The 54,149-nt window shown below is 64.9% G+C and carries 60 protein-coding genes (1 of these 60 only partly in view); 26 read left to right on the top strand and 34 right to left on the bottom strand.

All coding sequences use genetic code 11. From position 1 onward, the window contains the following. Nucleotides 1-55: 55 nt before the first annotated feature. Complete coding sequence (locus E8M79_RS02545; protein ID WP_137150355.1) at nucleotides 56-859, bottom strand: alpha/beta hydrolase; 804 nt, start codon at nucleotides 857-859, stop codon at nucleotides 56-58. Nucleotides 860-1,028: 169 nt separating this feature from the next. Between E8M79_RS02545 and infC the strand changes: the two genes are divergently transcribed. Then, complete coding sequence (infC, locus tag E8M79_RS02540; protein ID WP_171015719.1) at nucleotides 1,029-1,565, top strand: translation initiation factor IF-3; 537 nt, start codon at nucleotides 1,029-1,031, stop codon at nucleotides 1,563-1,565. 727 nt (nucleotides 1,566-2,292) lie between these two features. On the opposite strand, the gene E8M79_RS02535 is transcribed toward infC, so the two are convergent. Then, entirely contained in the window at nucleotides 2,293-2,757 is a 465-nt protein-coding gene (locus E8M79_RS02535; RefSeq protein WP_137150353.1) for a GNAT family N-acetyltransferase, read from the bottom strand. 458 nt (nucleotides 2,758-3,215) lie between these two features. Then, nucleotides 3,216-3,548, bottom strand: a complete 333-nt coding sequence (locus E8M79_RS02530; protein WP_248304867.1) for a helix-turn-helix domain-containing protein — start codon at nucleotides 3,546-3,548, stop codon at nucleotides 3,216-3,218. A gap of 185 nt (nucleotides 3,549-3,733) precedes the next feature. On the opposite strand from E8M79_RS02530, the gene E8M79_RS02525 reads away from it, so the two are divergent. The 4 genes from E8M79_RS02525 to E8M79_RS02510 all read left to right on the top strand — a co-directional run bounded on the left by E8M79_RS02525 (nucleotide 3,734) and on the right by E8M79_RS02510 (nucleotide 5,240). Continuing rightward, on the top strand, nucleotides 3,734-4,333 hold the full coding sequence (locus E8M79_RS02525; protein WP_137150351.1) for a flavodoxin family protein: 600 nt from the start codon (nucleotides 3,734-3,736) through the stop codon (nucleotides 4,331-4,333). Then, nucleotides 4,330-4,725 (top strand): nuclear transport factor 2 family protein, encoded by a 396-nt coding sequence (locus tag E8M79_RS02520; protein WP_137150350.1) that lies wholly within the window; start codon nucleotides 4,330-4,332, stop codon nucleotides 4,723-4,725. Before E8M79_RS02525 ends, E8M79_RS02520 begins: the two co-directional genes overlap by 4 nt. A 3-nt stretch (nucleotides 4,726-4,728) precedes the next feature. Then, complete coding sequence (locus E8M79_RS02515; RefSeq protein ID WP_137150349.1) at nucleotides 4,729-4,944, top strand: 4-oxalocrotonate tautomerase family protein; 216 nt, start codon at nucleotides 4,729-4,731, stop codon at nucleotides 4,942-4,944. Between the two features lie 68 nt (nucleotides 4,945-5,012). Beyond that, nucleotides 5,013-5,240: a hypothetical protein gene (locus E8M79_RS02510; protein WP_137150348.1), complete on the top strand. Its 228-nt coding sequence runs from the start codon at nucleotides 5,013-5,015 to the stop codon at nucleotides 5,238-5,240. A 13-nt stretch (nucleotides 5,241-5,253) separates the two neighbouring features. Here E8M79_RS02510 and E8M79_RS02505 read toward each other — a convergent pair whose 3' ends face one another. Beyond that, nucleotides 5,254-5,886 (bottom strand): NAD(P)-binding domain-containing protein, encoded by a 633-nt coding sequence (locus tag E8M79_RS02505; RefSeq protein WP_137150347.1) that lies wholly within the window; start codon nucleotides 5,884-5,886, stop codon nucleotides 5,254-5,256. A 106-nt stretch (nucleotides 5,887-5,992) separates the two neighbouring features. Here E8M79_RS02505 and E8M79_RS02500 point away from each other — a divergent pair, with 106 nt between their 5' ends. After that, nucleotides 5,993-6,880, top strand: coding sequence for a LysR family transcriptional regulator (locus tag E8M79_RS02500; protein WP_137150346.1), 888 nt, complete (start codon nucleotides 5,993-5,995; stop codon nucleotides 6,878-6,880). 167 nt (nucleotides 6,881-7,047) lie between these two features. Here the strand turns inward: E8M79_RS02500 and E8M79_RS02495 are convergent, their stop codons facing one another. From E8M79_RS02495 to irrA, 5 genes are all read right to left on the bottom strand, one after another. Then, a complete protein-coding gene (locus tag E8M79_RS02495; protein WP_137150345.1) occupies nucleotides 7,048-7,944 on the bottom strand; it encodes a ribokinase in 897 nt (298 codons plus the stop codon). A gap of 63 nt (nucleotides 7,945-8,007) precedes the next feature. Next, the gene (locus tag E8M79_RS02490) at nucleotides 8,008-8,535 is read right to left on the bottom strand and encodes a DUF1697 domain-containing protein (protein ID WP_137150344.1); all 528 of its coding nucleotides are present in this window, start codon (nucleotides 8,533-8,535) and stop codon (nucleotides 8,008-8,010) included. Next, the gene (locus E8M79_RS02485) at nucleotides 8,532-9,128 is read right to left on the bottom strand and encodes a YdeI/OmpD-associated family protein (protein WP_137150343.1); all 597 of its coding nucleotides are present in this window, start codon (nucleotides 9,126-9,128) and stop codon (nucleotides 8,532-8,534) included. The genes E8M79_RS02490 and E8M79_RS02485 overlap by 4 nt, the downstream gene beginning before the upstream one ends. Before the next feature lies 1 nt (nucleotide 9,129). Beyond that, on the bottom strand, nucleotides 9,130-9,966 hold the full coding sequence (locus tag E8M79_RS02480) for an arylamine N-acetyltransferase (protein ID WP_137150342.1): 837 nt from the start codon (nucleotides 9,964-9,966) through the stop codon (nucleotides 9,130-9,132). Nucleotides 9,967-10,167: 201 nt separating this feature from the next. Next, on the bottom strand, nucleotides 10,168-10,614 hold the full coding sequence (gene irrA, locus E8M79_RS02475) for an iron response transcriptional regulator IrrA (RefSeq protein ID WP_137150341.1): 447 nt from the start codon (nucleotides 10,612-10,614) through the stop codon (nucleotides 10,168-10,170). 182 nt (nucleotides 10,615-10,796) lie between these two features. Here irrA and fabA point away from each other — a divergent pair, with 182 nt between their 5' ends. Continuing rightward, entirely contained in the window at nucleotides 10,797-11,327 is a 531-nt protein-coding gene (fabA, locus tag E8M79_RS02470; protein ID WP_137150340.1) for a 3-hydroxyacyl-[acyl-carrier-protein] dehydratase FabA, read from the top strand. Nucleotides 11,328-11,409: 82 nt separating this feature from the next. Further along, nucleotides 11,410-12,636, top strand: coding sequence for a beta-ketoacyl-ACP synthase I (gene fabB, locus E8M79_RS02465; RefSeq protein WP_137150339.1), 1,227 nt, complete (start codon nucleotides 11,410-11,412; stop codon nucleotides 12,634-12,636). A gap of 12 nt (nucleotides 12,637-12,648) precedes the next feature. Here fabB and E8M79_RS02460 read toward each other — a convergent pair whose 3' ends face one another. The 6 genes from E8M79_RS02460 to ubiE all read right to left on the bottom strand — a co-directional run bounded on the left by E8M79_RS02460 (nucleotide 12,649) and on the right by ubiE (nucleotide 17,516). After that, a complete protein-coding gene (locus E8M79_RS02460; RefSeq protein WP_282568096.1) occupies nucleotides 12,649-13,167 on the bottom strand; it encodes a shikimate kinase in 519 nt (172 codons plus the stop codon). A gap of 74 nt (nucleotides 13,168-13,241) precedes the next feature. After that, entirely contained in the window at nucleotides 13,242-13,961 is a 720-nt protein-coding gene (gene moeB / locus E8M79_RS02455) for a molybdopterin-synthase adenylyltransferase MoeB (RefSeq protein WP_137150337.1), read from the bottom strand. After that, nucleotides 13,951-14,706 (bottom strand): DUF2259 domain-containing protein, encoded by a 756-nt coding sequence (locus E8M79_RS02450; RefSeq protein WP_137150336.1) that lies wholly within the window; start codon nucleotides 14,704-14,706, stop codon nucleotides 13,951-13,953. The genes moeB and E8M79_RS02450 overlap by 11 nt, the downstream gene beginning before the upstream one ends. Continuing rightward, entirely contained in the window at nucleotides 14,651-15,121 is a 471-nt protein-coding gene (dut, locus tag E8M79_RS02445) for a dUTP diphosphatase (RefSeq protein ID WP_171015674.1), read from the bottom strand. The genes E8M79_RS02450 and dut overlap by 56 nt, the downstream gene beginning before the upstream one ends. A 67-nt stretch (nucleotides 15,122-15,188) precedes the next feature. After that, on the bottom strand, nucleotides 15,189-16,748 hold the full coding sequence (ubiB, locus tag E8M79_RS02440) for a 2-polyprenylphenol 6-hydroxylase (protein WP_248304866.1): 1,560 nt from the start codon (nucleotides 16,746-16,748) through the stop codon (nucleotides 15,189-15,191). 3 nt (nucleotides 16,749-16,751) lie between these two features. Continuing rightward, a complete protein-coding gene (gene ubiE / locus E8M79_RS02435; protein ID WP_137150335.1) occupies nucleotides 16,752-17,516 on the bottom strand; it encodes a bifunctional demethylmenaquinone methyltransferase/2-methoxy-6-polyprenyl-1,4-benzoquinol methylase UbiE in 765 nt (254 codons plus the stop codon). Between the two features lie 117 nt (nucleotides 17,517-17,633). On the opposite strand from ubiE, the gene mutM reads away from it, so the two are divergent. The 3 genes from mutM to dnaA all read left to right on the top strand — a co-directional run bounded on the left by mutM (nucleotide 17,634) and on the right by dnaA (nucleotide 21,307). Continuing rightward, a complete protein-coding gene (gene mutM, locus E8M79_RS02430; RefSeq protein ID WP_137150334.1) occupies nucleotides 17,634-18,521 on the top strand; it encodes a bifunctional DNA-formamidopyrimidine glycosylase/DNA-(apurinic or apyrimidinic site) lyase in 888 nt (295 codons plus the stop codon). A 153-nt stretch (nucleotides 18,522-18,674) separates the two neighbouring features. Beyond that, nucleotides 18,675-18,941, top strand: coding sequence for a 30S ribosomal protein S20 (gene rpsT, locus E8M79_RS02425; protein ID WP_137150333.1), 267 nt, complete (start codon nucleotides 18,675-18,677; stop codon nucleotides 18,939-18,941). Nucleotides 18,942-19,846: 905 nt separating this feature from the next. Continuing rightward, nucleotides 19,847-21,307, top strand: coding sequence for a chromosomal replication initiator protein DnaA (gene dnaA, locus E8M79_RS02420; protein WP_137150332.1), 1,461 nt, complete (start codon nucleotides 19,847-19,849; stop codon nucleotides 21,305-21,307). Nucleotides 21,308-21,485: 178 nt separating this feature from the next. Here the strand turns inward: dnaA and E8M79_RS02415 are convergent, their stop codons facing one another. Beyond that, a complete protein-coding gene (locus tag E8M79_RS02415) occupies nucleotides 21,486-22,475 on the bottom strand; it encodes an aldo/keto reductase (protein WP_137150331.1) in 990 nt (329 codons plus the stop codon). Further along, on the bottom strand, nucleotides 22,472-23,338 hold the full coding sequence (locus tag E8M79_RS02410; RefSeq protein ID WP_137150330.1) for an SDR family NAD(P)-dependent oxidoreductase: 867 nt from the start codon (nucleotides 23,336-23,338) through the stop codon (nucleotides 22,472-22,474). Before E8M79_RS02410 ends, E8M79_RS02415 begins: the two co-directional genes overlap by 4 nt. 198 nt (nucleotides 23,339-23,536) lie before the next feature. Between E8M79_RS02410 and dnaN the strand changes: the two genes are divergently transcribed. The 6 genes from dnaN to E8M79_RS02380 all read left to right on the top strand — a co-directional run bounded on the left by dnaN (nucleotide 23,537) and on the right by E8M79_RS02380 (nucleotide 30,019). Then, the gene (gene dnaN / locus E8M79_RS02405) at nucleotides 23,537-24,658 is read left to right on the top strand and encodes a DNA polymerase III subunit beta (RefSeq protein ID WP_137150329.1); all 1,122 of its coding nucleotides are present in this window, start codon (nucleotides 23,537-23,539) and stop codon (nucleotides 24,656-24,658) included. Nucleotides 24,659-24,811: 153 nt separating this feature from the next. Next, nucleotides 24,812-25,924 (top strand): DNA replication/repair protein RecF, encoded by a 1,113-nt coding sequence (recF, locus tag E8M79_RS02400; RefSeq protein ID WP_137150328.1) that lies wholly within the window; start codon nucleotides 24,812-24,814, stop codon nucleotides 25,922-25,924. A 157-nt stretch (nucleotides 25,925-26,081) separates the two neighbouring features. Further along, complete coding sequence (gene gyrB / locus E8M79_RS02395; RefSeq protein WP_137150327.1) at nucleotides 26,082-28,535, top strand: DNA topoisomerase (ATP-hydrolyzing) subunit B; 2,454 nt, start codon at nucleotides 26,082-26,084, stop codon at nucleotides 28,533-28,535. An 18-nt stretch (nucleotides 28,536-28,553) separates the two neighbouring features. Next, entirely contained in the window at nucleotides 28,554-29,387 is an 834-nt protein-coding gene (locus tag E8M79_RS02390; protein ID WP_137150848.1) for a carbon-nitrogen hydrolase family protein, read from the top strand. Nucleotides 29,388-29,526: 139 nt separating this feature from the next. Then, nucleotides 29,527-29,739, top strand: a complete 213-nt coding sequence (locus E8M79_RS02385; protein WP_248304865.1) for a type II toxin-antitoxin system HicA family toxin — start codon at nucleotides 29,527-29,529, stop codon at nucleotides 29,737-29,739. Further along, complete coding sequence (locus tag E8M79_RS02380; protein WP_137150326.1) at nucleotides 29,732-30,019, top strand: type II toxin-antitoxin system HicB family antitoxin; 288 nt, start codon at nucleotides 29,732-29,734, stop codon at nucleotides 30,017-30,019. The genes E8M79_RS02385 and E8M79_RS02380 overlap by 8 nt, the downstream gene beginning before the upstream one ends. Nucleotides 30,020-30,028: 9 nt before the next feature. Here the strand turns inward: E8M79_RS02380 and E8M79_RS02375 are convergent, their stop codons facing one another. Beyond that, entirely contained in the window at nucleotides 30,029-30,748 is a 720-nt protein-coding gene (locus E8M79_RS02375) for an RES family NAD+ phosphorylase (protein WP_137150325.1), read from the bottom strand. Nucleotide 30,749: 1 nt separating this feature from the next. Beyond that, the gene (locus E8M79_RS02370; protein WP_137150324.1) at nucleotides 30,750-31,166 is read right to left on the bottom strand and encodes an antitoxin Xre-like helix-turn-helix domain-containing protein; all 417 of its coding nucleotides are present in this window, start codon (nucleotides 31,164-31,166) and stop codon (nucleotides 30,750-30,752) included. Nucleotides 31,167-31,393: 227 nt separating this feature from the next. On the opposite strand from E8M79_RS02370, the gene E8M79_RS02365 reads away from it, so the two are divergent. Next, nucleotides 31,394-32,416 carry an LLM class flavin-dependent oxidoreductase gene (locus tag E8M79_RS02365; RefSeq protein WP_137150323.1) on the top strand — a complete coding sequence of 341 codons (1,023 nt, stop codon included), beginning with the start codon at nucleotides 31,394-31,396 and terminating at the stop codon, nucleotides 32,414-32,416. Here the strand turns inward: E8M79_RS02365 and arsK are convergent. Genes arsK through E8M79_RS02345 form a run of 4 tightly spaced genes read right to left on the bottom strand, consistent with a single transcriptional unit; the run spans nucleotide 32,367 to nucleotide 34,998 of the window. Beyond that, nucleotides 32,367-33,608 (bottom strand): arsenite efflux MFS transporter ArsK, encoded by a 1,242-nt coding sequence (gene arsK, locus E8M79_RS02360; RefSeq protein WP_137150322.1) that lies wholly within the window; start codon nucleotides 33,606-33,608, stop codon nucleotides 32,367-32,369. The genes E8M79_RS02365 and arsK overlap by 50 nt on opposite strands. A gap of 43 nt (nucleotides 33,609-33,651) precedes the next feature. Further along, complete coding sequence (locus E8M79_RS02355) at nucleotides 33,652-33,954, bottom strand: metalloregulator ArsR/SmtB family transcription factor (RefSeq protein ID WP_248304864.1); 303 nt, start codon at nucleotides 33,952-33,954, stop codon at nucleotides 33,652-33,654. Between the two features lie 55 nt (nucleotides 33,955-34,009). Further along, entirely contained in the window at nucleotides 34,010-34,546 is a 537-nt protein-coding gene (locus tag E8M79_RS02350; protein ID WP_137150320.1) for a hypothetical protein, read from the bottom strand. 5 nt (nucleotides 34,547-34,551) lie between these two features. Beyond that, a complete protein-coding gene (locus E8M79_RS02345) occupies nucleotides 34,552-34,998 on the bottom strand; it encodes an Lrp/AsnC family transcriptional regulator (RefSeq protein ID WP_205747856.1) in 447 nt (148 codons plus the stop codon). A gap of 154 nt (nucleotides 34,999-35,152) precedes the next feature. Between E8M79_RS02345 and E8M79_RS02340 the strand changes: the two genes are divergently transcribed. Beyond that, on the top strand, nucleotides 35,153-36,406 hold the full coding sequence (locus E8M79_RS02340; protein WP_137150319.1) for a D-amino acid dehydrogenase: 1,254 nt from the start codon (nucleotides 35,153-35,155) through the stop codon (nucleotides 36,404-36,406). 232 nt (nucleotides 36,407-36,638) lie between these two features. Further along, nucleotides 36,639-39,251: a PBP1A family penicillin-binding protein gene (locus E8M79_RS02335; RefSeq protein ID WP_137150318.1), complete on the top strand. Its 2,613-nt coding sequence runs from the start codon at nucleotides 36,639-36,641 to the stop codon at nucleotides 39,249-39,251. A 223-nt stretch (nucleotides 39,252-39,474) separates the two neighbouring features. Here E8M79_RS02335 and E8M79_RS02330 read toward each other — a convergent pair whose 3' ends face one another. The 4 genes from E8M79_RS02330 to E8M79_RS02315 all read right to left on the bottom strand — a co-directional run bounded on the left by E8M79_RS02330 (nucleotide 39,475) and on the right by E8M79_RS02315 (nucleotide 42,000). After that, nucleotides 39,475-40,155: a L,D-transpeptidase gene (locus E8M79_RS02330; RefSeq protein WP_137150317.1), complete on the bottom strand. Its 681-nt coding sequence runs from the start codon at nucleotides 40,153-40,155 to the stop codon at nucleotides 39,475-39,477. A 65-nt stretch (nucleotides 40,156-40,220) separates the two neighbouring features. Then, nucleotides 40,221-40,559 (bottom strand): hypothetical protein, encoded by a 339-nt coding sequence (locus tag E8M79_RS02325; RefSeq protein WP_137150316.1) that lies wholly within the window; start codon nucleotides 40,557-40,559, stop codon nucleotides 40,221-40,223. A 58-nt stretch (nucleotides 40,560-40,617) separates the two neighbouring features. Next, on the bottom strand, nucleotides 40,618-41,355 hold the full coding sequence (locus tag E8M79_RS02320) for a SprT family zinc-dependent metalloprotease (protein ID WP_137150315.1): 738 nt from the start codon (nucleotides 41,353-41,355) through the stop codon (nucleotides 40,618-40,620). Nucleotides 41,356-41,514: 159 nt separating this feature from the next. Then, on the bottom strand, nucleotides 41,515-42,000 hold the full coding sequence (locus tag E8M79_RS02315; protein ID WP_137150314.1) for a DUF2852 domain-containing protein: 486 nt from the start codon (nucleotides 41,998-42,000) through the stop codon (nucleotides 41,515-41,517). 152 nt (nucleotides 42,001-42,152) lie between these two features. Between E8M79_RS02315 and E8M79_RS02310 the strand changes: the two genes are divergently transcribed. The 4 genes from E8M79_RS02310 to E8M79_RS02295 all read left to right on the top strand — a co-directional run bounded on the left by E8M79_RS02310 (nucleotide 42,153) and on the right by E8M79_RS02295 (nucleotide 46,275). Then, complete coding sequence (locus tag E8M79_RS02310; protein ID WP_137150845.1) at nucleotides 42,153-43,490, top strand: ActS/PrrB/RegB family redox-sensitive histidine kinase; 1,338 nt, start codon at nucleotides 42,153-42,155, stop codon at nucleotides 43,488-43,490. A gap of 31 nt (nucleotides 43,491-43,521) precedes the next feature. Next, nucleotides 43,522-44,073, top strand: a complete 552-nt coding sequence (locus E8M79_RS02305; protein ID WP_137150313.1) for an ActR/PrrA/RegA family redox response regulator transcription factor — start codon at nucleotides 43,522-43,524, stop codon at nucleotides 44,071-44,073. Between the two features lie 13 nt (nucleotides 44,074-44,086). Next, a complete protein-coding gene (locus E8M79_RS02300) occupies nucleotides 44,087-44,542 on the top strand; it encodes a hypothetical protein (protein ID WP_137150312.1) in 456 nt (151 codons plus the stop codon). Between the two features lie 80 nt (nucleotides 44,543-44,622). Then, nucleotides 44,623-46,275 carry an MBL fold metallo-hydrolase gene (locus tag E8M79_RS02295; RefSeq protein WP_137150311.1) on the top strand — a complete coding sequence of 551 codons (1,653 nt, stop codon included), beginning with the start codon at nucleotides 44,623-44,625 and terminating at the stop codon, nucleotides 46,273-46,275. Here E8M79_RS02295 and E8M79_RS02290 read toward each other — a convergent pair. From E8M79_RS02290 to E8M79_RS02265, 6 genes are all read right to left on the bottom strand, one after another. Continuing rightward, a complete protein-coding gene (locus E8M79_RS02290) occupies nucleotides 46,241-47,416 on the bottom strand; it encodes an MFS transporter (RefSeq protein WP_137150310.1) in 1,176 nt (391 codons plus the stop codon). The genes E8M79_RS02295 and E8M79_RS02290 overlap by 35 nt on opposite strands. Further along, nucleotides 47,413-47,877, bottom strand: coding sequence for an MmcB family DNA repair protein (locus tag E8M79_RS02285; RefSeq protein ID WP_137150309.1), 465 nt, complete (start codon nucleotides 47,875-47,877; stop codon nucleotides 47,413-47,415). Before E8M79_RS02285 ends, E8M79_RS02290 begins: the two co-directional genes overlap by 4 nt. Further along, entirely contained in the window at nucleotides 47,877-49,070 is a 1,194-nt protein-coding gene (locus tag E8M79_RS02280; RefSeq protein ID WP_137150308.1) for an MFS transporter, read from the bottom strand. Before E8M79_RS02280 ends, E8M79_RS02285 begins: the two co-directional genes overlap by 1 nt. Next, the gene (locus tag E8M79_RS02275) at nucleotides 49,067-50,242 is read right to left on the bottom strand and encodes an MFS transporter (protein ID WP_137150307.1); all 1,176 of its coding nucleotides are present in this window, start codon (nucleotides 50,240-50,242) and stop codon (nucleotides 49,067-49,069) included. The genes E8M79_RS02280 and E8M79_RS02275 overlap by 4 nt, the downstream gene beginning before the upstream one ends. A gap of 122 nt (nucleotides 50,243-50,364) precedes the next feature. Beyond that, a complete protein-coding gene (locus tag E8M79_RS02270) occupies nucleotides 50,365-50,934 on the bottom strand; it encodes a hypothetical protein (RefSeq protein ID WP_137150306.1) in 570 nt (189 codons plus the stop codon). Nucleotides 50,935-51,094: 160 nt separating this feature from the next. After that, nucleotides 51,095-51,448: a septal ring lytic transglycosylase RlpA family protein gene (locus E8M79_RS02265; protein ID WP_137150305.1), complete on the bottom strand. Its 354-nt coding sequence runs from the start codon at nucleotides 51,446-51,448 to the stop codon at nucleotides 51,095-51,097. A gap of 462 nt (nucleotides 51,449-51,910) precedes the next feature. On the opposite strand from E8M79_RS02265, the gene E8M79_RS02260 reads away from it, so the two are divergent. Then, complete coding sequence (locus tag E8M79_RS02260) at nucleotides 51,911-52,972, top strand: GGDEF domain-containing protein (protein ID WP_137150304.1); 1,062 nt, start codon at nucleotides 51,911-51,913, stop codon at nucleotides 52,970-52,972. Between the two features lie 85 nt (nucleotides 52,973-53,057). On the opposite strand, the gene E8M79_RS02255 is transcribed toward E8M79_RS02260, so the two are convergent. Continuing rightward, nucleotides 53,058-53,792: a TetR family transcriptional regulator C-terminal domain-containing protein gene (locus tag E8M79_RS02255; protein WP_137150303.1), complete on the bottom strand. Its 735-nt coding sequence runs from the start codon at nucleotides 53,790-53,792 to the stop codon at nucleotides 53,058-53,060. A 173-nt stretch (nucleotides 53,793-53,965) separates the two neighbouring features. Here E8M79_RS02255 and E8M79_RS02250 point away from each other — a divergent pair, with 173 nt between their 5' ends. Continuing rightward, nucleotides 53,966-54,149, top strand: the 5' end (the start) of a protein-coding gene (locus E8M79_RS02250; protein ID WP_248304896.1) for an aspartate aminotransferase family protein. 1,097 nt of this gene lie beyond the right edge of the window; the window shows 184 of its 1,281 coding nt (coding positions 1-184); it begins with the start codon at nucleotides 53,966-53,968; its stop codon lies off the right edge, out of view.

Below are 54,149 nucleotides of genomic sequence, written 5' to 3'. Positions count from 1 at the left end.
TACGGCATTTGGCCCGGACAATCAACCGCGCCAAGGCATGCGAACCATGCAATTTCTAGCCGGCTTGCGCCTCGTTTGGCCGCGCCAGGGCCAGCACGGCCTGGCGCAGGCGCGCCAGATCCTCGTCCCGGCTCAGGCGGTGGTCGCCATCGGGGATCAGCGTCAGCGTCACCGGATCATGCAGGATATGGGTCACCAGTTCGATCGCATGCGCGGGCGGCACATCGGGATCCTGCCCGCCCTGCAGGATGGTGACCGGACAGCCGGTCTCCACCACCCCGCCGAGCAGCAGATGGCGCGCACCATCCTCGATCAGCGCGCGATTGATGCGATAGGGCGTGGACGAATATTGGCTGGGCTGGTCCACATAGCCCTGGCTCTCCAGCGCCTGCCGCTCATCGGGGGTAAAGCCGGGCAGCATCAGCGCATGCGTCATGTCCGGCGCCGGCGCCACCAGCACCAGACCATGCGCCGGCGTGCCGGCCGCCAGCAGCGCCCGCGCCAGCAGCAGGGCGATCCAGCCGCCCATCGAGGAGCCGACGATGATCTGCGGCCCGCTCGTGGTGGCCAGCACCGCCTGCGCCTCTTCCAGCCAGCGGCTGATGGTGCCGTCGTTGAAGTCCCCGCCCGAGACGCCATGCCCGGAATAATCGAACCGCGTGACGGCCAGGCTCTTCTCGGCGCCCAGAGCATCAAGCGCCATGGCCTTGCTGCCCGCCATGTCCGAGCGGAAGCCGCCCAGCCAGAACAGGCCTGGCCCGTTTCCCTGCCGCTGTTCGACGGCAATGTCGCGGGCCGCCGCGCCTGCGCCGACAGTGAGGGTGGAACGGATTGGGCTGGTCATCAAAGGGGCTTTCATCACATCGCAAACTGCGGATTAGCCATTCGGCCAATCAGGGGCTATAATGGCGCTTCAATGGCCCAATGGGCCTGAAATTGTGCGGTTTAGCCAGTTGACTTATGGTGCGGCTAACACGATTTTATGGCGCAATTCACCCCTTGGCTAAACAACAAAAGGATCGTTTGCCATTCGCCGTCCAATGAGACCAGTTGCGCCCCAAAAAGATGGGCCGCCGTCCAACGAAGATATCACCAGCCCCGATGTCCAGCTCATCGATGCTGAAGGCGAGAACCGCGGGATCGTGAACACCCGTGCCGCGCTCGCTGAGGCCCAGGAACAGGGCCTCGACCTTGTCTTGATCTCTCCCAATGCCAATCCTCCGGTCGCCAAGATGCTCGACCTGGGGCGCTTTAAATATGCCGCGCAGAAAAAAGCTGCCGAGGCCCGCAAGAAGCAGAAGGTGATCGAGGTCAAGGAAGTCCAGATGCGTCCGAACATCGACACGCATGACTACGAGACCAAGATGAAGGCCGTGCAGCGCTTTCTCGACGATGGTGACCGCGTCAAGGTGACGATGCGCTTCCGTGGCCGCGAAATGGCGCACCAGGACCTGGGCATGCAGGTGTTGCTCAAGGTGCGCGAGCAGACCGAGACCATTGCCAAGGTCGAGAGCCAGCCGCGCTCCGAAGGCCGCCAGATGGTCATGGTGCTGGCGCCCAAGTAAGGGTTCAGCCGCACGACTGCTGGAGCATTTCACTCTTGAGTTGATTTGCGGTTCTCTTGCCTCCCTCCCCCTTGAGGGGAGGGACCGAGGGAGGGGGTCTCTCAGTGGCCCTCAGATCCACCCCCACCCCGACCCTCCCCTCAAGGGGGAGGGGGCGACAGAGCCGAGTCAATCTGAACATGAAACGATCTCGTGCGAAGGGCAGGTCCATCGGACCTGCCTTTTTGTTGGGTTCTGCCTGCGCCAAGAGCGCCACGCGCAAGACCTGTGCTGGCGGTTTCACGTTGTGAAGCGGCTTTCGCCCCGAGGGCTTGCGCCCCCTGTTTGGTTATTGAAGAGGCGAAAGCCGCTTCACACGACCTGGTATTCCTGCGCACGCATCGAGCGGTCCCCCTTTCGGGGTGGGCAATTCCGGTTCTGGCAGCTGTGCCCGCTCGTCCGGCACCCACTCCGCCCCGTCTGCCCGACCGGTGGTCAGCATACACGCATCGGCCTGGGCGACCCCATGCAGCCAGTCCCCCCGCCCGGCGCTTCGTCGGCACCGCGTGACCGGCAGGGATGGCGCCAGTATGCGGGCGCTGGCTGGGACCGGGGATAAGTTTTTTGTGTTTGTGGCGCTGCGTGGTGGTGGCGGCCTGCCGCTGCGACAGTTTTCGATCACGCGCACAGCAGAATAGGTCCACGCCGAGCCCAGAGGGCCCAATGCTGCAATGTGTTTGGAGAACAGCTATTTCGACAAGACAAATCGGGTCATCCCGGCACCCAGCTTGTCGGTGGGGCGCTCCTGGAAGCCAAAATGCCGGTAGAAGGTTTCCTTGCCCTTCGCAGACATCAAACCAATCGTCGCGCCCATCGCAGCACGTGCCAGGCATTCTTCGAGAAGCTTTGATACAATCTGTCGCCCGATTGAGCGGTTCTGATGGCTTGGTCGAACGATGATGTCTTGCAGGTAGAAATACAGCACCCCGTCACCGACCACGCGACCCATGCCAATGAGCTGTTCACCGTCAAAACAGGTGAGATCAATGACACTGCGCTCCAACGCTCTTGTTGCCGTGTCGAGACCGATCTCGCCCCATCCGCAGTTAGACCGCAGCTTTACGAAATCTTCCGGTCCTGGTGGGGCAAATCGGTATGAAATCTGATCATTCCGCAAAGCCAGGGCCCTCTGCTTTAAGCTGAGATTCCCCAAGTGGCGTCCCGCTTGCCGCAAGCGGTCGCACGAACCCGTCCGCTGGACAAGGGCTCTTTGCGCCGAGCGGCGGCTGCGGTCGCGCGGGCTCCTGGAACCGGCGAATCCGGCAGAAGCCACCCTGTTGTCGCCCGGCGATCATGTTTTTAAGCGCAGCGGGCAGAGCTGCCCTGCCGCTTTCGGTCATTTTGGGTACAGAGTGGGTATCGCCGATCTGGCCATGGTGCGCTTGTCCGTTTCCGACGCCATTGTGGGCGTTCGCCGTGATTTGGCGGTATCCAAAAAGAAGCCGTTCGCTCGGTCCGCGCGGATGCCCGCTCGGCTGCGCTACGACAGATTGCAAGCACCGCCATTGCCTTCACGACATGCGCAAATTCGATCTCCTCGACGGCATCGACCCTGGTCGTCCCTGGGTCATCGCCGCATCCCTTCGACTACAGGGGGTTGGCCGTCCCTGACTAGCCTGATTTAGCCGTCGGGGCCAGGAGGCCGCTTTGCATGAGCGCTTGACCATGGGTCGTCTGCTTGAGTTTCTCCCCGACAGCCACGATGGCCGCGATAGCGGGCACCAATTCGGCACCAAGTGTCGTTAGCTGGTATTCGACAGAGGGCGGCGATGTCGGGAGCACATTTCGGCTGACCACACCCTTTTCTTCCAGTTCACGCAGCCGCTGCGTGAGGACCTTTGCCGAAATAGGCGGAATGTCGAGCCGAAGCTCGCTGAACCGACGCGGACCACCGCGGAGGTACCAGATTACATTCGGTGTCCAGGCCGCACCGATGACGCTCATGCACTCGGTCAGTGTGCACGATGCGGGTGGGAGCGGACTTCGGTTGCGGCGCATTTTTAGGACCATCGAAAGCGGTTACCACGACGAAACCAGATATTCCAGTTACTAATGGTGTTCTGGTTTACTTTGGTAACGCGCTGCCCCACCTTCGGGAGGTCCACTAAGCCTCAGTGAAGGAAACTAAAGTGCCGAACATCGTCATCGTCTATCATTCCGGCTACGGCCATACCCGCGTCCAGGCCGAAGCGGTGCTGGCCGGGGCAGAACAGATCAAAGGGGCCCGGGTTTCCTTGGTTCCGGTTGAAGATCACGCCGATCACTGGGCTGAGCTCGATGCGGCGGATGCAATCATCTTCGGCGCACCGACCTACATGGCCGGGCCCTCCGCTGCCTTTAAGGCATTCCTCGACGCGACATCCTCGCGCTGGGCCGAGCAACGCTGGAAAAACAAACTGGCCGCCGGCTTTACGAACTCCGCTGGCCTGAACGGCGACAAGCTCAATACGCTGCAGCAGTTCTCGCTGTTCGCCATGCAGCACGGGATGATCTGGGTCGGATTGGGCCTGTTGCCCGGTAACCATACCTCAAAGGGATCGGCAGAAGATCTCAACCGCCTGGCAGGCTTTCTTGGCGCCATGGCGCAGTCCAATGCGGATCAGGGACCGGACGTTGTTCCCGCAGGCTCGGACCAACGCACTGCAGCGCATCTAGGGAAGCGGGTGGCCGAAGCGGCGACTTGGTGGGCGCCACTGGATCATGTTCGTTCGACGGAGCACGCGCTTTGACCGGGCCGAGCTACGCTGACGACTTTCAAGCCATCGAGGCTGTTACTGCAACCTATTTCGACGCACTCTACGAGGCCGACAGTGCCCGAATGGCACAGGCAATGCTGCCCCAGGCGCTGTATGCCACAACGGCCGAAGGGCCCCTGCTGTGTCGGTCGCAGCCGGATTACCTCAATGTTCTCGATCAGAGAGAACCACCCGCGCAAAGGGGCGAGAAACGCATGGACCGCGTCCAGAGCATATCGCTCGTTGGGCCATCCACGGCCGTGGTGGTGGCGAACTGCGCCATTGCCGAACGCTACTTCACCGACGTGCTCACACTGGTGCGACTTGAAGGGCGCTGGTGGATCATCGCCAAGGTGTTCGACTTTGAATTGCGACAGGAGCGCTAAGCAATGCCATATGTAAAGGTCGAGATCACGGACGAGGGAGCCACGATGGCCCAGAAGGCGGAAGTAATCCAGGGCATCACCGAGGTACTCCGATCCGTGCTGAACAAGGACCCAGCGACCACCTTTGTGGTGATCGACGAGGTACCGGTGGCGCATTGGGGTATCGGGGGGGTGCCGGTGGAGGAATACCGCCGCCGCCAGAGCGCAGCCAAACGGTAAACATCAAAGAGGGCTCCCCGCTCAGGGGTGCCGTCTTGTCTACTTCTGGTCCCTGTCGGAATGGGAGCGTGTCGAAGCTGATCCCCGTTACGTTACCATCTGCGGTGCATGACCGATGGAACATCCACCTGCAGGCATTCGCCGCCCAAGAGCAGACAGACGGCTGTCCACCCCTTTCCCGCCAGCCGCGCTCAGAAGGCCGCCAGATCGCCATGGTGCTGGTGCCCAAAAAAGGGTTCAGCCACAACACTCCAATTGCAAAAGGGCAGGTCCGCGGACCTGCCCTTTTTGTTTGATATGCGCCCGGCGTCAGGCCGGGAGGCGGACCCAGGCGGGCGCGATCGTCGTGCCCTGGCCCAGGGCATAGCCAAACTTGATATTGAGCAGGCCCAGCGGTTCGAGCAGGCGCGACGTCTCGAGCCCCCCGGTGGCTTCTGCGGCAAAGCCGGAGAGGACCACCAGGTCCGCCACGGCCGCAAGCGCCCCGGCATCATTGCCGGCCAGGAACACCGGCAGGCTCTGGGTCTGGCTGACCGGTTGGTCGAGCAGCGCGGCGAAGATGGTGTTGTAGGCCTTGACCACCTTGGCCTCGGGCGCAGCGGCCTGGATGGTCTCGGCGGCCGAGGTGTCAAAGCCGAGCAGCAGATTGGCGAAATCGGGGGTGATCGGATTGCTCATATCGACCACGATCTTGCCGGCCAGCGCCGGATTGGCCGCCGCCGCCAGCGCCTTGGCATAGGGCATGGCCAGGACCACGATATCGGCGCCGGCCATGGCGGCGTCGGTGCTGAGCGCCTTGGCGCGTCCGCCCGGCAGGCTGGCGACAAAGGCCTCGGCGGTTGCCAGGTCGCGCGTGCTGATCAGCAGGTCAATCTTGCCGGCCAGGCGCCGGGCCAGGCCCTTGCCCATATTGCCCAGGCCGATAAGGGCGAGTGTGGTCATCTCAAGTCTCCATAGCGGGTGCATCTGTGATGACGGCAAACTGCACCTCTTCGATTAGAAAGAAAATTGCATGGATGTGCGGAAGACAATTGCATAGAAATATCGAATGGTTGATCTCGAACATCTGCGCACCTTCCTGGCCGTGGTCCGCCTGGGCAGCTTTGTCGCCGCGGCCCGGCAATTGGGCCTGTCCCCGGCCATGGTCGGCCGCCGCATCCAGACGCTGGAAGAGCGCTTTGGGGCGCGGCTGATCGAGCGCACCACGCGCAGCCAGCGGCTCACCGACACCGGGCAGCAGTTTCTGCAGCGCGCCACGGCCATCATTGAGGCCACCGAGCAGCTCGACGAGATGACCCAGCCCGATTCCGGCAAGCTCTCGGGCCGCATACGCCTCAGCGCGCCCACCACCGTGGGCATCAGGCGCCTGCCGGCCATCATCGCCGGCTTTGTCGAGAGGCATCCCGAGGTCATCATCGAGATGAACCTGAGTGACCGCCGCGTCGATCTGGTGTCGGAGGGCTTTGATCTGGCCGTGCGCATCGGCCAATTGCAGGCCTCGGCGATGATCGCCCGGCGGGTCGGCAATTATCGCTTCGCCTGCTGTGCGTCACCGGCCTTTCTGCGCCGCCTTGGCATGCCGAGCCATCCCGACCAATTGCGGGCGCTGCCCGCCGTGCTCAATCTCAACCTGACGCCACGCAACCGCTGGCCGTTCCAGCAGCAGGACGGGACGCCCTTTACCGTGGAGGTGTTTGGCAATGTCGAGATCGACAATGGCGAAGCCCTGCGCGCCGCCGCGCTGGCGGGCGCGGGCCTGGCCTATATTCCGCTCGATCTGGTGGCCGACGATCTCGCCGATGGCGGGCTGATCGCCGTGCTGGACGACTGGACGCTGCCCAGCCTGCCCATCCACACCATTCACCCCTCGCGCCAACTGGTGCCGCGCCGGGTGATGGCCTTTATCGATGCCGTGGCTGAGGGCTTCCGGGATTAGAACGCTTCACGCTTCAGTGGATTTGCGGCGCCTTTGCTTCCCTCCCCCTTGAGGGGAGGGACCGAGGGAGGGGGTCTGTCAGTGGCCCGCAGAACCACCCCCACCCCGGCCCTCCCCTCAAGGGGGAGGGGGGCGACAGAACCCCGTCAATCTGAACTTGAAATGCTCTAGCCCTTGAGCGCCGCATCCACTTCGGACGCCAGCGGAATGGCCGGCTGCGCCCCCGGCTTGAGACAGGCGAGACTCCCCGCTGCTGCAGCGCGGCGCAGGGCGGTCTCCAGATCCAGCCCGGCATCGAGCCCGGCCGCCAGATAGCCGCAGAAGGTGTCGCCGGCGCCCACGGTATCGACCGGCTTGATCGGCAGCGCCTTGACATGCAGCGCCTGCCCGTCGCGGATGGCTTTGACGCCATCGCCGCCCAGGGTGACGATCAGCGTCTGGTTATGCGCTTTGGCCCAGTCGGCCATGGCCGCGTCGAGCTCGCTCTCGGGCCGGCCGCTGAGCAGGGCAAATTCGGTTTCATTGGCCACCACAATGCTGGCCAGCGGCGCCACGGACGCCGTGTCGGCGAGGAAAGGCGCCGTGTTGAACACGCTGGTGATGCCGCGCTCCCTGGCCAGTTCGAGCGCGCGGCGGCTGGCGGCCTGGGGGATTTCCTGCTGCACCAGCAGCACGTCGCCGCTGGCCATGCTGGTCACGGCGGCCTCGGCATGGGCGGGCGTCATGGTGCCATTGGCGCCCGGCAGCACGGCAATGCAGTTCTCGCCGGCGGCATCGACAAAGATCATGGCAATGCCGGTGGCCTCCTGGGTGCGCCGCACCTCGGCCAGATCGACACCGGCCCCCTCGAGCAGCTCCAGAGCCGGCGCGGCAAAACTGTCTTGGCCCACGGCCGAGACGTGGCGCACCTTGGCGCCGGCGCGGCGCGCCGCCAGCGCCTGATTGGCGCCCTTGCCGCCGGCCGCCATCGAGAAGGTGCCGCCGGCCACGGTTTCGCCGGCCCCCGGCAGGCGCGGCACGGTGCCGATCTGATCAAGATTTGTGGACCCAAAGACAGTGATCATGATGCGGCCTCCCACGGCAGTTCGCGCTGCCCCTCCCGCCGCGGGGCGAGCGGGCAGACTGGTCTATTCGGCGGCTTTTATCACGGTATTGAAATTGCGCGAGGTCCAGAGCCGCTTTTTGCCGAAATGCCGCGAGACCGCCTCCATGCCCTCGCCAAACCGGCCCGTGGGCTGGCGAAACGCCAGCATGAACACTTCGCCTGGGGTCACGCCGACGACCTCGAAATCGCCGGGCACGCCACAGGGCATGGGCAGGGTCTGCGCCGAGCCATCGCCGACAAAGGTCACATAGAGCTTGGTATCGGCATCCTCGCCGCGGCCCCCGAAGGGATCGGCGGCGATCAGCGCCCGGATCTGATCCTGGGTGCGCAGCACCGTGCCGATGGGAAAGCCGAACTGCGTCTCGAGCGCGGCTTCAATGGCGGTGCGGTCCACTGCCGCGGGCGCCGCATCGAACAGCACATTGCCGCTGGCCAGCAGCGTCTTGACCGCCGAAAAGCCCATGGCCTCGAAGGCCGCCTTGAGCTCGGCACTCTTGACCTGGCGCTGGCCAAGATTGACCCCGCGCAACAGGGCCAAGTGGCGGGTCATGGCTTGGCCTTGTGCGGATAGATGGTTTCGCCCCGCGCCAGCATGTCGACAAAGCCGGCGATCTTTTTGGCGCGCGCCGCCGCTGTCTTGAGCGAATGCACCCGGAAGGTCAGGGCGAAGCGGTTCTGCGCGCTGAGCTGATCATAAAGGCCCTGCGCCGCCGGGTTGGCGGCGATGGCGGCCAGCAGATCGGCCGGCGCATCCATGGTGGTCGCATAGGCAGCGTCCCAGCGGCCGTCGGCCTTGGCCAGCTCGACCTGGCGCAAGCCATGTTCGGTCATGCGGCCATCAGCGATCAGCCGGGCGACATTGTCGCGATTGATCTGGCTCCACACGCTCTTGGGTTTGCGCGGGCAATAGCGCTGCACGAAGGAGATGTCGTCCCAGCTCTTCTTGATGGCGTCGATCCAGCCCCAGCACAGCACCACCTCGATGGCTTCGGTCGGGCTGATGGTGGCAACGCCACTGGCCTTTTTGTAGATGCGGATCCAGATGTCGTCGGCGCTGTCGTGGTGGGCGGCCAGCCAATCGTAAAAGCGCTGCGCATCGGGGAATTCCAGCAGCTTGGCAGGGTCGACATAGACCGGCGCCATGCTAGCGCTCCGCAGCCTGGGCCGCCACGGCGCTCATCACCCGCGCCAGCGCCGGCTCGAAATCCTCGCGCGTCGGCAGGGTGATGCGGAACACTTCGGCCAGCATGGTGCGCAGCGCCGGCACATCCTCGGCAAAGCGCCGCTCCGGCTCTTGCCCGGGCCGGTAGATGCTGAGCCGATTGCCGGACAGCGCATAATGCGCCTCCTTGTCCACCCGGGCGGCGAACAGCAGGGCCCGGTTGAAATACTCGGTCTCGACCAGGCTGTTGATCGCGGCGATGTCGGCCGGGCTCTGCTCGACCGGCTCGAACTGATAGAGGCCGCGCCATTCGTCGCGCACCCGCACATCGAGCCGCCACAGCGCCTCGACCTTGCTCAGGCGGAACACGTCATTGCCCACGGTCTGCTCGACGCCGTCGCGCAGCTTGAGCGGGGCGGTGAGCGTGAAAATGCTGCAGCCCACGTCGCACAGATAGCTGCTGCCGGCGATATCGACCACCAGCACCATATGGCTGATCATGCGGGCGCCGCCCTCGCCATGGCCCCACAACATGCGCGCGGCGTGGCTGCGCACGGTGAAATCGAGCTCGACCAGCTCGTTCATCAGCAGCGTATTGTGCTCAAAGCAATAGCCGCCACGCCCCTTGTGCAGCAGCTTTTCCTCAAGGCTGGCCTGGTCGAGCAGCACCGGCCGGCCCATCAGTGGATCGAGGTTTTCAAAGGGAATGGCCAGCGGATGCAGGCCGTGAATGGTTTCCAGCGTCGCCAAGGTCGGGGCGATGGAACCGGCAAAGCCGATTCGTTCGAAATAGGCGTTCAGATTGACCTTTTGGCGCATTGGCCACCCTTGCCGCTATTGTCGTTCGGCGGACAATATGGGTCATGGGGCTGCCCCTGTCACCCGGACAGGACAGTGTTTTTGCCCTCCTTGGGGGCTGGACATGGGCTTTATGGACTGGATCACAGGCCGCAAACCAGCCATGCCGGGGCGCGCCGGGCGACCCGGCGATCCCTCAGGACAGTGTTTGCTCACAATAGGTTAGGCGTGGGCCTTGCGCACGCGGATCACCACGTCGACATGGCTGACCATCATGCCCTTGGGCGGCTCGGGCAGCGCCAGGAATTCCACCGAGGCGGCGGGAATGTCGATCATCCGCTGCTCGTCCTCGACATAGAAATGGTGATGGTCCGAGGTATCGGTGTCGAAATAGGAGCGCGAGGCATCCACGGCCACTTCGCGCAGCAGCCCGGCTTCATGGAACTGGTGCAGCGTATTGTAGATGGTGGCCAGCGACACATTGACCCGTGCCTGATCGGCCTCGCTGTGCAGCTGCTCGGCGCTGACATGGCGATGCGGCCCGCCGAACAGCAGTTCGGCCAGCGCCACGCGCTGCCGTGTGGGGCGAAGCCCGGCCATGCGCAGCACGGCAGTAAGGCACGGCTTGCGCGACGGAATAGACCGGCTGGTCTGGCTGCGTTCAGTCATGGGTCCTTGGGGTCCTCGAGCACACGAAAGGGCCTGAATTTACTGCCTATGTTATAGACAGCACGAAGCGGTGATACAAGCGGCGGCACTGTCGCATAGCCATTGGGTGCAGTCCCGCTGCCCTTGACCCCCCAGTTGCACCGCTATACGAGACGAACACAGGGTTAACCGGGGTTGGATGCATGGCCGAGCGGCAGAGCGCATTTGGGTATCAAGAGCTGTTGGCGCATGGTCGCGGCGAACTGCCCGGCCAGGGCGACGCCCGCCTGCCTGCCCCCCCCATGCTGATGTTTGATCGCATCACCTCCATTTCCGAAGACGGCGGCACCTATGGCAAGGGTCAGGTGCGTGCCGAGCTCGACGTCAATCCGGACCTGTGGTTCTTCAAGTGCCATTTCATCGGCGACCCCGTCATGCCGGGCTGCCTGGGCCTGGACGCGATCTGGCAGATGACCGGCTTTTTCCTCAGCTGGATCGGCCAGCCCGGCAAGGGCCGCGCCCTGGGCGGCGAGATCAAGTTCACCGGCCAGGTGACCGATGACGTCAAGCTGGTCGAATATGGCATCGACCTCAAGCGGGTCATGAAGGGGCGCCTGACGCTGGGCATCGCCGACGGCTGGGTCAAGGCCGATGGCGTGGTGATCTATGAGGCCACCAATCTGCGCGTCGGCCTGTTCACCGACACCGGCATGCAGGCGCAAAAGAGCGCCTGACCACTTCTGTGCCTGACTGGAACCACCAAACAACAATAACCGCCCGGTCAAGGGCGTCCGATCAAGACGGAGCGAGGCCACTATGAGACGAGTAGTCGTCACCGGCATGGGTATCATTTCCTCGATCGGCAATTCGCTGGACGAGGTCACCCAAAGCCTGCGGGACGCGCGGCCCGGCATCGTGTTTGCACAGGACTATGCCGATCTGGGCTTCCGCAGCCAGGTCAAGGGCGATCCGCGCCTGGACCCCTTCGAGCTGCTCGACCGCCGCGTCACCCGCTTCATGGGCAAGGGCGCGGCCTGGAACTATCTGGCCATGCAGCAGGCCATTGCCGATGCAGGTCTCGAGCCGAGCGACATTTCCAACCCCATGACCGGCATTGTCATGGGCTCGGGCGGCGCGTCCACCCGCACGATTGTTGATGCGGCCGACATCACCCGCAAGAACACCAGCCCCAAGCGCATTGGCCCGCTGGCCGTGCCCAAGGCCATGGGCTCGACGGCCTCGGCGACGCTGGCCACCGCCTTTGGCATCAAAGGCGTCAACTACACCATCACCGCCGCCTGCGCGACGAGCAAGCATTGCATCGGCAATGGCATGGAACAGATCATGCTGGGCAAGCAGGACATCGTCTTTGCCGGCGGCCATGAGGATCTCGACTGGACGCTGTCCAACCTGTTCGACGCCATGGGCGCCATGAGCTCGGACTTCAACGCCAGCCCGGAAAAGGCCAGCCGCTGCTATGACGCGGCGCGCGATGGCTTTGTCATCTCCGGCGGCGCCGGCGTGCTGGTGCTCGAGGAATATGAACACGCCAAGGCGCGTGGTGCGAAGATCTGGGCCGAGCTGGTCGGCTATGGCGCCACCTCCGATGGCCTCGACATGGTTGCCCCCTCCGGCGAAGGTGCGGCCCGCTGCATGCAGATGGCGCTGCGCCATGCCGGCCCGCGCATCGACTATATCAATCCCCATGCCACCTCGACGCCGGTGGGCGATCTCAAGGAGATCGAAGCCATCCGCGCCGTGTTCGGCAATGGCGACAGCTGTCCGCCCATCTCGGCGACCAAATCGCTGACCGGCCACAGCCAGGGAGCCACGGGCGTGCATGAATCGATCTATTCGATCCTGATGATGAAGCACCGTTTCATCGCTGCCAGCGCCAATATCGACACGCTCGACCCGGCCTTTGAGGACATGCCCATCGTCCGCCAGCGCCGCGACAATGTCGATCTGGGCGCCGTGCTGTCCAATTCCTTCGGCTTTGGCGGCACCAATGCGGCCCTGGTGTTCAAGCACCCCGACGCCTGAGGCAGTGATCGCTCAGACTTGACGCATTCCCGTCGCCGCGATGACTGCGGCGGCCATGGCGTCGGGCGGCGCGGTTGACACCACCAGCGCATCACCCGCGGCTCGATAGAGTGGAAAGCGCGTGCGGAATTTTTCACTCTCACTAGTCGCCTCAAAGCCGAAGCCGCGCGTCAATTGCGGGGCGACCACGATGCGGCACGCCAATTCGATATCCAGGCTGGGCAACAGCACAATGCCATAGCCGCCGGCCACAAGGGCTCGCGCCTGCCGGTAGTCCGACGTCTCGGGCGCGGCAGCCAGAAAGCCCGACGGCGTTACGAACACTTGTGGGATCATGGCTTCGGCGACCAGGGCCTGCGCCAGCGCCAGATTGGCCGCGCGGTAAGCGGCATAGCCCTTGGCGGCAATATAGTCCCCGATCACTGCGATGCGGTCGCAGAACACCAGGTCGAGATCGACCAGCGGCCAGTCCAACTGGCTGGCGAGGGCGCGGCCCAACGTCGATTTCCCGACGCCGCCCGGTCCGAGCAGAAAGAGGGTTTCGGCGCTTCGCCATGGGCGTGTGGCTGCAACCTGGGTTTCACCCGCTTCGGATACCGCCGCGCTCAGAACGCAAACTCGGAGAAATGCGCGCCCTGGCTGTCATAGGTCAGCACGCGCCCGATCAGCGGCGTGCCGATGCCGGTGATCAGCTTGATCGCCTCCATGGCCATCAGCGTGCCGATCACCCCGGTCAGCGGGCCCAGAATGCCGGTGGCCTCGCAACTGGGCAGGTCATCATCGCTGGCGCTGGCCGGATAGAGCGCATCAAAGCCCGGCCCGCCGGGCGCAAAAACCGTGACCTGGCCATCAAACATCGACACCGCGCCCGAGACCAGCGGGATCCCGGCTGCAGCGGCCGCCGCCGCAACGGCCCGCCGCGTCGCCAGATTGTCGGTGCCGTCGAGCACTAAATCATAGTCCCGCAGGGTCCCGGCCGCATTGGCCGCCGTCACCTGGGGCAACAGGCGCACATCGACATGCGGGTTGAGCCCGGCGACAAAATCCCGCGCGCTTTCGGCTTTGCCCAGGCCAATGCCGGCGCTGGTGTGGATCACCTGCCGCTGCAGGTTGGAAAGGGCAATGCTGTCATGCTCGGCTATGCCCAGCGTGCCGACGCCGGCGCCGGCCAGATAGGCAATGACCGGGCTGCCCAGCCCGCCCGCGCCGACCACCAGCACGCGCGCGGCCTTGAGTGCCTGCTGCCCGCGCCCGCCCATGCCCTTGAGCACCAGATGCCGCCCGTAGCGGCGGGTTTCCTCTGGCGACAGGGGTTCAGAAGGCAAGGGGCACCGCGACAAACCGCCGGTCCGGCCCTTCAAAGCCCTGGGCAAACACCGAGATCAGGGCCACGGCATGGGGCAGGGGATCATCCGTCCACGGCGCCAGCACCGCATGGATGCGATAGCTCACCGGACAGCCGCGCGAGCGTGGCAGGGTTTCGTCGGCATGCACCTCGCGGACTGCGCCCTTGTCCTCGACACTGAGCGTAAAGCCCAGCGCCTGCGCCCCGAACCAGGCATTGCAGGGCGTCATGGCCTGGGCCTCCGCGGTCTTGAGCGAGAGCAGATAGTCGCCGTCCACCGTGCCGTCACTATAGCGCGGCAGGCCGAAACGCAGGGTCTCCCCGGTCTGGTCCGGCGCGCCATCCCCCACCATGGCCAGCACCTGGGCTGGGGCCTCGATCCCCAGCGTCGCCAGGATATCGCCTGCTTTCTCGACCGCATCGGCCCGCACCGCGGTCAGTGGCGTCTTTTCGTCGTCGGCCTGCTTGCGCACCGGGGTGCCGACCACCCAATTGTCCTCGGTCAGATCGACCACATAGATATTGGAATAGGCAAAGCCCGAGCCATCCTGGATGCCAAATTCCTCGAAGGCGAAGTAATGGCTGTCCGAGGAATAGCCGATCACCTCGAGCAGGGCCCGATCGCCGGCCCAGACGGGGCTGACAGCCAGTGCCAGGCCCGCCAGCAGGCTAGCCCCTGCGGTGGCCAGTCGAACCGAAACCCTTGTCGCCGCGTTCCGTTTCATCAAGCGTCTCCTCAAGCCGAAATTCTGCTGGTTGTACGGCTGCGATGACCATCTGGGCGATGCGATCACCGCGTTGGACCACAAAATCCTCGGCGCCCAGATTGATCAGGGGCACCATCACCTCGCCCCGATAATCGGCGTCGATCGTGCCCGGCGCATTGAGCACCGTCACGCCGAACTTGACTGCCAGCCCCGAGCGCGGCCGCACCTGCGCCTCAAAGCCGATGGGCAGCGCCATGGCAAAGCCACAGGGCACCACGCCCCGTCCGCCGGGCGGCAGCACCATGTCGGCGCCCGGCGCCAGCGCAGCCACCAGATCCATGCCCGCGGCGCCCGCCGTCTGCCGGGCGGGCAGGGGCAGGCCTTGGCCATGCTCCAGCCAGCGCAGCGCGATCGAGACGGAGCTGGATGGCATCACCACACTCGCAAATTGTTCTGATTGCTACACAATCTAGGGCCTGGCGGGCAAGCCGACAAGCGCCCTAAACCCCTGGCAGCGTGATAATCCGCCACAGTCCGATCGCCAGCATCAGCCCGGCCAGGCCCATGAGCGTCAACAGCGCGCCGCGCAGCAGCGGATCGGACCGGCGATGCTTGTTGGCATGATAATCGGCCAACGCCAGCTCGGCCTGCGCCAGGATCGTGGGCAGACGTCCGGCGGCCGTGGCGGCGGTTTTGACATGTTCGGTGAGCGTCTCGATCTGGCCCAGCGGGCCAGCTTCCTTGCGCAGCCAGTCGCCCACCACCGGCTCGGCCACTGTCCAGATATCGAGATCGGGATCGAGCGCCCGCGATACGCCTTCCACCAGCACCATCGACTTTTGCAGCAGCACCAGCTCGGGCCGGGTCTGCATGTCGAACAGGTCGGTGATGGCAAACAACTGGCCCAGCACGCGGGCCATGGAAATGTCGCGCGCCGTGCGTCCATGCAGCGGCTCGCCGATCGAGCGGATGGCCAGCGCGAAGTCTTCGACCGACTTGTTGGCCGGCACATAGCCGATCTCGAAATGCCGCTCCGCCACCAGCCGGTAGTTGCGGGTGATGAAGCCATAAAGGATATCCGCGAGGAAGCGCCGCTCCTTGCGATTGATGCGGCCCATGATGCCGAAATCCACCGCGATCACGCCATTGCTGCGCGGATCGGCGAACAGATTGCCCGGGTGCATGTCGGCGTGAAAGAAGCCGTCGCGGATGGCATGCTTGAGAAAGCTCTGCAGCAGCGTCGCCGCCAGCGCCTTGCGATCCACCCCGGCCGCATCAAGCGCGGCATGGTCGCGGATCGGAATGCCCTCGACCCAGCTGGTGGTCAGCACATTATGGGCCACATGGTCCCAGCTGACGGTGGGGATGACAAAGCCGGTATCGTCCTTGATGTTCTCGGCCATTTCGGAAATGGCGGCGGCCTCGAGCCGCAGGTCGAGCTCGAGCTGGGCCGAGCGGTCCAGCGTTTCGACCACTTCGATCGGCCGCAGGCGCTTGGTGGAGCGCACGAAGCGATCGGCCAGCCGCGCCACGGCATAAAAGCTCTCGATATCGGAGCGGAAGCGCTGCTCGACGCCCGGGCGCAGCAGCTTGACCGCCACCGCGCGGCGCAGGCCTTCGGCCGGCACCAGCATGGCCTTGTGCACCTGGGCAATCGAGGCCGCAGCGATCGGCGGGCTCATCTGCGTCAGCTCGGCGGCCTTGTCGCCCAGCGCTTCGGTGAGGATGGCCGGCACCAGCTTGGGATCAAAGGGCGCCATGCGGTCCTGCAGGCCTGCCAGATCCTGCGCCACGGCGACACCCACCACATCGGGGCGGGTGGCCAGCGTCTGGCCGAACTTGACATAGGTGGGGCCCAGCCGGTTGAGCGCGGCATTGAGCCGTTCGACATGGCCCGTCTGGCGCACGCTGGGCCGCTCGATCAGCCGCCCCAGCCAGATGCCCAGGCGCAGCGGCGCCAGGGCCGGCGGCAGGCCATCAATCGAGATGATGGACAATGCGCCTTCGCGCGCCAGGACGTAACCGGCCCGCAGCAGGCGGAAATAGGCGGAGATCAGCATGTTCTAGAGCTTCCATCCCGAGAACAGCGTCGCCACATTGCCCGTATAAGAGGTGTATTTGCTGCGCTTGAAGCCGGCCTCGACCAGCATGGACTGGAACTGCGGCGGGCTGGGGAACTTGCGGATCGATTCCACCAGATATTGATAGGGCTGCGCATCGCCCGTCACCAGCCTGCCCATGGGCGGGATAATGGTGTCGGAAAAGGCCTTGTAGACCACGTCCATGCCCGGCACATCGACCTGGCTGAATTCGAGCACCAGAATGCGGCCGCCGCGCTTGAGCACGCGATGGGCTTCGTTGAGCGCCTTCTGGATGCGCGGCACGTTGCGGATGCCAAAGGCAATCGTATAGGCGTCAAAGCTGTTGCTCTCGAACGGCAGCTCCTCGGCATTGGCCTCGACGAAACTGGCCTGGGCCGGAAAGCGCCAGGACTTGGCGCGCTCGGCGCCCACCCGCAGCATGTCCGAATTGATGTCGCTGACCACCACCTCGGCATAGCCCACCGAGGCATTGATGATGCGCTCGGCGATATCGCCGGTGCCGCCGGCCATGTCGAGCACGCGATAGGGTCGGCTGCCGGACTTGGGCGGCGCCAGATCGGCGACCATGGCATTCTTCCACAGCCGGTGGATGCCCATGCTCATCAGGTCATTCATCAGGTCATAGCGGTCCGCCACGCCGTGAAACACCTTGTTGACCAGCCCCTGCTTGTCATCGAGCGCAACGGTCTGCTCGCCGAAATGGGTGGTCTCGTGGGCCTGGGTCATGGCATGGGTCCAATCCGCCTGAGGGAAAACACTTCTCTAGTCTGTCGGCGCGCACCATATTCAACCCGATCCGGCTTTGCCATGGCGCAAAGTCGCACAGGTGAAAGAGATCCAAACATGCCCGAACTGCCCGAGGTGGAAACGGTGCGCCGGGGCCTGGAGCCCTGGCTGGCCGGCGCCCGCATCGAAACCGTCACGCTCAACCGGGCCGATCTGCGCTTTCCCTTTCCTTCCGGACTCAAGGCCGGGCTGGAAGGCGACACCATTGCCAGCGTCGGCCGGCGCGCCAAATATCTGCTGATCGGGCTCGAGAGCGGCCGCACCATGCTCAGCCATCTGGGCATGACCGGCTCCTGGCGCTTTGCCGAACACGGCATCGACAAGGCCCCGCGCTATTATGAGCCGGGCACGGCGCCAAAGCACGACCATCTGGTGTTCGACATTGCCCATCCCGCCCATGGCAAGAGCCACCTCATTTATGCCGATCCGCGCCGCTTCGGCTTTCTCGATCTCTATGACGATGTCGCCGCCAGTCCTTATCTCAGTGGCCTGGGGCCAGAGCCGCTGGGCAATGACTTCAACGCGGCGGCGCTGGCCAGGGCTTTTGTTGGCAAGAAGACCCCCATCAAGGCAGCGCTGCTCGACCAGCGGGTGGTGGCCGGCCTGGGCAATATCTATGTGTCCGAGGCGCTGCATCGCTCCCATATCCTGCCCACCGTGTTGGCGGGGAGCCTTGTGACCGCCGCCGGCGGCCCCAAGCCGGCGCTGGAGGATCTGGTGCAGGCTGTGCGCCAGGTGCTGGGCGAGGCCATTGTCTCGGGCGGCTCGACCCTGCGCGACTTCCGCAATGCCGAGGGCGGCTCGGGCTATTTCCAGCACAATTTCGCCGTCTATGACCGCGAGGGTGAGCCCTGTCCCACCCCGGGCTGCCACGGCACAGTCACCCGGATCGTGCAGTCGGGCCGCTCGAGCTTTTTTTGCCCGCTGTGCCAGATGCAGCCCTGACCCGGCGCCGGGGCTGAATCCAGTTGACGCTAACCCTGGCTTCCCCTATAGACCCACCAACTTGGCGGCAGTCGAAAGCCGCCGATTTCATTTCATCCCGGACGCATGCGACCTCGTGGCGCGATCGGCCGGTTGGACGCCAAGAGGACCATTATGGCCAATACGCCTTCAGCCAAAAAGGCTACCCGCAAGATCGAAGCCCGCACCGCGGTCAACAAGTCGCGCCGTTCGCGCGTCCGCACCTTCATCCGCAAGGTTGAAGAAGCCATTGTTGCCGGCGACCACAAGCTGGCCATGGAAGCCCTGGCTGTTGCGGCTCCCGAGATCAACCGGGCTGCCACCAAGGGCATCGTTCACGCCAATCTGGCCGCTCGCAAGGTGAGCCGCCTGAACAGCCGCGTGAAGGCTCTCAGCGCCTGAAACCACTCTTCCAACCAGCCCGTCGGGGCGGTTGGTGTGATCCGATAAATGGGCTCCTTGCGGAGCCCATTTTCTTTGCCGGTCGTTTGGGCATGCTTTTCCGTCCGCCAGCCCTCTTGTCATTTTCGTGACGGGTGTCCCGGCGCCGGTTTTCGGCCTAAGTGTGCGTTTTTATTCAGTAATGCCAGGAGTTTGTTGCCGGTTCGCGCTGTCGTGAAAATGTCTTCATGACAGCGGGGGGTGAGCAGAATGGTCGCACCGGAAAAATTATTTTGGTGTGCCAGGCGACCCGTCCAGGAGATTCTGCATGGAGTCACAAACGCTTGGTTTGGATCCATGCGGAAGGGGGTGGGAGAGCGAAAAACTCTCACTCAGAGTCAAGCCCCCATTTTTCCGATTCCCCGGTTGCGAGCCCAAAATCGTCCCTCTAAAGTGATCTCGTCAGCTTGAGCAGGACGCCACATACGAGCGATCCAACACTGGCTGTCAGGGCACTATTTGGGGCAGATTTTACTCGGTTTCGGTTTAGGCCGGACATGATGACAGGTGAGGGCTGCGTAAGCAGTTCGCGCACTTGCGCATCCGTTCGGCAACCATGTTGTAGTTTATCGACACAGGCCAGATCTGGCCGGGTTCACGATAGAAAAGCGTAAGACGCCGGCGGCAGCAACCGCCGGATAGAGAGAGCGTGTCTGCGCGAGCGGATGCAGGGGCGAAGCCATGGCCGCGTGGACCACACGATACGGCCCTGGGAAAACAAGAATGCTGCCGGCGGGACTTTGCGGACCGGCCGGCGAGAAGAAACGAGGCTGACAATGACGCGACAGGCGACCGCCGGACAGCCGGACTGGGGAACCCCCCTTCCGGCCACCATCCCCCTGACCACCAAAGGCGATACCCCTGTCATGACCACGTCCGACACCTCCGAAGGCCAGCGCGATCTCTGGAACCGGGTGCGTGCGCGGATCAAGACCTCGGTGGGCGCCGATGTGTTCACCTCCTGGTTCGCCAGCCTTGAGCTCGAAGAGATCGTCGACGACGTCGTGCATCTGTCTGCGCCCACGCGCTTCCTCTGCTCCTGGGTGCAGTCCAACTACGCCGACCGGATTCTGGAGGCCTTCCGCCAGGACGCGGAATCGGTCAGCCGCATCCAGGTGACCCTGCGCGTCAATGGTCAGGCCCGTCCGCGCCTGACCCCCGCTGTCGCCGAGGTCCCGGTCGCCGAAGAGCCAGCGGCGCCCGCTGCCGCCAATGCCCCCACGCCGGCCTCCACCGTGGCGCGCTTCCCCCGCGACGCGGCGGCCCAGCCCAAGGGCGATGCCCTGTCGGGCAGCGCCATCGATCCGCGCATGACCTTTGACAGCTTCGTGGCCGGCGAAGCCAATGAAATGGCCTTTGGCGTCGCCAAGCAGATCGCCAATGCCGCCGCCAACAACACCGTGACCTTCAACCCGGTCTATATTCATTCCACCGTCGGCCTGGGCAAATCCCACCTGCTCAACGCCATTGCCCATGCCGTGCAGTCGGCCGATGCCAGCAAGAACATCGTCTATCTGACGGCCGACCACTTCATGTACCATTTCATCACCGCCGTGCAGCGCCAGTCCGCGCTCGGCTTCAAGGAATGGCTGCGCCGCGTCGACCTGCTGCTGATCGACGACATGCAGTTCCTGCAGGGCAAGTCGGCCACCGAATTCGGCCATACGCTGGGCACGCTGCTCACCGGCGCCAAGCAGGTCGTGGTGGCCGGCGATGCGCCGCCGCGCGATCTCGAAATGCTCGATGAGCGCGTCCGCTCGCGCCTCTCGGGCGGGCTGGTTGTGCCGATCTCCGGCTTTGATCTCGAACTGCGCCGCGCCATCGTGCAGCGCCGCGCCGACCAGGCCACCGCGCGCTATGGCATGCATTTCCCGGCCCCGGTGATCGACTATATCGCCCGCGCCGTCATCAGCCATGGCCGCGACCTCGACGGCGCCGTCAATCGCCTCGTCGCCGCCAACCAGCTGACCGGCGAACTGGTCACTGTTCCCCTGGCCGAAAAGACCCTGGGCGACCTCATCCGCAGCCGCGAGGTGCGCCGCGTGCGCATCGAGGACATTCTGCGCATGGTCTCGCGCCACTATAAGGTGCCGCGCAACGAACTGCTCTCGGCCCGCCGCTCGCGCGATGTGGTGCGGCCGCGCCAGATCGCCATGTTCCTGGCCAAGGCGCTGACCTCGCGCTCGCTGCCCGAAATCGGCCGTCGCTTCGGCGGACGCGACCACACCACGGTTTTGCACTCCGTGCGCAAGGTCGAGCAGATGATCAAGGATGATGTCGAACTGGCCCAGGAGATCGAGCTGCTCAAGCGCATGCTCGAGGAGTAACCAGCGGCCGCGCTTGGCGCGGTCAAAAGGCTCCAGTGGAGCCTTTTGAGCTGGTTACGCCCGGAAGCGCGGAGCCTGCCCCCGCGAAGGCGGGCGCGCGCAGGGCACGAAGCCCGCGCCGTCTGTCGACACATTCAGCCCCGCGCCACTGGCGCGGGGTTCTTTTTTTGCCGCTTGCCTATTCGGCCGCCAATAGGCCCGCGATCTCGGCCATGATCGCTGCCGGCAGGGGCCCCTTGTCGAGGGCGCCCAGATTGTCGCGCACCTGCGCGACGCTGCGGAAGCCGGGCACTGGCAGGGCCCGGTCGGAACTGGCAAGGATCCAGCCCAGCGCGCCCTGCGCCAGCGTGCGCCCGCCGCTCTGCAGCAGTTCGCGGATGGCGCCGAGGCGCATCAGATAGTCGGCGCTGGGCTTGCCATCTTTAAAGAAGCGCAGCCAGGCAAAGTCCTGCGCGCGCACGTCGTCGCGGCCCAGCGTGCTGTCGGGGGCATATTTGCCGGTCAGCAGGCCCATGGCCAGCGGCAGCCGGCTGATCGACACCAGTTTGCGCGCGCTGACGAAGTCCATCAATTCACGGGCCGGCGTGAACACATTGTAGTCGTTCTCGATGGCCACGAAATGCGGATAGTCCGCCGCTGCCCGGGCCTGCGGCATGAAGTCGGTGCTCCAGCCATAGGCGCCGATCCAGCCTTCGGCCACCAGGGTTTCGAGCGTGTCGAACACCTGCGGCGCCAGGGCCGTATCCATTTCGTTGAGATGCAGCAGCGCCAGGTCGATGCGGTCGCGCTTGAGCCGGCTGCGGCTGCCGTCGATGACGCTGCGGATGCCTTGGGGCGTGACATTGACATCGCCATTGCGGCGATTGGCATGATCGACCTCAAAGCCGAATTTGGTGATGATGACGGCGTCGGCGTGCCGGGCGATCTCTTGCCCGACCAATACTTCGGAATGGCCTGCGCCATAGCCGGCTGCCGTATCAAAGACGCGCGCCCCCATCTCATAGCCGGCCTGCAGCGCTGCGCGCGACTGCGCATCGTCGGTGGCGCCATAGGAGGTGGATGGCCCATCATTGAGCGTCGGCCCGCCGATGGCCCAGCAGCCCAGGCCAATGCGCGGCACACTCTGGCCGTTCCACAGGGTCATCGTGCTGCTTGCTAGGATGCTCATTGTGCTGATCCTGTTTTGGGCATGGTGCCCTCGTCGGCCATGAAGGCGGCAAAGGCCGCCTTGTAGTCGGGATGCCAGCGCGACAGCGCCGGGCGGTTCTCGACGATGTCGAGCGCATTCCACAGGATGCGTTTGTGGTCGATGGCGTTGGGCGTCTCATCGTCCGGGCAGAGGATGAAGAAGCGATCAGCGGCAATGGACTGTACCATCAGGTCAACCACCTGCTCGGGCAGCCAGGCGCCGGGCCGGTGTTCGGCGTCGCCGGTGGTCGTCCAGCCCGGGATCAGCAGATGCGCGCTAATGACACAGCCGGGCCGCTCGCGCAGGTCACGCGCCAGGTTCTGTGTGTAGGCATTCACGGCCGCCTTGGAGGTATTATAGGCCGGATTGCCCGGCGGATTGGTCAGGCCCTGCTTGGAGCCGGTATTGACGATGACGCCGGCTTTGCCCGACGCCAGCATGCCGGGCAGAAAGGCCTGCACGCCATTGACCACCCCCAGCACATTGACCGCGAACAGCCGCTGCCAATTGTCATTGGGGTCCAGAATCCCCCCGGCGCCGCCCGCCACAAAGGCCGCGGCATTGTTCATCAGCAGCGTCACTGCGCCCAGGCGGTGCGCCACTTCGTCGGCCAGCGACAGCATGGCAGAGGGGTCGGCGACGTCGATATTGGCGGCCAGCACGCGATCAGCCCCCACCACGCCGCCCAGCTCTTCGGCCAGGCTCGTCAGCTTGACTTCGTTGACGTCCACCAGGGCCACGCCCATGCCCGCTGCGGCCGCGCGGCGCGCCGCCGCCCGGCCGATGCCGCTGGCGCCGCCGGTAATCACCGCCACGCCGCCGGCTTCAAAACACGTGCTCATTGATCCCTCCCAGATTCGCCTGGCCCGACCCTAACCAGATTTGCCGCGCGATACAGCCCATCAGGCCCAGCGCATTTGCCGGGGGCAAAATGCGGCCTGCCCTTGCGTTTTGGTCACCAAATTGTAAATGTCCAACCCCGGCTTGCCGGGGGTTTTTTGCTGCCAGACGCAGCCGCGTAGTGCCAGGGATATTGCCGCATGAAAGTCACGCTCGAACGCAATCATCTGCTCAAGTCGCTGAGCCATGTGCACCGGGTCGTGGAACGGCGGAACACTTACCCCATTCTCGCCAACGTGCTGTTCAAGGCCGGCGATGACAAGGTGGAGCTGCGCGCGACCGACCTGGATATCGAAGTGACCGAATCGGTCCCCGCCATGGTCGCGACACCCGGCACCACCACGGTGCCGGCGCATACGCTCTATGAAATCGTCCGCAAGCTGGCCGATGGCGCTGAAGTGCGCCTCGAAACCGATGGCGGCGAGAACATGGTGCTGACCTCGGGCCGCTCGCGCTTTAACCTGGCGTGCCTGTCGCCCGACAGTTTCCCCGATCTCAAGTCGGGCAGCTTCGGCCATGAGTTCACCATGCCGGCCGCCGCGCTGCGCGAGCTGATCGAGCGCACCCAGTTCGCCATCAGTAATGAAGAAACCCGCTACTATCTCAACGGCATCTATTTCCACACCATCGACATCTCCGGCACGGGCACCGTGCTGCGCGCCGTGGCCACCGACGGCCACCGCATGGCGCGCGCCGAGATCGAGGCCCCGGTTGGCGCCAAGGGCATGCCCGGCATCATCGTGCCGAAAAAGACCGTTGGCGAAGTCCAAAAGCTCCTCGACGGTGCCGATGGCGATGTGACCGTTGAAGTCAGCGACACCAAGATCCGCTTCACCGTCGGCTCGGTGGTGCTGCTCAGCAAGCTCATCGAAGGCACCTTCCCCGATTATGATCGCGTGACGCCCAAGAACAACGACAAGCAGATGAATGTCGACCGCGCGGCCTTTGCCACCGCTGTCGACCGCGTCTCCACCATTGCCTCCGATCGCGGCGGCAAGGCCGTCAAGCTCCAGGCCAAGGATGGCCTGCTCGAGCTCTCGGTGACCAATCCCGATCACGGCACGGCCAGCGAGGAGCTGGCGGTGGAATTCGACACCGATGGCTTCGAGATCGGCTTCAACGCCCGCTATCTGCTCGACATCATCGGCCAGATCCGCAGCGACAGCGCCGTGTTCATGTTCAACGACGCCGGCTCGCCCACCCTGGTCAAGGACGAGGGCGAAACCCGCGCGCTCTATGTGCTGATGCCGATGCGTGTTTGAGTGGGCGATATTGCTCGCACCAACCTCGATCGTCACCCTCGGGCTTGACCCGAGGGCTCTTCACTTGCAGATGCAATTTAAGTGCAACGCCCTCGGGTCAAGCCCGAGGGTGACGGGCGGTGGGTTGAATAACATGATGGCCGGCAGACACTCATGATCCGCCACCTCTCCCGCCTGCGCCTCACATCCTTCCGCAATTATGCGACGGCTGCGCTCGATCTCGATGATCGCCACGTCGTGCTGACCGGGGCCAATGGCGCCGGCAAGACCAATCTGCTCGAAGCCATTTCGGTGCTCTCGCCCGGGCGCGGCCTGCGCGGCGCCAGTTTCGAGACGCTGCAGGCCCATGGCAGCGACATCGGCTGGGCCGTGGCCGCCACCGTCGAGACCGATGATGGCCCCGCCGATATCGGCACGGGCGCCGCGCCCGATGGCGGCCGCCGCGTGCGCATCAATGGCGCCAATGCCCGCTCCATCGAGGCCATGAGCGACTATCTGCGCGTGCTCTGGCTCACCCCGGCCATGGATGGCCTGTTCTCGGGCCCGGCAGGGGACCGCCGGCGGTTTCTCGACCGTCTGGTGACCACGCTCATCCCCAGCCACTCCGCCGCCGTCAGCGACTACGAAAAGGCCATGCGGCAGCGCAACCGCCTGCTCGAGGACAATGGTGATACCAGCTGGCTCAGCGCCATCGAGGCGCAATTGGCCGAGCTGGGCGCCTCCATCCATCTGGCTCGCACCGATAGCCTGGGCCATCTCCAGGCGCTGATCGGCCAGAGCCTGGATGACACGAGCTTCCCGGCCGCCCATCTGGCGCTGACGCCGCTGTTCGAGGACAGTGTCGAGCCCGCCGCCTCGACCGCGCTTGAGGCCGCCTTGGCTGAGCGCTGGCGCCAGAGCCGCGGCCGCGACCGCGCGGCGGGGCGCACGCTGGTGGGGCCGCATCGCGTCGACCTTGAGGTCACCTATGCGCAAAAGGCCATGCCGGCGGCCCTGGGCTCCACGGGCGAGCAGAAGGCCCTGCTGATCGGGCTGATCCTGGCCCATGCGCGCCTCGTGCGCCTGCGCACCGGCATCACCCCGTTCCTGCTGCTCGACGAAATCGCCGCCCATCTCGATCCCGACCGCCGCCGGGCGCTGTTTGCCGCCCTCGACGGGCTGGGCACGCAGTGTTTTTTGACCGGGACGGACCGCATGCTGTTCGAGGCTCTGGGCGAGCGCGCCCAGATGGTGACCGTCAAGGACGGACGCGTCGCACGCGATTGACACCGGCTGTGCTGACCCATCGGCGCCTGCCCTGTCGGGCTGGGCGAACGGAGCCGGCCCAATCCCCCGCAAAAGCCCTCGAAACGGCCATTTTGCTTGGGGATACTACCCCGTTCCGCTAGAACAAATGCACTCTGAAACGACTGATTCGGACCCCATGACCGATAGCCAAAATCCCCTTCCCGAAGAATATGGCGCCGACAGCATCAAGGTGCTCAAAGGTCTCGATGCCGTGCGCAAGCGCCCCGGCATGTATATCGGGGATACGGACGACGGCTCGGGCCTGCACCACATGGTCTATGAGGTGGTCGACAACGCCATCGACGAGGCCCTGGCCGGTCACGCCGACCTGGTGACGGTCACGCTCAACCCCGATGGCTCGGTGACCGTGATCGACAATGGTCGCGGCATTCCCACCGGCATCCACAAGGAAGAGGGCATTTCGGCCGCCGAGGTCATCATGACCCAGCTGCACGCCGGCGGTAAGTTCGACCAGAATTCCTATAAGGTCTCCGGCGGCCTGCATGGCGTGGGCGTTTCCGTGGTGAATGCGCTCAGCCAGTGGCTCAAGCTCAAGATCCGCCGCGATGGCGGCATTCACGAGATGAGCTTCACCCACGGCGATTCCGATGCGCCGCTGGTCCAGACCGGCACCTATGTCGAAAACAAGCAGCCCGGCACCTATGAGGGTCGCAGCGGTAGCGAGATCACCTTCTTCCCCTCGGCCGAAACCTTCACCATGGTGGAGTTCGACTTCAAGACGCTCGAGCATCGCCTGCGCGAGCTGGCCTTCCTCAATTCGGGCGTGCGCATCCTGCTCAACGATCTGCGCCATACCGATCCGGTCAATGTCGAGCTGTTCTACGAGGGCGGGCTCGAGGCCTTCGTCAACTATCTCGACAAGTCCAAGGTGCCGGCTATCGAGCGCCCGATCACCATGATTTCCGAGAAGGACGGCATCACCGTCGAAGTGGCGCTGCAGTGGAACGACAGCTACCACGAAAACGTGCTGTGCTTCACCAACAACATCCCCCAGCGCGACGGCGGCACCCATCTGGCGGGCCTGCGCGGCGCGCTGACGCGCCAGGTCACCAGCTATGCCGAAACCTCGGGCATCGCCAAGCGCGAAAAGGTCTCGCTGACCGGCGATGACACCCGCGAGGGCCTGACCTGCGTGCTCTCGGTCAAGGTGCCCGATCCCAAGTTTTCGTCGCAGACCAAGGACAAGCTGGTCTCCTCCGAAGTGCGCCCGGTTGTTGAGAACATCGTCAACGACAAGCTCGGCCAGTGGTTCGAAGAGCATCCCAACGAAGCCAAGATCATCGTGGGCAAGGTCGCTGAGGCCGCTGCCGCCCGCGAAGCCGCCCGCAAGGCGCGTGAACTGACCCGCCGCAAGGGCGCGCTCGAAATCTCCTCGCTCCCCGGCAAGCTCGCCGATTGCCAGGAACGCGACCCCGCCAAGAGCGAAATCTTCATCGTGGAAGGTGACTCCGCCGGCGGTTCGGCCAAGCAGGGGCGTGACCGCTCCAACCAGGCCGTGCTGCCGCTGCGCGGCAAGATCCTCAATGTCGAGCGCGCCCGCTTTGACCGCATGATCTCGTCCGACCAGGTCGGCACGCTGATCACGGCGCTGGGCACCGGCATCGGCCGCGAGGAATTCAACGCCGACAAGCTGCGCTACCACAAGATCATCATCATGACCGACGCCGATGTGGACGGCGCTCACATTCGCACGCTGCTGCTGACGTTCTTCTATCGCCAGACGCCCGAGCTGATCGAGCGCGGCCATATCTACATCGCCCAGCCGCCGCTCTACAAAGCCATGCGCGGCAAGTCCGAACAATATCTCAAGGACGAACGGGCGCTGGAAGACTATCTGCTCGACTATGGTCTGGACGAAGCCGTGCTCAAGACCCAGCATGGCACTGAGCACGCCGGCGCCGACCTGATGAGCATCCTGCAGCAGGCCCGCGACATCGTCAAAGCCATCGACAATCTCAACACCCGCTACAACCGGAGCCTGGTCGAACAGGCCGCCATCGTCGGCGGGCTCGATCCCGAGGGCCTCAGCGATCCCGAGCGCATCGGCAAGACCATGGACCGCGTCGCCAACCGGCTCGACCGCATTTCCGATGAGCTTGAGCGGGGCTGGTCCGGCGCCATCACCGATGAAGAGGGCCTGGCCTTCTCGCGCACCGTGCGCGGCGTGACCGAGACTCACCAGCTCGACCGGGCTCTGCTGCAGAGCGCCGACGCCCGCAAGCTGCGCCAGCTGGCCGACCGGCTCGACGAGATCTATGGCGGCGTGCCCACGCTGACCCGCAAGGGCGAGGTGACCCCGGTCTATGGTCCGGCGTCGCTGTTCAAGACCGTCACCGACGCCGGCCGCAAGGGCGTCACCATGCAGCGCTACAAAGGCCTGGGCGAAATGAACGCCTCCCAGCTCTGGGAGACCACGCTCGACCCCAATGCCCGCACCCTGCTCAAGGTCGAAATCAACCAGACCGACGAAGCCGACCAGATCTTCACCGCCCTGATGGGCGATTTGGTCGAACCCCGCCGCGAATTCATCCAGGACAACGCGCTGAGCGTTTCCAACCTCGACGTCTAGGATTTGCGGGCCGTGGCGATGCCTCTGCGTATTGCTACGGCGCAAAGCCTGATCACGGCCGATGTGGCCGCCAACGGGCAGCACATTCGCGCTCTGATGGCCGACGCCAAGTCCGCTGGGGCACAACTCGTTCATTTCCCCGAAGGCGCGCTGTCGGGCTATGTCAAAGCCCAGGTTGCCGCTTGGGCAAAGGTCGACTGGCCCGCCATTGCCGATGAACTGGCCAAGATCCAGGCGATGACGCTCGACCTCGACATCTGGGTGGTCCTCGGCTGCAACCACCAGCTGACCCCGCCCAATCGGCCGCATAACAGCCTCTATGTGATTTCGTCAGCAGGTGAGATCGTTACCCGCTACGACAAACGCTTCTGTTCGCACACCGAGATCACCGACTGGTATAGCCCCGGCGCCGAAGTGGTCGTTTTTGATATCGATGGCGTCCGCTTCGGCTTTGCGCTGTGCATCGAGGTGCAATTCCCCGAACTCTTTGCCGAGAACGCCCTGCTGGGGGTCGAGTGCATGCTGTTCTCGGCCTATGCAGCGGACCCGATGTTTGCCGTGTTGGCGCAGGCGCACGCGGCGACCAACAATGTCTGGCTGTCACTCTCCACGCCGGCACAATGCGGCGCGGCCCTGCCCAGCCGCTTCATCGGGCCGGACGGGTACGTCGCAGCAAGCGCGCCCGAGCTTGCGGCGCCCACCGTGGTTATGGGCACCATTGACCGCGATGACCCCCGCTACGACATCGCCTTGAACAAGGCCCGCCCCTGGCGCAAATTGGCCCGCGATGGCGAAATCTATCGCAGCCGCGCCGTCGAGGACCCGCGCAGCGCCAGCCGCACTGTGCTCTAGAGCGCGTCCGACGCCCGCCGCGAATTCATCCAGGGCAACGCGCTGAGCGTGAGCAATCTGGACGTCCGATCCTGGCGTAGTTCGAGCGACAACTGTTCTACTGCTACTCGACCTTCGACATGTTGATCGAGGGGACGAAATGATGAAGTTACTGCATGACAGTCGGAAAATTGCCCGCCGCCTCGTCGCAGACGGCTTCGTTCTTGTCTCGACGCGTGGTTCGCACCATAAATACCGGCATGTCGAGAGCGGCAGGACGGTAATCCTGCCGCATCCGCGCAAGGATATCCCCGTCGGTACGGTCCGCTCGATCTATCGGCAGGCAGGCTGGGACAGCAACACAGATGCGTGACGTCCACTACATCGCCCTGATCCATAAGGATGCCGATTCCGGCTACGGCGTTTCCTTTCCGGACGTGCCCGGGGTCATTGCTATGGGCGATACGCTGGACCAGGCTATCGCAGAGGCAGCGGCGGTCTTGGCTTTTGCTTTCGAGGACTGGCCGGGCGAGCAGCCAGTGCCGCGCACGCTTGAAGCCTTGCGGCAGGATGACGAGTTCCAAGCCGCAGCGGTGGACGCTGTTGTCGCCGTCATCCGGCCCTCGGCTGAATATTATCAGGCGGCCGAATAGTCTTCCGCGTTAGGCGCTGGCTGGCCCCATCTCACCCGACAGCGGCCCCTCCACCGCCGGCGTCGGATCGCCGGTCCACCGCATGCGATACACATCCCCCTGCCGCACCGATTGCACCGCCGCCGGACGCAGCGCCACGATGCAAATACCGCCCCTGTGTCGCACTGAGGGATAGACAATGCCATTGACCCCCGCGGCCCGTGCAGCCAAAGCCAGTTGATTGCCAACGGGATAAGCGGTCGCGATGTCGCTGCCCAGCGCCGGGTGCTCCGGCATTTCCCGCAGGTCGAGATAGTCACCCGCCTGGCTGCAAACCATTTCGGCATAGTCCACCACCGCCTCATAGCGTCCGGCAGCGGCGAGGAACGCCGTCAGGTGAAAGCCCACTTCTGCAAGGCAGGTCCGCGTGCTCAGCGCGGCATACCAGGCACCCCTATTGGCATCGTTAAAGCGATTGGGCGCTCTGGGCTTGGCATAGGCAAAGCTGGCATTGATGAAATGGGCATGTGGCACGTCATAAACCAGTTCATTTGCCGCCAGCCCCGAAATGCCGCGTTGCTCTGCCATCTGGCGCTGGCTCGTCGCGCCTTCGATCTCGGCCAGCATCGCCAGTTCGCCGGCCCCATCGACCAGGCTGGCCAGCACCGATTCGCGCAGCCGGGCGGTCGATACCAGCCGCACCGTGCGCGGATAGGCCACGGTGATGATAGGAACCCCGGCAACGGACAAATCAAAGACCCCCGCGCACCGCATCTACATAGCGGCGCACTTCAAGCATCTGCGGAATGCCGCCCTTGAGCATGGACTCGATTGGGCTCAGGCGGCCAAATAGCGGGCCGCTATTGGCCAGCCGGACCCAATCATCCGCCATGCCATCGGCAAACAGCAGGTGCAGCCCCTTATAGATCCCCACCAGCGCCGAAATGCGCGTCATCTGGTCTTGGCTGAGCGGCTTTGTCTTCTCGCTCGCTTTGAGCCGCTCCCAGGTGCTGGTGGAAACATCGAGCAGCGCCGCCGCCTGCTGCCCGCTGAGCTGCCATTGCTCGATCAGGCGCCGATAGGCCTTGAGCGCTACGCCCGATAGCCGCGCCCGGTCGGTTTCGGCCGAAAAATCCTGTCGATCTGCAACCGCTGCCACCCCGGACATGACGCGTCTCCATCAAATGAGTAGATATCCCTATATCAAATGATGGCGCATTGTCCACAAAACAAGTACGCGCCGCACCATCCCAAAACTCTCTGCAGGCCCGACTGTTCACCACCATGATCAATCCGTTCGGGCAAAAGTCCTTGGCGTCGGTGCCATGCGCCACTAGCTAAAGGTCCAACAACAGCTACAAGTTCGTGGCATTTCCAGCGCGCAGGTCCATTTTCATGAAAAACATCGGTTTCCTCTCCTTCGGCCATTGGTCGCCCTCGCCGCAGTCGGGCACGCGTTCGGCCGGCGACGCGCTGCTGCAGTCCATTGATCTGGCCGTGGCGGCCGAGGAACTGGGCGCCGACGGCGCCTATTTCCGCGTGCATCACTTTGCCCGCCAGCTGGCCTCGCCCTTTCCGCTGCTGGCCGCCGTTGGTGCCCGCACCAAAAAGATCGAGATCGGCACCGCCGTGATCGATATGCGCTACGAGAACCCGCTCTATATGGCCGAAGATGCCGGCGCCGCCGATCTCATCTCGGGGGGCCGGCTGCAGCTCGGCATCAGCCGCGGCTCGCCCGAACAGGTCATCGAGGGCTATCGCTATTTCGGCTATGCCCCAGCCGAAGGCCAGACCGACGCCGACATGGCCCGCGGCCAGACCGAAGTGTTCCTCGAAGTGCTCAAGGGCCATGGCTTTGCCGAGCCCAATCCCAGCCCCATGTTCCCCAATCCGCCCGGCAAGCTGCGGCTCGAGCCGCATTCACCCGGCCTGCGCGAGCGCATCTGGTGGGGCAGCGCCACCAATGACACCGCCATCTGGGCGGCCAAGCTGGGCATGAATCTGCAGAGCTCGACGCTCAAGTTCGACGAAAGCGGCAAGCCCTTCCACATCCAGCAGGCCGAGCAGATCCGCGCCTATCGCGCCGCCTGGAAAGAGGCCGGCCATGCCCATGAGCCGCGCGTTTCGGTCAGCCGCTCGATCTTTGCCCTGGTCAATGACATGGACCGCGCCTATTTCGGCCGCGGTCGCCCCGAGCAGGACCAGTTCGGCTATATCGAGCCGGAAAAGCGCGCCGTTTTCGGCCGTGGCTATACCGCCGAGCCCGATGCGCTGATCAAGCTATTGGCCGAGGACGAGGCGATTGCCGAGGCCGATACCCTGCTGCTCACCGTGCCCAATCAGCTCGGCGTCGACTACAATGCCCATGTCATTGAATCGATCCTGACCCATGTGGCGCCGGGCCTGGGCTGGCGCTGAGCGCACCCGGCCGGGTCTGCCAGCCGATGCTGGCAAAGGCGCCGACGGCCAAGACGCCGGCGCCGGCCGCCAGCAACAGGGCCGGCGCCGTGCCCAGTAGGCTCGCCAGCAGCGAGAACAGGAACGGCGCCAGTGCCGAGGCCAGTTGCCGGCCGGCATTGACCATGCCCAGCCGCTGCCCATAGCCCTGGGTGCCAAACAGCGTCAGCGGCAGCGTGCCGCCGACAATGCTGAACAGGCCCGAGCCCAGCCCGAACAACAGCGCAAACACCATCGCCCCGATCGGCGAGGGAGCGGTGAGCACCAGCACCAGGGCGCCCAGCGGCATCAGGCTCGCCGCGATCACCGCCAGCCAGGGCTGTGGCAGCCTGCTGCCCCAGCCCATATTGATCAGCCGGCTGGCCACCTGGGCCGGCCCGAACAGCGCTGCCACTGCGACGCCCGCGGAACCTACGCCCAACCCGGCCAGCAGACCCACCATGTGGATGGTCACCGACGACGCCAAGACCCCGGTCAGGGCAAATCCGGCCAACATGATCCAGACGAGCAGGCGCACCTGCTCGGGCCGGGCCACCCCCACGGCAACTGCAGGAACGCGCCCGGCGGCCCGGCTCTGCCGCACATGGCGCGCCAGCGCCAGATGCACGGGCAAGCACAGGGTCAGGTTCAGCCCGGCAAACACCAGATAGGTGCCGCGCCAGCCCAGCTGCGCGACCAGCAAGGTGGTGAGCGGCCAGAACAGCGTCGAGGCAAAGCCGGCAATCAGTGTCAGATGCACGATCTGCCGCTGGGCGCCAGCGCCGGCAATCTGCGCCAGCGCAGCAAAAGCCAAAGGATAGAGCACGAAAGCCGAGGCAAATTCGATGGCCAGCAGGGCCATTGTGAAGGTCGGGCCATTGGGGGCCAGGGCGCAACCCACCAGCGCCAGCGCCGCCGCCAGCGACCCCAGTCCCATCAGCGGTCCGGCGCCATGCCGGTCGGCCAGCCGGCCTACCCAGGGGGCAATTGTCCCGCTCAGCAGTAGCGACGCCGCCAGCGCGCCAAACAGCGCCGTCTCGGGCCAGCCGAAGCTGGCCGCCAGATGCGGCGCCAGCGGACCAAAGCTGTAATAGAGCGTGCCATAGCCAATCACCTGGGTCAGGCCCAGGCCCCAGATCAGCCAGGCCGGGGCCCGTGGCGGGATAGTCGTCATTTCGGTGCTGCCGGAAAAATGGAAATAGGGATCAAATGAAAACTCAAGCCGCTGTTTCGGCCTGCGCATCGGCACAGCACTGGCTGGACAGGAAATCCACCAGGCCATCCATGGCTGCAAAATTGGCGCGACAGATCAGCTGGGTCCCCTGCCGGTCCTGGCTGACCAGATCGACGGCCACCAGCCGGTGCAGGTGATGCGACAGGGTCGAGGCAGGAATGCCCAGCTTGGCCTGCAGCCCACCCACGGGCAGCCCATTGGGCCCGGCCCGCACCAACAGGCGATAGGCCGCCAGCCGGGTGGGATTGCCCAGGGCTTCGAGTTGGCGGGCAATGGCTTCAAGCATGACAGGACTCATCGCTATTTCGATAACTATCGAACAAGCGGATGACAGGCCTGTGTCAGGGCAAGGCGTAGCGTGATTGCGCGCATTGGTTGGCCCGCCAATAGGCATCGACGGGGGTGAAATGGCCCGATGCCAGCATCTCGATCCGGGCGGCGAAAGCCATGGCCTGGCATTCGTCGCGCCCGGCCACGGCATGCACCATTTCGTGCAGAATGGTCAGCGCGCGCAGCCTGTCGGCGCCTGGCGCGAAGAACTGCGGGCACAGCACCAGCGGCACGACGCCATCCTCGGGCGGCATGCGGACGAAGGCGGCGAAGTCTGCGCAAGAGCCAGTCGCCTCTTTGCGGATGGTCAGCGCAACCCGCACTGAGCCATCCCAGGCGCCACCGGTAAAGGCCTGCAGCGCCAGCGCCTTGCCATAGGCGGCGATGTCGACGCCAAAGACTGTGGCCTCCAGTTGCGGCTGGGCCTGGTCAAACTGCGCCCGCGCGCTGTCCAGCGCGCGATCCAGCAAAGCCTGATCACTGGCCTGGGCGGGCATCGCCAGGCATAGCGGCAACAGGAGCAAAGCCAGACGCCGGAGCAGGAGCAAGGCACTCACCCCCGGGCGGGCCGCAGCACATTGCGGATGGCAAAGCTGGACTGGATGCGGGTGACGCTGGGCAGGCGCGACAGCACTTCGGTATGCAACCGCTCATAGTCGGCGACGCTGGCCGCTTCCACCCGCACCAGATAGTCGGTCATGCCCGCCATCAGATAGCATTCGCGCACCTCCGCGCAGCCGCGCAGGGCCTGCTCGAACTTGCGCAGGACATCATCGGTCTGCCGCTCAAGGGTGATCTGCACGATCGCCACAATGCTGGCGACCGGCGTGGGCGTATCGACAATGGCGGTATAGCCGCGGATCACGCCGGTCTCTTCCAGCGTGCGCAGGCGGCGCAGGCAGGCCGAGGGCGACAGGCCCACCGCCATGGCCAGCTGGGCATTGCTCATGCGTCCGTCCCGGCGCAGCTCCGCGATGATCGCACTGTCGATCCGGTCCATGTTGTGCACACTCCTGCGGTTGCGCCGCATAATATTGCGCAAGTCATCCATGCTTGCAATTTAACTGCGCCGAAATGAAGGACATTTCTTGCCCCTTGCGCCACACTATGGCCAAGCGGGCCCCTGTGGCGCGCCATGTCATGCGGGGGCGGTCATGCGGGTTATTGTTCTGGGCGGCGGCGTCATCGGCACCACTACGGCCTATTATCTGGCCAAGGCCGGTCACGCGGTGACGGTGCTCGAACGCCAGGACGGCGTGGCGCTCGAAACCAGCTTTGCCAATGCCGGGGAGATCTCGCCGGGCTATTCCTCCCCCTGGGCCGGGCCGGGCATTCCGCGCAAGGCGCTCAAATGGCTGTTCATGGAACATGCGCCGCTGATCATCCAGCCGCTGCTCGATCCGGCCACCATCCGCTGGTGCCTGGCCATTCTGCGCAACTGCACGCTGGCGCGCTACAAGATCAACAAATCGCGCATGGTGCGCCTGGCCGAATATAGCCGCGACCAGCTCATGGCCCTGCGCGCCGATACCGGCATCAGCTATGACCACCGCACCCAGGGCACGCTGCAGCTGTTCCGCACCGAAAAACAGGTGCATGACGCGCACAAGGACATCGAAGTGCTGCGCGCCGATGGCGTGGCATTCGAAGTGCTCGATGCCGCCGGCTGCATTGCGGCCGAGCCTGGCCTGGCCGGCGCGCGCGAGCGCATTACTGGCGGCCTGCGGCTGCCGCATGACGAGACGGGCGACTGCTTCTTGTTCACCAACCGCCTCGCCGATCTGGCGCGCGGCCTGGGCGTCGATTTCCAGTTCGGCGTGCAGATCGAGCGCCTCGTGACCGAAGGCCATCGCGTCCGCGCCGTCCAGACCAATATGGGGCGCTTTGAGGCCGATGTGTTCATCGGCGCGCTGGGCAGCTACACGCCCGCGCTGGTGCGCCCGCTTGGGCTTGATCTGCCAGTCTATCCGGTCAAGGGCTATTCGATCACCGTTCCGATCGTCAACGAGGCCAAGGCGCCGGTCTCCACCGTGCTCGATGAGAGCTACAAGGTTGCGGTCACCCGCCTGGGCGATCGCATCCGCGTCGGCGGCATGGCCGAGATCGCCGGCTTTGACACCACGCTGCATGACCGCCGCCGCCGCACGCTCGAACATGTCGTCACCGATCTCTATGGCGATGCCGGAGACGTGAGCCGCGCCAGCTTCTGGACGGGCCTGCGCCCGATGACGCCCGATGGCACCCCGGTGGTGGGCGCCACGCGCTATCCCAATTTCTATCTCAACACCGGCCATGGCACGCTGGGTTGGACCATGGCCTGCGGCTCTGCGCGGGTGATTGCCGATCTCGTGGGCGGCAACCGGCCCGAGATCGCCACCGACGATCTGGGCCTGGCGCGCTACGCCTAGCGGCGCGCCGAGCCCCTTCGGGCCCTGTCATCGGCGCGCAACACTGCACCAGCAAGCGTGTCCCGGCCCATAAACCAGCCACATTTGACCCGGAAAAGCGGCAGCAGGACCGCGCGATCTGCGCTCACCCCTTGGTGGCGCATCGCGAGTCGGTCAGCATTGGCGTTAATCAACTGCTAACCTCTGGTTTCCCATCGCCGCGGAACGGAGTAGAAGCGGCCAAGACAGTTTCGTGGGTTCGCTGATGGATTTTCGCATTTCCGCCGATGATCGTGTGGGCGCTGGCCCGGACAAGGCCAGCAAGGGGCGCAAGGCCCCCGCCGCCAAAGGTCAGCGTGTCGAACCCACCCTGGGTGGTTCGCTGGGCAATCTGGGCGCGGCCGACCGCACGGGCGGTGGTGGCTCCGGTGGCTCTGGCAAGCCGGCAAAGCCGCCGCGCCGCGGCAAGGCACAGACCGCCAAGGCCAAAAAGCCGCGTCGCTCGCGCAGCGGCGGCTTTCTCATGGGCCTGCTCTGGTGGGGCTTTGTCGCTTGCCTGTGGGGCGGCATCGCCGTTATCGGCATCATCGTCTATTATGGCGCCCAGCTGCCGGCCTCCAACACCTGGGCCATTCCCGAGCGTCCGCCCAATATCCGCATTCTGGCGGCCGACGGCACGCTGATCTCCAATCGCGGTCAGACCGGCGGCGAAGCCGTGACCTATCGCGAACTGCCCTATTATGTGCCGGCCGCCTTCATCGCCAGCGAAGACCGGCGCTTCATGAGCCATTTCGGCGTCGACCCCATTGGTCTGCTCTCGGTGGCCATTGAATCGGTGCAGGCGCGCGGCGTCACCCGCGGCGCCTCCACCATTACCCAGCAGGTGGCCAAGAACCTCTTCCTCACCCCCGACCAGACCCTGGGCCGCAAGGTGCAGGAAGCCATTCTGGCGGTCTGGCTGGAACAGAACTACACCAAGGATGAGATCCTCGAGCTCTATATGAACCGCGTCTATTTCGGCGCGGGCGCCACCGGCATCGAGGCCGCGGCGCAGACCTATTTCGGCGTCTCGGCGCGCAATCTCTCGCTGGGCCAGGCCGCCATGCTGGTCGGGCTCTTGCCGGCGCCATCGGCCTATAATCCCAAGACCAATCCGGAAAAGGCCATCGAGCGCCAGCGCATCGTGCTCAACCTGATGGCCCAGGAAGGCTATATCTCCAAGGAAGAGGCGTCCGCCGCCCAGATTGACCCCAATCAGAGCGTGCGCACCCGCGTGGCCGGTTCGGAATCCTATGTCGCCGACTGGGTCGAAAGCCTGATGACCGCCTATATCGGCGAGATCGACAGCGACGTGGTGGTGCAGACCACCATCGACTACAAGATGCAAAAGGACGCCGAGTTCATCGTCAAGGAACAGGTGGCCACCGAAGGTCCCAAGCGCGGCTTCACCCAGGGCGCCCTGGTGGCCATGGATGTCGACGGCAAGGTCCGCGCCATGGTGGGCGGCGTCGATTACGCGTCCAGCCAGTATAACCGCGCTGTCACCGCCAAGCGTCAGCCGGGCTCGACCTTCAAGCCCTTCGTCTATCTGGCCGCCATGGAAAAGGGCTATACGCCCGACACCCTCGCCGAGGATGCCAAGTTTGACTACAACGGCTGGAGCCCGCGCAATGCCTCGGGCAAATATGCCGGCACGGTGACCCTGCGGCAGGGCCTGGCCTATTCGCTCAACACCATTGCGGCGCGCCTGGCCATCGACGTCACGCCCGCCGCCGTGGTCGATGTTGCCACGCGCATGGGCATTTCGAGCCCCCTCACCCCCGTGCCCTCCATCGCTTTGGGCACGCAGGAAGTGAACCTGCTCGAGCTGACCAGCGCCTATGCGCCCTTCGCCAATGGTGGCTTCGGCGTCATCCCCAATGTCATCACCCGCATTGAATCCAAGGATGGCAAACTGCTCTACGAGGCGTCTGACGCCGGCCCCGGCCGCGTCATCGCCCCCAATGTGCTGGCCGAAATGGACGACATGCTCGAAACCGCCGTCGAGGTGGGCACCGGCAAGCGTGCCAGCGTCAACGGCTGGGAATTCGGCGGCAAGACGGGCACCAGCCAGGAAGCCAAGGACGCGCTGTTTGTCGGCTTCACCTCGGCCATGGTCGCCGGCGTCTGGCTGGGCAATGACGACAGCACCAAGACCACGCTCTCGGGCGGCAATGTGCCCACCATCATCTGGTCCGAATTCATGACCAAGGCGCATGAGGGCAAGCAGATCGCCCCCATTCCGGGCGGCAGCTATGAGGGCGAAATGGTCGCCCAGCAGGTCATCGACCCTGCCACGGGCCAGCCGGTGATCGATCCGGCGACCGGCCAGCCGCAGGTGCAATATGTCGATGCCGGCACCGGCCAGCCCGTGCCCACCGCCATCGATCCCGCCACCGGCCAGGTGGTGCGCATCGATCCGGCGACAGGTCAGCCCATTGCCGGGGCAACCTCGGTGCAGTCCGCGCCGATTGCGCCACAGGACAATGGCCTCAACACCGGCGGCCTGATCATCGATGCCAATGGCCAGCAGATCGACCCGACCACCGGCCTGCCCGTGGGCCAGGTGGTGCAGGATCAATCCATTGATCCGGTCACTGGCCTGCCGCTGCAGCCGCAGAGCAATGGCGTGGGCCAGGCGCCCATCGATGCCGATACCGGCCTGCCCATGGTGCTGGTCACCGATCCGGCCACCGGCCAGCAGGTCTGGGTCCCCAGCGCTCCGGCGCAGGGCCAGCCCCAGCAGATCCAGCCGCCGGCCAATGTCAATCAGCCTGTCCAGCAGGAAAAGCCGCGCACGCTGATGGATATGCTGTTCGGCGGCTAGATCTTTTCACTCTTGAGTGGTTTTGCGGCTCCTTTGCCTCCCTCCCCCTTGAGGGGAGGGACCGAGGGAGGGGGTCTCTCAGTGGCCCTCAGAACGACCCCCACCCCAACCCTCCCCTCAAGGGGGAGGGGACGATGGAACCGCGTACATATGAAAGAGAAGTGATCTAGATCGCTTCAGCCCGACATGCAAAAGGGCCGCCCCATGGGGCGGCCCTTTTGCATTACTGGATCACCACGATGGGGCTGCCGGAGGGCACCCGGTCATAGAGGTCGATCACATCCTGAAACAGCAGGCGCACACAGCCACTCGACACCGCCTTGCCGATCGAATGGATGTCCATATTGCCATGCAGGCGATAGAGCGTGTCCCGATTGCCCTGGTGGATGTAGAGCGCGCGCGCCCCCAGGGCATTGTTGAGGCCTGGCGGTTGCCCATGCCGATAGACCTCCAGTTCGGGCTGGCGATCCACCATTTCGCTCGGTGGGGTCCAGACCGGCCACTTGCGCTTATAGGCGATATGGGCGCGGCCGCCCCAGGCAAAGCCGTCGCGGCCAATGCCCACGCCATAGCGCATGGCCCGGCCATCGGGCATGGTCCAATAGAGGAAGCGATTGGGCGTATCGACCACCACCGTGCCCGCGGGCTCCCCGGTGATATTGTCCACCTCCTGGCGCCAATACTGCGGGTCCAGCTGGGCGATGGGCGCGGCGGGCACGGGAAACTCTTCGTCCGGCAAGGGGCCATACATGGCCAGCACGTCGAACGGCACGGGCGGCGGCGTGACCACCACCGGACGTGGGGTGGATGTGGCACAGCCCGCCAGGGCAAGTGCGGACAGGCTCGCAGCGCCGGCGAGCAATTGGCGCCGCCTCAGCAGCGGCAGCGTGACAAGATGAGACATAGAAATGACCTTCCGGCGGCCAAAGGGCCGCAATCCTGAGAAACCAAGCGTGAGAGAGGGCTCCGTCAGGCGGCGATCGGTGGTCGCAGCGACACCGGCAGGGCCTGTGTCTGATAGGCCTGTGCAATCGTCCGGCCATAGACCGGGCTCGCCGGCACCGGCTGCAGCACGCCAACCGGGGTCAGCATGCCAATCTGCGGCGCGCAGGGCATGACAATGCCGGAGCCCTTCTTGCCGCAGGCCTTGTAGAGCACGACACTGGCCGCTGCTGCCGCGTCAGAGCACGCCGATGCCTCCACGGGCGCGGGACGCAGGCTGGAAAAGGCCATGGCGTTGCTGGTCGCGACGCCGCCCACGGCGGCAAAGGCAAACAGCAATGCAATCAATTGGATCAGGCGGCGCATGGCCGGCAAACTAGGGGACGGCGCCCCGCACGGACAGGGCTTCACGCAGCCGTGTCCATCAGCCGCCGTGGGCCATCAATTCCCGGCCATGCGCCTTGAGCCAGGCGCGGCCGCGCTCCATGTCGGGCAGGGTGCGTTTCACCGCCGCCCAGAAGGCAGGCGAGTGGTTCATCTCCACCAGATGGGCCACCTCATGGGCGGCCACATAGTCCAGCACATGCGGCGGCGCCATCACCAGGCGCCAGTTGTAATTGATGGTGCCGGTCGATGAGCACGAGCCCCAGCGGCTGGCCTGGCTGCGCATCTTGATCGCCTTGACCGTTACGCCCAGCCGCTCGGCATGGATGGCGCTGCGGATCACCAGATCGGCATGGGCCTCCGCCTTGAGCCAATCGGTCAGGCGCCGCGCCTGGTGGGCGTCATCGCCGGGCACCAACAGCGCCGGCGCGCCGGCTTCGTCCGTGCCGATCTCCACCCGTCCGCGCAGCTTGCCGGTGCCGATAACGCGATGCTCCACCCCACGCAGCGGCACCAGGCTGCCATGGCTGAAGCTGGCGCCGGTGGGCTGGCGGGGGATGCGCGCCGCCAACCAGGCGCGCTGGCGCAACAGGAAGGCCTCGGCCTCGCTCCATTTGCCGCCCTGCGGCAACGTCAGCACCGGCCCCGTCGCCGGCAAGGACAGCCGATAGCTGCGCGAGCGGGCATTGACCCGCACGCTCACCACCACCGGCGCGCCATCGATGAGGATGGTCGTGCTCGCCGGAATCTTGGGCTTGGCGCGGAAGAACAGGTTCATGGGGTCTCGGCTGAGAATCGCTGCGCCAGTCTAGCGCGATTTGGCGCAACTGCCTCCTGGGTCCGGCGCGCAGGCGGCGTGGCCGACAAAAAAAGGCGCCCCTTGCGGGGCGCCAGGTCAGTCGATGGAACGACCGGCTTCAGGAGGAGACTGGCGGGGTCAGCCGTTGTTATTGTTGCCCCAGCCATTGTTGGTGTCGCCATTGTCGGGGCGGTTCTGGTCATAGCCCTGGCGGGAGCCGCGGCGCTCGTTCATGAAGCGATCGAACTCTTCGCGATCCTTGGCCTTGTTGAGGTTGGCCATATATTCGTGGAAGGCGTCGATCTCGGCGTCGAGGCGCGCGCGTTCTTCGTCCAGGCGCTTGAGCTGTTCGGCGCGATATTCGTCAAAGGCTGCATTGCCGCTCGAGGACATGCCGGAGCTCCTGTGGTTCTGCCAGCCATGATGGCGGCTCTTGTTGCTGCTGCACCAGGCGCGGCCCTTGTTCCAATAGGCCTGGGCCTTTTCCGGCGATCCGCCGAACTTTTCGCCCCACAGGATATAGCCCAGCACGAGCAGGCCGAGCGGCCAGAAGGCGATAAAGCCCAGAACCATGAGGGCGATGGTCAGCGGGGACCATTGAGGTTTGATGATTGCTGTGTTCATTTCGGTTGCATTCTCCCAGTCACGATGACCCTAAAGTGGCCCGCACCGGGGTAGGATCAAGCATGTGACCTGGAAATATCGGTTCTTGAAATGACACTTCAGCATGACTATGGCACCGGCATTCCGGCCGCCTGGAGGCTTTTTCCGTGACGATGAATCATGCCGATGGCCTGCCCTTGCCCAGCACATGGCGGCCGCTGCGGCTGCAGACCCTGGTGCTGATCCGCTGGCTGGCCGTGGGCGGGCAGGCCATTGGGGTGCTGTTCGTGGCCTTTGGCCTGGGCTTTCCGCTGCCGCTGTTTGAATGCCTGGCGCTGATTGCCGTCTCGGCCGGGGTCAATGTCTGGCTGGTGCTGCGCTTTGGCGCCGCCTTCCGGCCCAGTTCGCTGTTTGCGGCCGGCCAGATCGTGTTCGACCTCGCCCAGCTCGGCTGCCTGCTGGCGCTGACCGGCGGGCTGCAGAATCCCTTCTCCCTGCTGATCCTGGCGCCGGTTTCGGTTTCGGCCACCACGCTGCCGCAGCGGGCCACCTTTGCCATTGCCTTTTTGGCCGTCGTCATCGCCTCGGTGCTGGCGGTGTGGCACCTGCCGCTGCCCTGGACCCCTGACGATCCGATTGTGTTTAACCGCATCTATGTCATCGGCATCTGGGTCTCGATCGTCTGCGGCGTGGTCTTTGTTTCGGCCTATACCACCCGCGTCGCCCATGATGCCCGCCAGATTGCCGACGCCCTGGCGGCGACGGAACTGGCGCTGTCGCACAAGGAACAACTCTCGGCGCTCGATGGCCTTGCCGCCGCGGCCGCCCATGAGCTGGGCACGCCGCTCTCCACCATTGCCCTGGCCGCCAAGGAAATGCGCGCCGAAGCCCCGCCGGGCAGCGATCTCGCCTCCGATGTCGAATTGATCATCGCCCAGGCCGCCCGCTGCCGGGCGATTCTGGCCAAGCTGCGCAACCTGGGCAATGAGGATGACGACCCCTTTGCCGCCGTGCCGCTGACCGATCTGCTGTCCGAAGTCGCCCGCCCGCACGAGGGGCATGGCAAGGCGATCCTGTTCTATTCGGAGCGCTCGGCTGGCGACCCGCCGGTGTTTGCCCGCTCCGTCGGCCTGCTCTATGGCCTGGGCAATTTGATTGAAAACGCTGCTGACTTCGCCCGCCAGACCGTGCGCATCGATGCCGCATGGGATCTTGAGTCCATTTCGGTGTCGATCACCGACGACGGGCCGGGCTTTGCCCCCGAGCTGATCGCCCGGCTGGGCGAGCCCTATCTCACCAGCCGTCCCCGCGATCCGCAGGGGCCAGATGCCAGCAGCCCGGGTGGACTGGGCCTGGGCGTCTTCATCGCCAAGACCCTGCTTGAGCGCACCGGCGCGCGGCTGGCCTTCCACAATATCGCGCCCGAAGGCCATGCCCAGGTGCGTATCGTCTGGCCGCGCCCGGCTATCGAGGCTATTCCCGCTATCGGCGATCCAAGCCGTCGGCTTTGACGTATCAAAGCCAAACCCTTATGGGAAAGCCATGAGCACGATTGAAGATCTCCTGGCCACCGATCCCAGCCTGCTGCTGGTCGACGATGACATGGCCTTTCTGCAGCGCCTCGAACGGGCCATGACCCGCCGCGGCTTTTCCGTCCGCATTGCCGGCTCCGTCGCCGAAGGCCTGGCCGCCGTGGCCGCGCAGCCGCCCGCCTATGCCGTGGTCGATCTGCGGCTTGAGGATGGCAATGGCCTTGAGGTGGTCTCGGCCCTGCACACCAAGCGGCCCGATGCCCGCGCCGTGGTGCTGACCGGCTATGGCAATATCGCCACGGCGGTGACGGCCGTGAAGCTGGGCGCCGTCGATTACCTCAGCAAGCCCGCCGATGCCGATGATGTGATCAACGCCCTTTTGGTCACCGGCGAGGACAAGCCCGAGCCGCCGGAAAACCCGATGTCGGCCGATCGCGTGCGCTGGGAACATATCCAGCGCGTCTATGAGTTGTGCGATCGCAATGTCTCGGAGACGGCGCGGCGCCTCAACATGCATCGCCGCACGCTGCAGCGCATTCTGGCCAAGCGCGCTCCGCGTTGAGGATGGTAAGGCGGTGGTCAGGCTTCTTTTTTGGTTGGTCCTGGTGGTGCTCGTAGCCGCCCTCGCCTGGCTTGAGGCCATGCCCAGGTTGACCGCCTATGACGACATGACATCTGCCCAGAAGGCATTTTATGAAAGTCTTGAAGCGCGCTCCTTCACTGACGATGAGCGAAGAGATGGATTTGACATTTCGGGCGAATTTGCTCGCCTCTATTCGTATGACCAAACTTCCGATGAAGCCCTTGTGCAGTTGTTGCTGAAACAGGGATTCTGGATACAAGGCGGGCACAACACAGCGCTGCACGTCGAGGAAGATGGAAGCTACGGCGGGATATTGAGGCGAGCGATCTATCTGGGCATTAAGGGGTGGTTCGTCGAGGGCGATGTTCTGGTGTCGTTGGGCAATGAAGGCGACGGTGTTCGAAAGCACCGATTTGAAGTCCAGTTCATTCCTAGGTTCGCACCATAGGGTAGTTACCGCCCCTCTCGGCAATGACACAGTGTTGGCTTAGTCTCCGACTAACACTAAAAAAACCGAGGACCCACGCCATGACCGTCACCCTGCACTTCCATGGCGCCGCCGGCACGGTGACGGGCTCGTGCTATCGCGTGGTCTATCCGGGCGGGCAGTTCCTGGTCGATTGCGGCCTGTTCCAGGGCAACAAGAGCGTGCGCGACCTCAACCTCAAGCCGACGCCCTTTGACCCCAGGGCCATTGGCTTCCTGCTGCTCACCCATGCCCATATCGACCACGCGGGCCTTCTGCCCAAGCTCTATCGCGAAGGCTGGCGCGGGCCGATGTGGATGACCGAGCCGACGGCGGGTCTGCTCGAATATCTGCTGCCCGACAGCGCCGGCATCCAGGAATCCGAAGCTGATCGCGAAACCCGCAAGCATGCGCGCCGCGGCGACGAGCCGGCCCGCCCGCTCTATACGCTCGAAGATGCCCAGGAGGCGCTGCAGCATCGCCAGACCTGCCGCTATGGCGAGTGGATCACCCCGGCCCCGGGCGTGCGCGCCCGCTATTGGAACGCCGGCCATATCATCGGCTCGGCCTCCATCGAGGTCGAAGTGGCCGATGGCGCCAGCATCGTGCGGCTGCTGTTCTCCGGCGACATCGGGCCGGACGAGAAGGTGTTCTACAACGAGCCCGAGGGCCCCTCGGGCTTTGACTATATCGTCTGCGAATCCACCTATGGCGGGCGCGAGCGCGAGGACTACACTTTGGTGCAGCGCCGCGCGGCGCTCAAGACCGAGATCAACACCGCCCTGGCGCGCGGCGGCAATCTCGTCATCCCGGCCTTTGCCGTCGAGCGCAGCCAGGAGCTGCTGCATGACATCGGCTATCTGATCAAAACGGGCGAGATCGACCCCAAGCTGGTGTTTCTCGACTCGCCTTTGGCCAGCAAGGTCACCGGCGTCTATCGCAAATATGCGGCCATGTTCGACGATGTCGAACTGGGGGCAGACGAGCTGTTCAACGATCCGCGCTTCCGCATCATCGAGGCGGTCGAGGATTCCAAGGCCATCAATGCCATCAAGGGCGGTGCCATCATCATGAGCGCCTCAGGCATGGCCGACGCCGGGCGCATCAAGCACCATCTGCGCAACAATCTGATCCGCCGCAATGCCACCGTGCTGTTCGTCGGCTATCAGGCGCCGGGCACGCTGGGCCAGATCATCCTCTCGGGCGCCAAGGAAGTGCGCATCCATGGCGCGCTGGTGCCCGTGCATGCCGCCATCCGCTCCATGGGCAATTACTCGGCCCATGCCGACCACACTGAGCTGATGGACTGGATCAAGGCGCGCCTGCCGGCCCATGGCGCCATTTTTCTCACCCATGGCGAGGACGAGGAGCGCCAGGCGCTGCGCGCGGCCCTCATGGGCATCGGCATTGCTGGCGACCAGGTGATCCTGCCCCAGCTGGACGACTATTTCGAGCTGACTGCCGCTGGCATTGCGGCCGCCAGGGCGACCACGGCGCCGCGTATCGACCCCGCCCAGGTGCATTCGGACTGGCACAATGCCTTTTCCGATTTCACCATTCGCCTCAGTCAGCGCCTGCAAGCCGGCAGCGATGCCGACAAGCTCAAGTTGATGCGGGCGCTGCAGGCCGAGCTCACCAGCCTGGGCGCGCCGCCTTCCCCGCCGCCCCGGCCCAGCGCCATTACGCCGGTGGAGAGCCAGTCGGTCGACGAGTAGGGTCGAGCCGTCCGGCCATCACCAGCGTCAGCGCCAGCAGCGGCAGCAGCATGGCAAAGGCGACGCGGATGCCAAAGCCCTGCGCCATGGCGCCGATCAGCACGGGCGAGCCCATGTTGACGAATTGGAAGATCAGCGTCGTCGCGGCCACATTCTGCGAGGCCGGGCGATCGCCCAGCCGCGCCGCCGCCGACAGCATCAGCGGATAGAGCACGCAGATGCCGGTGCCCACGAGGCCAAAGCCGACCAGCGCCACCACCGCATTGGGCGAGATCACCAGCAGCACCAGCCCGGCAATGGCCACGCCTGAGAGCACCCGCGCCACCAGCACGGGCCCGAAGCGGTCGATCCAGCGGTCGGCCAGCAGGCGCCCGATGGCCATGGTGGCCAGCAGCGCCGGCAGCGCCATGGATTCGATCCAGGCGGCCACCGTGAAGCTGTCGCGCAGGAAGATGATCGACCAGGCGCGCGCCGCGCCCTCGGTAACGCCTGCGCCCAGGCCGAAAGCCACCAGCCCCAGCGTGGCCAGCGTCGGCCAGGCCAGGCGGCGGCGCGAGTCGCCGCTATGCGGCCGCGGCGGCGTCACCGGCATGGGCAGCACGATCAGCGCCACCAGCGCCATGATCACCGGGGCCAGGGTCCACAGATGGATTGCCGGCGACACCCCCAGCCCGCGCAGGGCCGCGCCCAGCAGCGAAGTGGTCAGAAAGCCGATGCTCCAGGCGCCATGGCAGGTGTTCATCACCCGTGTGCCAGTGGCGGCCTCGATCCGGTCGGCCTCGACATTGATGGCGATATTGGTCAGCGAGAAACCCACGCCATTGATGGCCAGCAGAATGAACATGGCTATGGGGTGCAGGATCACAGTGATCAGCGCCGCGCTGATGCACACCAGTGGCAGCATGACCAGCAGCACCAGGCGTGGGCTGAACCGTTCGATGATGCGGCTGGAGAACAGGAACATGCCCAGCCCGCCCAGTGGCTGGCCGATCAGCACCAGCCCGAGCTGGGCTTCGCTCAGCCCGTTGAGCAGCTGCACATCGGGGATGCGCGTGTGAATGGCGCCCAGCGCCAGCGCATGCACGAAGAACAGGGCGATGACGCGCCAGCGGATGGTGTTGGAGGCGGTCAGTGCGGTCATTGTGGTCCTGGGTCCATCAGCGCGTGAATTCGGTCGGCGCCCAACCGGGCCAGCTTGAGCATCAGCGCCTTGCGCCGCGCCGGGGCCAGGGGCGTCAGCGGGCTATCCCGCAGGATCGCCCCGTCATGGCCATCGGCCACGATCAGCCCCTCACTCTCGGGAAAGATGCCGCCATCCAGCTCGGGCGGCTTGGCGAAGAAGAACTTGTCGGAGAAATCGCGGTATTCCGGCCATTTGCGGTCAACCTGGAAGTCGATCAGGCTCGACTTGATCTCGACGATCCAGATCTCGCCCTGCGGCCCCACGCCCAGCACATCGGCGCGGCGACCGCTCTTGAGCGTCACCTCGGCAAAGCAGGCCATGTCATGGCTCTCGCGCAGCAGGCGCATCACGCCCCTCTGCACGCGCAGCGCTGTCGCCGACTGGCGCAGGTCAACGATAGGCGGCAGCTCCGGCGCCATCAGCCCAGCGGGGTCGCCGGTTCGGGCGGCAGGCCGGCAGGCGCTGCCACTGCCTTGGTGCCCAGCGAGCGGCAGGCGATGATGCCGGCCACGATGACGGGCAGCACCACCAGATAGGAGGTGCGGATATGCAGGTGCTCCGCCACAAAGCCCAGCAGCGGCGGCGCGAGGAAGAACACGACGAATGTCACCTGCCCCAGGGCCGCAACATTGACCGAGCTGGGCCGGTCGGTGCGCTGCGCAGCGGCCGACACGGCCAGCGGATAGACCGCCGAACAGCCGATGCCCAGCATGGCAAAGCCCACCAGCGACACCCAGGGCATAGGCGCGGTGGCCACGGCCACGGCGCCCACCGCCGCCAGCATCAGCAGCGTGGTGGCGGTGGCCCTGGGGCCAAAGCGTTCCACTATGGGGTCTGCCGAGAGCCGGGTGGCGGCCATGAAGCCCGAGAACAGCGTCAGCGCCAAGCCGCCCACGAAGGGCTCCACCGGGGTGGCAAAGGCGTCGCGCATATAGATGGTCGACCAGTCAATGCCCGCGCCCTCGATCAGGAAGGCGGCAATGCCGATCATGCACAGCGGCAGCAGCCCCAGATTGGGGAAGGCAAAGCGCGGCGTATCCCCGGTGTGCATATTGGGGCGATGCGGCGCCGTGGTCATGCCGGCGATCATGGTGATGCCCACGATGAACACCACAGCCGCCGCCAGCCCGACATGCAGTTCCATCGACATACCGGTCTGGCGCACGCCGGCGCCCAGCAGGGCCGTGATGAAAAAGCCCAGGCTCCAGCTGCCATGCGCGCGGTTCATATAGCGCCGGCCATATTGCGCTTCCAGCCGGTCGGTTTCGACATTGAGGTTGATCTCGAGCGCCCCGGCCAAGAGGCCGGCGCAGAACAGGGTGATGAACACCGCCACGGCCGAGGGCAGCCAGGGAATGATCGCATAAAGGCTGGCGGTGCCCAGCACGGTGATCAGCGCCGTGGTGCGGGCGCCCAGCCGCTCGATCAGCGGCGCCGAAATGGTCAGCGAGATCAGCGAGCCGATCGACATGCCGATCAGCGTCAGGCCCAATTGCCCCTCGGTCACCTGCAGATGCGTCTGCAGATCGGGCATGCGCGACAGCAGCGCGCCCAGGGAAAAGGCGAACAGGAAGAAACAGGCATAGATGCGGATATGGGGTGCTATTTTCATTGGGCGGCCACGGGATTGGCCTTGCGGCGCGGGGCGAGGGAGTCAGCAAACATCAGGGCGATGATCACCAGCGGAATGCCGATGCCGAAGGCCCAGCGAATGCCGAAATGCTCGGCAACAAAGCCCAGCAGCGGCGGCCCGAGCAGGAAGGACACGAAGGAAATCTGCGCCAGCGAGGCGACATTGACAGCCGCCGGACGATCCGTGCGCTGCGCCGCCGCCGACATGGCCAGCGGGAACAGCGCGCTGGTGCCGGCGCCGGTCAGCGCCAGCCCCACATAGGCCAGCGGCTGCCAGGGCGCAAAGAACACCAGCACGGTGCCCAGGCCCAGAATGGCCAGCATACCGCGCGCCACCACCGGCGGGCTCCAGCGGTCGACAAAGCTGTCGGCGAAAAAGCGGGTGATGGCCTGCGAGCCGGCGCCGATGGCCACGGCCAGGCCGGCCCAGAACGGCGCGGCGGTGAATTCCTTGGTCATGAAAATGGCCGACCAGTCGATGATCGCCCCTTCCATGATCATGGCGGGCAGGCACACCATGATCAGCACCAGAATGGCCAGCGTCGGCCGGGCGAAGCGCGGCGACGCCTCGGTATTGCCGCCGGCGCGATGGGCGGCCGGCTCGAACTTGCCCAGCACCAGCGCGGTCAGCAGCGTGATCACCGGGATCATCAGCGCCAGATGCCATTGTGGCGACAGGCCCGACTGGGCCGCCAGCGCGCCCACCATGCCTGCCGAAAAGAAGCCAAAGCTCCAAAAGGCATGCGCACGATTCATGATGCGCCGGCCGATGGCATGTTCCACCCGGTCGGCCTCGAGATTAACGATCAGCTCGATGCAGCCGATGACGAGGCCCACCGGCACCAGCAGCAGGAAAAAGGTCAGCGGCGACGGCGCCCAGACGGCAATGGCGTAGAGCAGGGCCAAAAGCGGCAGCGCGGCCAGCAGCACGCGGCGATGGCCCACGCGGTCCAGCAGCGGCCCGGCAAAGGTCAGCGAGATCAGCGTTCCGGTTGCCGCGCCCACCAGCGACAGCCCCAGGGCGCCTTCCGCCACGCCCATGAATTCCTGGATAGCCGGCAGGCGGGGATAAATGCTCCCCATGCAAAATGAATAAATGAAAAACGCCCCGAAGACCTTGATCTGGGGCGGCAGCGTCAAGCCGAAACTCATCTGGATGCACTCAGTAAGGCGATATTTGCAGCAAACTATGCCAATTCCCGCGCCGAAGAAAGCGGGCACGAAAACGTTTTACATTGTCACTTGTAACGTTGCATTTTTGCCGCCGCCGACCCTCAGGTGGCGACAGCCCGCAGGCTGGGCTGGGCGAATTCGTCGCGCAGCACATGCACGCCCGTGATCGGATTGCGGATGAATTCGATGCGCCGGTGCTGGCCGCCGATGCGCGTCTCGCTGCTCGGCCGCGCCGCCGGATTATGGCTGCGCCGGTCCGGCCCGAAATAGTCGATGGTTTCGAAATAGGTCAGCGGCCGCCCGATCTGGCGATTGATGCGGGCCTGCAGCCGCACCCGGCTGAACGGCATGGTGATCACATCGTCAAAGCCCATGTGCACACACCGCCGGATGGTGTCGCTCGACGGGCTCTCGGAGAAATAGATCAGCGGCGCATATCGGATCTGCCGGCGTGGCGAGAAACGGATCGACTGCGCCACGCTGCGCAGCGCCTCCACATCGGGCACCGCCGCAAACAGGAAAAAACAGATCGGCGTCCGCGATACCTGGTGTTCGGCCTGCATCATGCCGCCATAGGGCAGCACCACGGAGAAATCGACGCGCCGCGCCATGGCCATCAGCCCGGCGCCGGACCCGTCCTGCGGCCCCACCACATAAGCAGCAATATTCATTCAGCCAATTCCTGCATTCCCGTCGGCAAGACTAGGACGGGAAAGCTAAGGGCTGACTAACGGGAACGAGAGGGCAGGCGGACCAGCAGGCTCAGGGCAAAAACTCATGCCGCCAAAGCGCCGGCAGCCAGTGCCGCGCCTTGACGGTTTCCGATGTCGACTAGAGCTGGCTGATGCAGACCGAAGTGGTGCCGCGGTTGCGGAAGCCCAGCTCGGTGGCGGCGGCCTTGGAGAGATCGATGATGCGCTTGCCCACAAAGGGGCCGCGGTCGTTGATGGTGACTTCGATGGCGCGGCCGGTGCGCTGGTCGGTCACGAGAACCTTGGTGCCGAAGGGCAGCGAGCGGTGCGCGGCAGTCATGGCGTTTTCGTTGAAGGTTTCGCCGGAGGCGGCTTTCTTCCCGTTGAAACCGGGGCCGTACCAGGAGGCGCCGCCACACTGGGCATAGGCAGCAGAGGAAAACGAGAGGACGGTCGCAGCAATGGCTGCAACAACAACGGCTTTTCTGATCAAGTCTGAAACTCACATAGTCTATGGTGAGGTGCTGGTTAATGCAGGCGACAGGCCAGAATGTGCCCGACTTTGCCACAAATGCGCCGGTGGGCCGTTGTGTTGCCTCGATGCCGCAGATTCCGCCGGCTTTGCTGGCGCGCCAGCCGGCGTAATTGGCGCGATCTGTAGGAAATGAATCCGCGATTCCGCCGATTGCCCCGTTGATTCAGCACCGTCTGCCGGTGAATCCGGATTCATCTTGCCCAGTGTGACATGACTGTCACACTGGGCCGCGCGATGGCGGAAAAGGCCGGTTTTCTGCGATTTTGTCGGCCCGACACCCGGTTCTGAAGGCCTGCCAGGGCCAATTGTGGCGACAATGGGGCAGCTTTTCCCCTCCAGGGCGCCACAATCGGGCCCTTTGCGGCGATAACCCTTTGCCAAGACCTTGCTCGCATACTGCCCGGGCGAGGGACGCAGGCAATGCTACGGGCAATCACCAGGCTTATGGGCTGGGACAACCATGCTCCGGTCGACACCGATACCGGCATGCGGGTCATCGGTCGCCTGGTCGTGGCCTGCATGGTGCTGCTGGTGTGCACCGCCGGCCTTGTTGGCTTCACTGCCGTTCAAGTGACCCAGACCATCGACCAGGCCAACCAGGGCGGCGAATATCGCCGCGCCGCCAATGCGCTCGATTTCGTGGTCGCCCAGTTCGGCCCGCTGACCACAGCGGGCGCCGTGCGGGTCGGCCAGATCGCCGGCCTCGGCAATAGCCGCATCACCACTGCACCCAGCAGCGACCCCGCCGAGGCGCAGATTCCGCTGCTCAATGGCCAGGGCACGCCGGGCAGCTTCCTCACCTGGACCCGCGCCACGGTCGGTAACCAGGTGTTCTCCCGCTTTGCGCCCGTGCGCCTGCCGCTCATCGGCGCGCTGTTGTTGATTGCCGTCGGGTTCATGCTGCAATTGCACCATGTCGCCCGACGCATTGAGCGCCAGCGACGGCTGGCGCATGACCAGTCCCGCATTGACGCCCTGACCGGACTTGCCAATCGCCTGGCCTTCGAGCTGCGGGCGGCCGAGCTGGGCGCGACCGGCACGCCCTTCGACGTGCTGCTGTTCGACCTCGACCGCTTCAAACATGTCAACGACGCCTTCGGCCATGCCGCCGGCGACACGGTGCTGCGCACCGTTGGCCAGCGCCTGCAGCCGCTGCTGCAGCCCGGCGACCTGCTGGCGCGGCTGGGCGGTGATGAATTCGTGCTGCTGGCCTGTCCGGCCCGTGGCGCCGAGGGCCTGGCCGATTTGGCCCATACGTGCCTGGCGGCCATGGCTGACCCTGTCCACACCGCCACCAGTGCCGTGGCCGTCGGCGCCAGCATGGGCGTGGCGTCATCCGATGGCGCCGACCTGCCGGTGGCCGGCGTGCTCGCGGCCGCCGATGCCGCGCTTTATCGGGCCAAGCGGGTGGCTGGCAGTTGCGTGCGTTTTGCCGACGAGGCGCCCGAACCGGCGACGCTCTGGTCGTTGCGCCGCGCCTAGAGCCGCTTCGCCGAAACGGCTCCACAGTCTTGCTTGGTCGCGTTTCCGCACCGCAAAACTGGTGTCCACTCTTGCGCGAAACGCTCTAGGCGCCCTTGCCGATGCCGCGTGGCGTCAGCCCATGCAGGAACAGGCCTTCGAGATAGCGCGCCGCATCTTCGAAGCGGCCTTCGCCGCCACGGCCTGGCCCCAGCACAGCACGCACCTGCACGTCGAAATCGGCATAGTGCTGCGTCGTCGCCCAGATCGAAAAGATCAGGTGATAGGGGTCGGTGCGCGCCAGCTTGCCCTGATCCATCCAGCCGAGCAGCACCTTGGCCTTCTCGTCGACCAGGTTTTTGAGGTCCACCTCGATCATCTCGATGATGCGCGGCGCACCCTGCAGCATCTCATTGGCGAACAGCCGGCTCTCGCGCGGATAGTCGCGCGCCATCTCCAGCTTGCGCCGGATATAGGAGCGGATCTCGGGGAAGGGGTCGCCATCGGCATTCATTGCGCGCAGCGGCGCCAGCCAGGTCTCGAGCAGCGCCGACATCAATCGGCGGTGGATCTCTTCCTTGCGCGGGAAATAATACAATAGGTTCGGCTTGCTCATGCCAGCCACCTCGGCGATCTGGTCGATCGTGGCGCCGCGGAAGCCGTGCATGGAAAACACATCCAGCGCCGCCTCCAGGATCACATCCTGCTTCTCGCGCTGGATACGTGTCTGCGCCCGTGGCTTGGCTGCAGCATGCGGCGCCGCGGCCACCCGGGCGTCCGCCTTGTGCTGGCGCTTGGGGCTTGTTGCGACTTCGGCACTTTTCACTTTGATCGGCGGCATTTTCGCCTTGCTAGAAAGTCTGGGAGTGCTAACATTTTTCCAACTGGTCAAAATTCTGGGCAATGCGCCCCCGCGTCAAGCGCCAAATCATGACCGGCAGCAGATTCAACGGGAGCGAGGATTTCGTGTCCAATTCTAACGTCGTGGTACCCAACGATCTCAGCGCGTTCTGGATGCCGTTTACGGCCAATCGCCAGTTCAAGAAAGCCCCACGCATGTTCGTGGCGGCCAAGGACATGCACTACACCACCTCCGATGGTCGCCAGGTGCTCGATGGCACGGCAGGCCTGTGGTGCGTCAATGCCGGCCATGCCCGTCCCAAGATCGTCGAGGCCATCGCCAAGCAGGCCGCCGAGC

This window comes from Devosia sp. FKR38, from assembly GCF_005222805.1.
Classification (GTDB): Bacteria; Pseudomonadota; Alphaproteobacteria; order Rhizobiales; family Devosiaceae; genus Devosia.
The sequence above is the reverse complement of the archived record's forward strand: the minus strand, read 5'-3'. Positions and strand labels throughout refer to the sequence as shown.

Excerpts from the sequence above, each read along its gene's own strand:
- E8M79_RS02545 (WP_137150355.1), bottom strand. The coding sequence starts at position 859 with ATGAAAGCCCCTTTGATGACCAGCCCAATCCGTTCCACCCTCACTGTC.
- E8M79_RS02530 (WP_248304867.1), bottom strand. The coding sequence starts at position 3,548 with ATGAGCGTCATCGGTGCGGCCTGGACACCGAATGTAATCTGGTACCTC.
- E8M79_RS02515 (WP_137150349.1), top strand. The coding sequence starts at position 4,729 with ATGCCATATGTAAAGGTCGAGATCACGGACGAGGGAGCCACGATGGCC.
- E8M79_RS02505 (WP_137150347.1), bottom strand. The coding sequence starts at position 5,886 with ATGACCACACTCGCCCTTATCGGCCTGGGCAATATGGGCAAGGGCCTG.
- E8M79_RS02500 (WP_137150346.1), top strand. The coding sequence starts at position 5,993 with ATGGTTGATCTCGAACATCTGCGCACCTTCCTGGCCGTGGTCCGCCTG.
- E8M79_RS02495 (WP_137150345.1), bottom strand. The coding sequence starts at position 7,944 with ATGATCACTGTCTTTGGGTCCACAAATCTTGATCAGATCGGCACCGTG.
- E8M79_RS02490 (WP_137150344.1), bottom strand. The coding sequence starts at position 8,535 with ATGACCCGCCACTTGGCCCTGTTGCGCGGGGTCAATCTTGGCCAGCGC.
- E8M79_RS02485 (WP_137150343.1), bottom strand. The coding sequence starts at position 9,128 with ATGGCGCCGGTCTATGTCGACCCTGCCAAGCTGCTGGAATTCCCCGAT.
- E8M79_RS02480 (WP_137150342.1), bottom strand. The coding sequence starts at position 9,966 with ATGCGCCAAAAGGTCAATCTGAACGCCTATTTCGAACGAATCGGCTTT.
- irrA (WP_137150341.1), bottom strand. The coding sequence starts at position 10,614 with ATGACTGAACGCAGCCAGACCAGCCGGTCTATTCCGTCGCGCAAGCCG.
- fabA (WP_137150340.1), top strand. The coding sequence starts at position 10,797 with ATGGCCGAGCGGCAGAGCGCATTTGGGTATCAAGAGCTGTTGGCGCAT.
- fabB (WP_137150339.1), top strand. The coding sequence starts at position 11,410 with ATGAGACGAGTAGTCGTCACCGGCATGGGTATCATTTCCTCGATCGGC.
- E8M79_RS02450 (WP_137150336.1), bottom strand. The coding sequence starts at position 14,706 with ATGAAACGGAACGCGGCGACAAGGGTTTCGGTTCGACTGGCCACCGCA.
- dut (WP_171015674.1), bottom strand. The coding sequence starts at position 15,121 with ATGCCATCCAGCTCCGTCTCGATCGCGCTGCGCTGGCTGGAGCATGGC.
- ubiB (WP_248304866.1), bottom strand. The coding sequence starts at position 16,748 with ATGCTGATCTCCGCCTATTTCCGCCTGCTGCGGGCCGGTTACGTCCTG.
- ubiE (WP_137150335.1), bottom strand. The coding sequence starts at position 17,516 with ATGACCCAGGCCCACGAGACCACCCATTTCGGCGAGCAGACCGTTGCG.
- mutM (WP_137150334.1), top strand. The coding sequence starts at position 17,634 with ATGCCCGAACTGCCCGAGGTGGAAACGGTGCGCCGGGGCCTGGAGCCC.
- rpsT (WP_137150333.1), top strand. The coding sequence starts at position 18,675 with ATGGCCAATACGCCTTCAGCCAAAAAGGCTACCCGCAAGATCGAAGCC.
- dnaA (WP_137150332.1), top strand. The coding sequence starts at position 19,847 with ATGACCACGTCCGACACCTCCGAAGGCCAGCGCGATCTCTGGAACCGG.
- E8M79_RS02415 (WP_137150331.1), bottom strand. The coding sequence starts at position 22,475 with ATGAGCATCCTAGCAAGCAGCACGATGACCCTGTGGAACGGCCAGAGT.
- E8M79_RS02410 (WP_137150330.1), bottom strand. The coding sequence starts at position 23,338 with ATGAGCACGTGTTTTGAAGCCGGCGGCGTGGCGGTGATTACCGGCGGC.
- dnaN (WP_137150329.1), top strand. The coding sequence starts at position 23,537 with ATGAAAGTCACGCTCGAACGCAATCATCTGCTCAAGTCGCTGAGCCAT.
- recF (WP_137150328.1), top strand. The coding sequence starts at position 24,812 with ATGATCCGCCACCTCTCCCGCCTGCGCCTCACATCCTTCCGCAATTAT.
- gyrB (WP_137150327.1), top strand. The coding sequence starts at position 26,082 with ATGACCGATAGCCAAAATCCCCTTCCCGAAGAATATGGCGCCGACAGC.
- E8M79_RS02390 (WP_137150848.1), top strand. The coding sequence starts at position 28,554 with ATGCCTCTGCGTATTGCTACGGCGCAAAGCCTGATCACGGCCGATGTG.
- E8M79_RS02385 (WP_248304865.1), top strand. The coding sequence starts at position 29,527 with ATGATGAAGTTACTGCATGACAGTCGGAAAATTGCCCGCCGCCTCGTC.
- E8M79_RS02380 (WP_137150326.1), top strand. The coding sequence starts at position 29,732 with ATGCGTGACGTCCACTACATCGCCCTGATCCATAAGGATGCCGATTCC.
- E8M79_RS02370 (WP_137150324.1), bottom strand. The coding sequence starts at position 31,166 with ATGTCCGGGGTGGCAGCGGTTGCAGATCGACAGGATTTTTCGGCCGAA.
- E8M79_RS02365 (WP_137150323.1), top strand. The coding sequence starts at position 31,394 with ATGAAAAACATCGGTTTCCTCTCCTTCGGCCATTGGTCGCCCTCGCCG.
- arsK (WP_137150322.1), bottom strand. The coding sequence starts at position 33,608 with ATGACGACTATCCCGCCACGGGCCCCGGCCTGGCTGATCTGGGGCCTG.
- E8M79_RS02355 (WP_248304864.1), bottom strand. The coding sequence starts at position 33,954 with ATGCTTGAAGCCATTGCCCGCCAACTCGAAGCCCTGGGCAATCCCACC.
- E8M79_RS02345 (WP_205747856.1), bottom strand. The coding sequence starts at position 34,998 with ATGGACCGGATCGACAGTGCGATCATCGCGGAGCTGCGCCGGGACGGA.
- E8M79_RS02340 (WP_137150319.1), top strand. The coding sequence starts at position 35,153 with ATGCGGGTTATTGTTCTGGGCGGCGGCGTCATCGGCACCACTACGGCC.
- E8M79_RS02330 (WP_137150317.1), bottom strand. The coding sequence starts at position 40,155 with ATGTCTCATCTTGTCACGCTGCCGCTGCTGAGGCGGCGCCAATTGCTC.
- E8M79_RS02325 (WP_137150316.1), bottom strand. The coding sequence starts at position 40,559 with ATGCGCCGCCTGATCCAATTGATTGCATTGCTGTTTGCCTTTGCCGCC.
- E8M79_RS02320 (WP_137150315.1), bottom strand. The coding sequence starts at position 41,355 with ATGAACCTGTTCTTCCGCGCCAAGCCCAAGATTCCGGCGAGCACGACC.
- E8M79_RS02315 (WP_137150314.1), bottom strand. The coding sequence starts at position 42,000 with ATGAACACAGCAATCATCAAACCTCAATGGTCCCCGCTGACCATCGCC.
- E8M79_RS02310 (WP_137150845.1), top strand. The coding sequence starts at position 42,153 with ATGAATCATGCCGATGGCCTGCCCTTGCCCAGCACATGGCGGCCGCTG.
- E8M79_RS02305 (WP_137150313.1), top strand. The coding sequence starts at position 43,522 with ATGAGCACGATTGAAGATCTCCTGGCCACCGATCCCAGCCTGCTGCTG.
- E8M79_RS02295 (WP_137150311.1), top strand. The coding sequence starts at position 44,623 with ATGACCGTCACCCTGCACTTCCATGGCGCCGCCGGCACGGTGACGGGC.
- E8M79_RS02290 (WP_137150310.1), bottom strand. The coding sequence starts at position 47,416 with ATGACCGCACTGACCGCCTCCAACACCATCCGCTGGCGCGTCATCGCC.
- E8M79_RS02285 (WP_137150309.1), bottom strand. The coding sequence starts at position 47,877 with ATGGCGCCGGAGCTGCCGCCTATCGTTGACCTGCGCCAGTCGGCGACA.
- E8M79_RS02280 (WP_137150308.1), bottom strand. The coding sequence starts at position 49,070 with ATGAAAATAGCACCCCATATCCGCATCTATGCCTGTTTCTTCCTGTTC.
- E8M79_RS02275 (WP_137150307.1), bottom strand. The coding sequence starts at position 50,242 with ATGAGTTTCGGCTTGACGCTGCCGCCCCAGATCAAGGTCTTCGGGGCG.
- E8M79_RS02270 (WP_137150306.1), bottom strand. The coding sequence starts at position 50,934 with ATGAATATTGCTGCTTATGTGGTGGGGCCGCAGGACGGGTCCGGCGCC.
- E8M79_RS02260 (WP_137150304.1), top strand. The coding sequence starts at position 51,911 with ATGCTACGGGCAATCACCAGGCTTATGGGCTGGGACAACCATGCTCCG.
- E8M79_RS02255 (WP_137150303.1), bottom strand. The coding sequence starts at position 53,792 with ATGCCGCCGATCAAAGTGAAAAGTGCCGAAGTCGCAACAAGCCCCAAG.